Here is a 56,480-nt window from a genome sequence, read left to right as displayed (position 1 = left end):
CTTGGCCGGGTCGTCCAGTGCGGTGGAGCTGGCCTGCTGCACCGATAGGATGCCCGCCTCGGTGATGATCGGGGCCATCGGAAGTGCTTCCGCGCTCGTGTTGCCCGGCAGGACCAGGTTGGGCTTGGGTCCTGAGGAGAGGCGCTGCTGCAGCTTGGTGACGGCCTGGGTCGGGTCGCCGCCGTCGTCGATGATCTCGAGTTCGACCTTGTGGCCAAGAATGCCACCGTTCGCGTTCAGTACGTCGACCGCCGCACTGACCGCCTGCGCCGCCGCCTTGGCGTTGAGTGCCGCGGGGCCCGCCTGATTCTGACCGACAAGCTGGACGATGCGGTACGGCTCCGACGTGTCATTGCCTGCGGGGGCTGCGTCATTGTCTGGGGCGGGGCTGCAGGCGGACACGGTCAGGGCGGCAGCCGCGATGATCGCTCCGAAACGCTTCCTCACGGGTAAGTCCTCCTCTTTAGCCGCCTGTCTGTAGCAAGCGCTTGTTTGGCACGGTAGGAGGTGACCGTCCGGCGGTCAAGGATTCTCGGGAGATTGTCTAAAACCGTTGCCAAACAACAGATCTGGCAATTCATGACCACCGGGAAGTCCTCAGTGGACCCGACCGCAGGGGCAGGCCGGACCGATGGACGCGTCGCAGGCGTCCACCGTTCCGGCCCGGGCTGTGCGGTGTCAGTTCGCCGAAGCGCGCCCCAGGTACGCCTCGGTCAACACCTCGGTGTCGGTGATTTCGCTCGCCGGTTTGTCCAACAGCACGCGGCCGACGTCGATCACCGTCACGTGGTCGGCAACCGCGAGCGAGGCCGCGACGGTCTGTTCCACCAGCAGAATGCCGATTCCGGTCGCCTTCAACGAGGCGACGGTGGCCATGACCTCGCCCACGATGACCGGGGCGAGACCGGCGGACGGTTCGTCCAGCATGAGCAGGGCCGGCTTGGCCATCAACGCCTGGCCGATCGCCAGCATCTGCTGCTGGCCACCGGAGAGCTGACCCGACGTGACGTGCCGGCGATCGGCCAGCGCGGGGAGCAGTTGGTAGATCTCCTGCACCTCAAGAACCAGCGCACGCTTGCTCAGGCCACGGGTGTACCCGCCCAGAAGCAGGTTCTCCTCGACGGTGCGGCGGCGGAAGATGCGTTTGCCCTCCTGCACCAGGGCCAACCCAGCGCTGACCCGCCGATGCGGCGGCGTGCTCGTGATGTCCTTGCCGGCAAAGGTGATGCTGCCCGAATCGGCCTTGTTCAGGCCGGAGATCGCCCGCAGCGTCGTGCTCTTGCCGGCGCCGTTCCGGCCGAGCAACACGGTCATCTCGCCCGCCCGGACGGTGAGCGATACGTCCCAGACGGCCCGGATGTCGCCGTAGCCGGTGGCCAGGCCGCGCACCTCGAGGAGGTTTCCGGCAGCCGCCTCCGACGACGTGTCCGTCGTCGCCGCACCCGTTGGCGAGTTCATTGCTGCGCCACCTCCTGCTGGACGCCCAGATACTCGGCGAGTACCCGCGGATGGTTCTCGATCTCGGCCGGGGTTCCGGAGGCGATCAGCTCGCCCTGGGCCAGAACCCGGATGACGTCGGCCAGTTCAAGTACCAGCTTGAAGTTGTGCTCGACCAGCACGACCGTGGTACCGGCGTCCCTGATGGCTCGGATCAGATCAGCCAGCCGCTCGATCTCGTCCTCGTCCAGTCCCGAGGCGACCTCATCCAGGAGGAGCACCTTGGGCCTGCTCGCGAGCGCCCGGGCCACCTCCACCAGGCGCCGGGTTCCGGCCGGGAGCGAGGCCGCCTCGACGTCGGCGAGATGGTCCACGCCGACCAGCCTCAGCACTGTCGTGGTCTCGGCGCGGTCGGCTCTCGCGGTTCGCCGGTAGTTGGGCAACCGCAGGATCGACGACAGCATCCCGACGTAGCGCGGCATGTACATGCCGGCGGCCACGGCCTCCCGCACCGAGATGTCCTCCGGGAACAGCGGGGTCTGGAAGGTTCGGGAAACCCCCGCCCGAGCGACACGGTACGTCTTGGCTCCCGTGATGTCGGACGCGCCGATGCGGATGGTCCCGGCGTCGGTGCGGTAGTACCCGCACACCATGTTCAACAGTGTCGTCTTGCCCGATCCGTTGGGTCCGATCAGCGCCGTGATCTGGCCGGGCTCGGCGGTGAGGCTGACCCCGCCGAGGGCCTGGAGCCCGCCGAATCTCTTCATCAGACCGCTGACTTCGAGTCGGGCGCCGGGCAACGGCGCCAACCCGGGACGTTCGGCCGGACCGGTGGGTCCGTCCAGTGTGGACGGAATCGGCGCGGCGGTCACGACCGGCCGGTCCCACCGGTCCCGGGCCAAGCGGATGGCCCGGTTGGCGAGGCCGGCCAGACCGTTGGCCACCAGGGTGCCCGCGATGATGAGGAACACGCCGTAGATCACCTGCGCGTACTGCTCGAAGTCGGTCGAGCGCAGCGGGCCGTACTGCATGATGGCCGCGCCGATCAGCGCACCGTAGATGCTCTTCGCACCGCCCAGGATGGCGGCGGCGAGCACGGTGACCGCCAGCGTGAATCCGAAGGAGGACGGCGAGAGGTACTTGTCGACATAGGCGAACAACGCCCCGGCGATGCCGGCGGGGATGGCACCGACCGCATAGGCGGTGAGCTTGAGCCGGTAGACCGATATTCCCAGTGACGAGGCCAGCACGGGGCTCTGCCGCAGCACCTGCAAGGCCACGCCGTGCCGCGAGGTCACCAGGTTGCGCATCACCGTGAACCAGATGACGGTGATCACCGAGACCACGACGTAGAACGTGACCGTGGTGAGCTTGTGCCCGAACAGTCTCGGATGGGGGATGCCGACCATGCCGACCGCGCCGCCCGTGTACTCCTCAAGCAGCTCGATGATCTCCGGCACCAGCAGCACCAGGAAGAACGATGTCATCGCCAACGACCAGCCGCCCAGTCGCAGCCCGGGGACGCCGGATATCAACCCGACAATCAGCGAGGCCGCGGCCGACACCACGACGAGCAGCAGGAGATCGTTGATCCAGTGCATCGCCAGGTAGCCGGTGAGGTAGGCGCCGGTGGCGTACATCGCGGTCTGTCCGAGGGCGAGCTCGCCGGCGTAACCGAAGCTCAGGCTCAGTCCGCTGGTGACCAGCGCCAGAATGCAGGTGAGCAGCAGCAGCCGACGGGTGTCAGCACTGATCCCCAGCCACGGGGCCGCGATCAGCAGCACGCCGAGCACTAGGGGGAGCGCCCAGGACGGAATGGTGCGAAGCCGTTGCACGAACGTCGCCATCTCAGACCACCCGTTCCCGGGTCGTACCGAACAGGCCCGTCGGTTTCAACAGCAGGATCAGCAGCAATACGCAGAACACGATGACGGTCGGGAAATCGCTGCCGAGCCAGCGCCCGGACAATGACTCCACCAGTCCGACCACCAGCCCGCCGATCAGTGCGCCGGGCATGCTGCCGAAACCACCGATGGCCACCGCGACGAAGCCCTTGAGGGCCAGGGCCGCGCCCAGGGTGGCGACGGCAAACGTCTTCGGGCCCACCAGCGGGCCCGTGATTCCGGCCAGCACACCGGTGAAGACGAAGGCGCCCAGCGCCAGCCGCTTCACGTTGATCCCGCGGAGCAGGGCGGCGTCGCGGTCCTCGGCCATGGCCAGCAACGCCAGTCCAGTCAGCGAGCGGCGACTGTAGAGGGTGATGAAGCCAGTGATGGCGATGATCGAGACGATGAGGACAAGCTCGATGATGCTGACCCGTCCGCCCAGCAACGTGACGGTTGCCGACGAACCGACGGCTGGGACCTTGAGCACCTGGTCGCCCCAGATCAACCGGGTGACGCCATCCAACAAGGTGGCGGCACCGAGCGTGGTCACCAGATGCGCGTGGGCGCCCTTCACCGGGCGGATCGCGATGAACTCCTCGATCAGTGCGATGACCGCGACCGCAGCCGCACAGGCGATGAACGTCAGCCAGATCGGCAGGTCAACGGTCACCGTCGCCCAATAGGTGACGAAGACGCCGAACATCATCAGCTGCGCGTGCGCGAAATTGAACGTCGTGTAAGCGATATAGACAATGTTGTATCCGATGGCGACCAACACATATACCGCGCCGATCGCGAGTCCCGACCAGATCGGTGTCACCGGCCACCTCCCTCATCCACGGTGCCGACGCTGTTGGCCGAGACTATAGCGGCCCAACCAAGCGCTTGCTACATACCTGACGTCTGACTTGAGCAACTCATGGCTCGTCCGCAGGCGTCGGACAATCTCGCCGTCCCGTTCGCCATACAAGCAAGCGCTTGCTAGGGTGGCCCCGATGGCAGCGCCAGGCTGGAGACACCCGCGGTCCGACGGCATGGCGGTCCGGAGCCTCGCCCCGAGTCGACCGGATGACACCGAGACAGGCGGCCGGCGCCGCGCGAAGGAGATGCCGTGAACCGCTCGAACACCGCCGCGGCCAACGCCACCAGCAGCGGCACTGACGACCGGAAGTCGGTTCTGCACTTGGGTTTCAACCGCGGTGACGTGATCCTGGTTACCGGCGCGGGAAGCGGGATCGGGCGGGCGACCGCCCTGCGGGCAGCCGAACTCGGATTGGCCGTAGCGGCCTGGGACCTCAACGGCGACACCGTCGCCGCGACGGCCGCACAGATCAACGCCGACGGTGGTACGGCGCTGGCCCTGGCCTGCGACGTGGGTGACGCGGGTCAGGTCGACGCCGCGTTCGTCCGGTCGCGGGAGTTGGGGACGATCCGGCACCTGGCCAACGTGGCCGGTCCCCCCTCTGCGGTGGCGATGGAGTTCGAGGCGGCGTTGGTGCTGTGCGTGGGCAGCATGCGGCGAATGGTGGACGTATGGCTGTCCGGCGGCGCGCCCGAGGGAGCGTCGCTGGTGAACATCGCCTCGGTGGCAGGCAACCTGGTCGGCACCAACTCCGACTGGTATTGCGCCGCCAAGGCCGGCATCGCTGGCTACACCCGGCATCTGGCGGCCTATCGCAGCGACGAAGTCCGCAGCAATACAGTTGCCCCGGGGATGACGGACACCCCACGCCTGACCGGGTTCGCCGCCAGCGAGGTCGGACAGCGAACGCTCCAGCGGATACCGCTGGGTCGGATGGGGAGCCCCGACGACATCGCCTGGGCCGTGCTGTTTCTCCTCTCGCCGCTGGCGGGGTACATCAACGGGGCTTTCCTGCCGGTCGATGGCGGCTGGACCGTGACCCAATGACGCCGGACGACCGGCACCTGCACACACCGGAATCCGACCGCTACGAGATCGGTCAGGTGGTGCTGCGGTACTGCCGCGGGGTGGACCGCTTGGACCTCGACCTGGTGCGCTCGGCCTACCATCCGGACGGCATCGACCACCACACCGGCTTCGACGGCACCGTCGAGGACTACTTGTCGTGGGTCTCCGGTGCGCTGCGACAGTTCTCGGGCACGATGCACCTGGTCGGCAATCAGTTGATCGAACTGAACGGCGCCCGGGCGGTCTGCGAGACGTACGGCCAAGCGGTGCACTGGGGCGAACCAGCGGACGATCCGCGCCGCAACTTCACCAGCGGGTTCCGCTACGTGGACCACATGACCTTCGCCGGCGGGCGGTGGGCAATCACCGAGCGCTGGGCGGTACGGGAGTGGACCCGGTCGGATGCCGGTCGATTCGTGGCGAAGGAAGGGGCCGGCCCGCAGGGTCGCCGGGATGACCAGGATTGTTTGTACGCGGTGCGCCGCCGGATTCTGGGCTGAACCTCATGCAGGCCCCGGCGGGCCGGGCCACACCGCTCTCTACGCAAGGAGACCTCACGATGAAGGTGTTCGTGGTTGGTGGAACCGGCATGATCGGGGTCCACACTGCCCTCTACCTGCGGGATCGGGGAGACGATGTCACCGTCGCTGCCCGAGGGGCGGTCGATGCCGGCTCGCCCGTCGCCGACCTGCCCGTCCTCCGCGGGGACTACGTCCGCCGGACCTTCACTCGGGAGGACCTGGCCCCCTTCGACGCGGTCGTCTTCGCCGCGGGGCAGGACGTGCGCCACCTGCCCCGCGACGTTGACGAGACGCAGTTCTGGAGGGAGACCCAGAGTGTGGGGGTGCCGGCCTTCGCCGCTCTCGCCAAGAGCGCGGGTGTCTCCCGCTTCGTCCAGGTCGGCAGCTACTACCACCACCTGCAACCCGCCCTGGCCGACTCCAACGCATACGTCGCGGCCCGCCGCGCCGCCGACGAGGGAGCCCGGGCGCTGGCTGACGACTCCTTCACGGTCTGCACGCTCAACCCGCCCTCGATCATCGGTGCCATCCCCGGCATCACGGCCAAGCGCTACCGCCGCATGGTGTCCTGGGCAGCCGGCAACGAGCCGCAGATCCCCGACCACGCACCGGCCGGCGGCACGAACTACATGTCGGTCCGGTCCCTGGCCGAGGCGATCGGCGGCGCGCTCGACCGCGGCGCGGCGGGCGCGGCATACCTCGTCGGTGACGCCAACCTCACGTTCGCGCAGTTCTTTCAGCTGCTCGTCGACGCGGCCGGGGGCACCCGCATCATCGCCGAACTCGACGAGCCGCACCCCTTCATGCCCGACTCGATGATCGTCCAGGGCCGCGGGAACGTCCTTGCCTACGAACCGGATCAGGCCGAGACCGCACTGCTCGGCTACACCCGCGGTGACTGCGAACGTGCCATTGCCGAACTCGTCCAGGTCGTGCGCGCGGCGACCGCTCCCGCGGCGTGACCAGCCTCGACGCGGCCGACCTCACCGCGCTGCGCGCGCTCTCCGAGACGTATGCCGCGGCCGCCGACGACCGTGACGCAGCCACGGTCGGCGCGCTCTTCGTCCCGGACGGCGTCCTCGTCGTCCCCGAGCCGCCGGACCACCTCGCTCCCCACGTGTCCCACGTCGGCCGTTCCGCTGTCGTGGCAGCGCTAGGGGCACTCGCCGGCACCCTGGCGACGACCCACGTCGTGGCCGGGGCGCGCTACCTGCCGACGTCGACCGGGGCCCGCGGCCGGGTCCGCGGCACGGCCCACCACCTGCTGCCCGGTCGCGAAGGGCACTCGGACCTGGTCTGGTTCCTGCACTACGACGACGAGTACGCGCGCACCGACGAAGGATGGGCCTTCACGCGTCGTGCGGTGACCATCAACTGGATCGAACGCCATCGTGTCTCCGTGACCAGAGCCGACGAGGAAGGAGCCGGCAGATGAGCGCCACCCGCAGGCTTGAGGACCAGATCGCTGTCGTCACCGGCGGTGCCCTCGGGATCGGCGGCGGCATCTCTCGCCGTCTCGCCGCCGCGGGTGCCCACGTCGTCCTCGTCGACATTGACGGGGAGGCCGCCGCCGACACCGCTGCCGACGTCCGCAGCGCCGGCGGCAGGGTCGAGATCGTCCTCGCCGACGTGCGCACCGCTGACGGTGTCGCCACCGCGGTCGCCGCCGCTTCGGCCCTCGACTCGGGGCGGGTCGACGTGCTCGTCAACAACGTCGGCGACTTCCGACCAGCCTCCAGGACCTTCCTGCACTCGACCCCGCTGCAGTGGCAGGCGCTCTACGAGATCAACCTGTGGCACGTGCTCGCGATGACCCATGCGCTGCTGCCCGGCATGGTCGAGCGAGGCCGTGGTGCCATCGTCAACAACTCGACCGTCGAGGCCTTCCGGGGTATCCCGGCGTGCGCTCCGTACTCCGCCTACAACGCCGGGGTCAGCGCCTTCACCAAGAGCCTCGCTGTCGAGGTCGCCGGGCACGGCGTGCGGGTCAACGCGATTGCGCCCGACCTCGCCGATACGCCCCAGACGCCGGCCGCGGCGATGCTGCGCGGACGTGACCCGGAGCTCATCCGCACGTGGATCCCCGTCGGGCGCTTCGGCGAGCCCGACGACTACGCCGCCGTCGTCGAGTTCCTCGCCAGTGACGACGCCCGCTTCGTCACCGGGCACACGATTCCCGTCGACGGAGGGACCCTGGCCGCCTCGGGCTGGTACGCGCGGGTGGACCGCAAGGGCTGGTCGAACATGCCCAACGAGGCCTGATCGTGCGTGCGCCCGGACCCACGCAGGAGCCCGGGCGCGCCGGGCCGTGCTCAGTCGCGGCGGTCGAGGCCGAAGAGTTCGGCTGCCGCCGCGAGCTGGTCGAGGTACTCAGCCAGCTCGCGGTGCCGGACGACGAGGTTGACCGTGGTCGCCCCCGCCGCGCCGATCCGGCCGACGAGGTCGAGTGCCGCCTCCGGGCGACCGATCGGGTCGAGACGGCCCGGAGGCGTGATGACGACGTCGAACCCCTCTGGCAGGTCGTGCTCGGCGAGCATCCGCGGCAGGGTCTGCAGGTCCGGACCGCGATACGTTACCGGGCCGGTGCCCACCCGTCGGCCAGGGTGACCGCGACGGAGGGCACGCTTGCGATGACCACCGACCCAGATCGGGACCTTCTCCTGGACCGCGTGCGGGCTGATGACCTGCTCGGTGAAGTCGTAGTACTCCCCGTGGTAGGTCGCGAGCCGCACCGACAGCGAAGCCCTCAGGGCCCGCAGGGCGTCGTCCGCCCGTGGTCCGCGGTCGGCGAAGGGGCGAGCAGCGCGAACTCCTCCTCGAGGTTGCCGACGCCCGCAGCTCGGCGACCCCGGCCTCGGCCTCCCATGCGGGACGGGGCCCGGAGTCGGCCAGGACCGGGGAGCTGAGGCCGATGCGCATGACGCTCAGGCCTCGGGGTCGACAGCGCGGGCGAGGATGTCGCGGCCCTCGTCGGTGCCGTCGAGCTGGCGGTTCCAGCGGTGGGTCACCTTCCAGCCCTCGTCGGTGCGGGCGAATTCCCACCGGTTGGAGCCGGTGCGCCAGATCCGGTAGCCGTTCTGGTCGGGAGCGTTGAGCACGAGCTGCGAGTAGTTCGTCACGACGGCCCGGTCGCCGTCGACGACGATGTGCGGCAGGCCCATGAGGTGGGCGGCGCCGGAGTGGATCAGGGCCTGGTGCCGCTCACCGTTCACCATGCCGCGCAGCGCGTCGCGGCCGTTGAGCACGACCGGGTAGGTGTCGTACACGCCCTCCTCGGTCCACATCTGGGCGGTGATCTCGGCCGAGCCGCTGTCCACGGCCGGGCCGTAGCCGGCGACGATCCGCCACAGGGCGAGCTGGTCCTCGGCGGCGGCGAGGCGCCGCTCAGTCTGCTCGACGCGTGCCTCGAGCAGACTGAGCCGGTCGGGCTGCGAGTCGGTCATGGTGGGGGTTCCTTTCGGATCGGGCTTCACGCGGATCGACCCGGCTGGGGCCGGTCAGGTCGTGGACGCGTTCGCCTCGAAGCGTTCCGGGGTGAGTTCGCGCAGCGCGGCCATCTGCTCGAGGTGGTGGGCCGCCGAGGTGGCCATAAGACTCGCGTTGACCGCGGTCGCCCCGACGGCATCGGCCGTGCACAGGTGCTCGCGGGATCCGTCCGGGTTCCCGAGCGGGTCCAGCGGCGGGATCTGCAGCACGAGGTCGAAGTCGTCCGGGCGCTCCACGGAGGTCCACAGGCGGGTCAGCTCCTGCGGCCCGAGGCCGAACGGCGCCCACCCGGTGCCGTGCGCCACGGCGCGGCGCAGCGAGCGGCGGGTGCGCCCACCGAACCACAGCGGCACCGTGGTGCGCGGCGCGTGCGGTTCGACGACGAAGTCGGTGAACGTGAACCGGGGCCCCTCGTGGTGCGGCACGGCCCTGCCCCATGCGGCGCGCAGGGCCGCGATCGCCTCGTCCGCGACCGCGCCGCGCTCGGCGAACTCGGCGCCGAGCAGGTCGAACTCCTCCTCGAGGCTGCCGACCCCGACCCCGAGGATGACACGACCGCCGCTGAGCAGGTCGAGGGTGCCGTAGGTCTTGGCGAGGGCCAACGGGTGGTGGTAGCCGATGACGACGACGTTCGTCGCGAGCCGGACGCGGCGCGTCGCCGAGGCGAGGAACGACAGCGTGGCCACGGGGTCGAAGTACGTCCCGCCCCGCTCGGCAGCGATCCGGGTGGGCACGGCGACGTGCTCGCTGCACGTCAGGTGGTGGTAGCCCAGGTCGTCGGCGGCGCGGGCGATGGCCAGCAGTGCACCGCCGACGTCGGGGCCGGCCAGGACGTCCCGCTCCCAGGCGGCCGCGGTGCGCGGGTGCTGGAGGACGACCGGGGTGAGCAGCCCGATGCGTGCGGTCATGACACGGTCTCCGATCCGGCGTCGCTACGCGTCGCGCTGGTGGTCTCGTCGGTGGGGTCGCCGGTCGCGGGCGGGTCGCCGGCTGCGGCACTCGTCGGGATGAGCCGGAGGCGTTGGAGCAGTGCGCCGAAGTCCTCGTCATCGTCCGGGTCGAGCGGCAGCCCGAGCCCGAGCCCGTCGGCGAGCCCGCCGTAGGCCCGATCGAGCACGTCCGGCAGCTCGGCATAGGTGCCGTGCGGGATGAGCGTGGCCAGGGTCTCGTCGTCGAGGGTGTCGGCGAGTCCCGCCCAGCGCCCGGAGGCGGCCATCCCGGCGAGCCGTTCGCCGACCTCGCCCAGGCCGAGCCGGTCCAGGGTCGTGCGGTATGCCGGGGTCGAGAAGAGGAACGCCAGCTCCTGGCGGGCGGCGGCGCGGCTCGCGGCGAGTGCGGCCTGCGTCGGACCGGTGATCGACTTGGACACGACGACGACCCGCGGGATCCCGGCGCGTCCGGCCCGCTCGGCCCCGGCGCGGAGCCCGGGGAGCACGACCGTGCGGAGGTGGCTCGGGTGCGAGTTCGTCGCGTGGGTGACGAAGCCGTCGGCGAGCTCGCCGGCCACCTCACAGACGCGCCGGTTGACCCCGCCGGTGTAGAGCGCCGGGGCCGCGGTCGACAGCGGGCCGGGGTTGAAGTAGGGCTGGAGCCGGGTGAAGCGGTAGTGGCTGCCCTCGTGCTGCAGGGGCGCGCCCGTGGCGAACGCGGCGAAGATCGCCCGGATCGAGGCAAGGTAGTCGCGCAGGTGTTCGGCCGGCCGGTCCCACGGCACCGAGAAGCGGCCGACGATGTTGCCGCGCACCTGGGTGGCCAGACCGAGCTGGAAGCGACCCTCGGAGAACCGTGCGAGGTCCCACGCGGCATACGCGGTCACCATCGGGCTGCGGGGGAAGGCCAGCGTCATGCTGGTGCGCACGGTGATCCGGCTGGTGTGCTCGGCCGCGAGCAGGGCGACCGCCAACGAGTCGTGTGTCGTCTCGGGGACGTGCACGGTGTCGAAGCCGAGCCGTTCGATGCGCGCCACGACCGCGGGCACCTCGCGCAGCGTCGTCGTCGGCGGCAGCGTCGTGGCCAGCTCCATCCGGGTAGCGGGGACCTGTGGCGTCATGGGAGCCGGCCGGCCAGAGCGGCGTTGACGACTTCGTCGCCACTGACGATCCGGGCGAGCTTCTCCAGCCGGGGCGCGCGACGCAGGTGCGCCCCGCCCTCGACCGGCAGGCACACGCCGGTGATCCACGAGGACTCGGGACCGCACAGGAAGCGGACCGCGGCGGCGACGTCCTCGGCGCGCCCGACCCGCGAGAGGGGCTTCTCGGCGACGGTCGCGGCGGCCAGCTCGGGGTCGGCCAGCAGCAGGCCCGGGTTCTTCCCGTCGGTGGCCACGATGCCGGGGCGCACCACGTTGACCCGCACCGCGAGGTGGCCGAGCTCGTCGGCGGCGACCCGCACGAGGGCCTCGAGCGCGGCCTTGCTCACCGAGTACGACGGCATGAACGGGAAGGAGTGCCCGCCCGCGCTCGAGGAGGTGCACACGATGGCGCCCCCACCGCGCCCGGCCAGGGCCTGTCCGCCGTGCCTGATCGCGTGCAGCGCCGTTGTGACGTTGCGCCGGAAGTCGTGCTCGAGGGTCTCCGCGTCGAGGGCGAGCACGGGACGGAAGGTGCCGCCACCGACTGTCGTGACGACGGCTGCCAACGGGGTCTCGTCGGCGACGCGCACCGCGGCGGCCACATCCTGCTCGAGGGTGGAGTCGCCGACGCTGACCCGCACGGGCAGCGCCTCGGAAGCGGCTGCGGCGATCGTCGCGGCCGCCGCCCGTAGCGTCGCCTCGGTCCGCCCCATGATCGTAACGGCGGCGCCGTCAGTGGCCAGCGCGGCGGCGATGGCGCGGCCGAAGCCGCCACCCCCGCCGATGACGAGCGCACCACGGCCGGCGAGCGGACCGGGCGCGGCGGTCGTCGGGTCAGCAGTCGTACTCACGCCTGCTCGCTCGAGGGTCGCCGGAACTTCTCCTGCGTCGACGGGTCGTCGATGAGCACGAAGGTGCCCGTGGCCGTGACGCACGTCAGGTCTCCGACGCGCAGCTCGCCGGAGCTGCGCACCTTGCGCCCCTCGCGCCCGTCGTGCCGGGCCAGGATCGTGATCGTCGAGCCGATGGGGATGGCCGCGTGGAATGAGACGTTGAGCCCGACCGTCACTGCGGCATGTCCGGCACGGGCGTTGGCCATGCCGAGGGCGTGGTCCATGAGCATGGCCGAGGTGCCGCCATGCACGTGCCGCGGGGGTCCCTGGAAGGCCAGGCTCAGGGTGACCTCGCCACGCAGTGAGCCGTCTGGTTCGACCCAGAGGCTCACCGGCGGCGACAACGGGTTCTCGGTGCCGCCGGCGGGGTCGAAACGGCTGGGGCCGGGCTGGCGCCACATCGTCGCGATCCGCTCGGAAAGGTCAGGGGCGCGGGCGTCGATCCGGGCGGTGAGCGCCTTGAGGTCGGCCACGATCCGGTCGGCGTCGATGTCGATGGCCTCGCCCGCGCGGGTGATCGCGTCGACGAGCCGACGGGTCGCTGAGGCAACCGCATCGATGCCGCGATCGCGGGGCTGTGCCGTGGCAAGGGTAGCTTCCACCGGGCGGACTCCTTTGGCCGGTCAGGTCAACCAAGCGCTTGCTTGACTGCACCTTAGCGACCGGGTGGGGTGCTGACAACGGTCGCGCCTCGGCGTTGTCGTCCCGTTGGCCACGGTGTTGACGCGCCCGCGACATCCCTCTAAGGTGCGCCCTAACTAGCGCTTGGTTGGCGCGCGAGATGGTCTGCCGCCGGCAGTCCTTGGATGGCGCCGACACCCTGAGGTCGAGGTGTCCGGCACCTTCAACCGCGCCTCGACCCGGCGGGCACGGTGAACAACCACCTCACCGGCAACTACAAGCTCGCCACCGGCCCCGCGGCCGTCGCATCGACGGCGGTCACGGCGCTCAACCCCCGCTCCGGCGTCGAGGAGCGTGCGCACCGTCGCGAAGACGAAGGGGCTGAGCGCCCAGACTTCGCCCGTCCGCCGGCCGCTCGCCCGCCCACGGTGACCGGCTGGCCCGAAGAAAGGTAGGCAGAGCCAGTGACCCGCCCCGCCGCAGCCACCCCCCTCCTGGCTGCACTGTCCCGCGTGCTCGGGAACCAGCCAGACCTCGCCCTCGTGCTCGCCGGCACCCCGTTCACGGTGGCTGAGCTCGATGCCGCGTCGCGTCACCTCGCCGGGTTCCTCGCCGACCGCGTCGCCCCCGGCGACCGCGTGGTCGTCCTCGCCCGCAACGGCCGCGTGGCCCTGCTCGCCTGGTGGGCGACGACGCTCTGCGGCGGTTTCGTCGTCCCGCTCAACACGAGCAACCGCGGCCCCATTCTGGCCCACCAGGTGCTCGACTCGGATCCGGTTGCCATGATCCTCGAGGACGAGTTCGTGCCCGTCATGGACAACGCCCTCGTCGGCGCCGGGCTGCGGGTGCCGGTCCTCGTCGGAGCCCCCGAGGCCGGCGGGCCGTCCTCGCGCCCCGTGCCCGCCTGGGCCGCCGAGGTCATCGACTTCGACGCCGCCGTCGCCGAGAGCTCGGCGTTGACGACGACTCCGGACCTCGACGCGTACGCCACCAGCCATCTCATCTATACGGCCGGCACGACCGGACCATCCAAGGCGTGCATGGTCAGCCACGGCTTCGTGGCGAACATGGCGCGCCAGATGCACGAGAACCTCGAGCGCCAGGCCGGTGACGTCCTGTGGTCGCCAATGCCGCTGTTCCACATGGCCGCCGTCGGGCACGTCGTGGGCTCGCTCCAGCTCGGCTCGGCCATGGACATCGCGCAGCGCTTCTCGGTCAGCGGCTTCTGGGACGAGATCTTGCGCTCCCGCGCGACGATGGCCGCGCTCATGGGCTCGATGCTGCCGATGATCGCCGGCGCCCGCGAGTCCGAGGCCGCCCGCAGAGCCTTCGGTCAGCTGCGCGTCGTGTCCGGCTCGCCGGTCACCGCCGACCTCGCCGCTCGCTGGACCGAGCGGTTCGGCGTCGAGCGGGTCGGCTCGGGCGCCTACGGCATGACCGAGGCCAGCTTGATCACGCTCACCCCGCCGGGAGGTTATCGCGCCGGGGCTGCAGGCAAGGTCAACGAGTCCTTCGAGGTGCGCATCGTCGACGAGCACGACAACCCGCTTCCCGTCGGCGAGGTCGGCGAGATCGTCGCCCGCCCCGCCCGCCCGGCGATCATGTTCAACGGCTACTGGCGCCAACCGGAGAAGACCCTCGAGGTCTTCCGGGGCCTGTGGTTCCACTGCGGTGACTACGGCCGTCTCGACGAGGACGGCTATCTCTACTTCGTCGACCGCGGCAAGGACTACCTGCGCCGCGGCGGCGAGAACATCTCCAGCTTCGAGATCGAAGGCATCGTGGCGGCCCACCCAGCGGTCGGCGAGGTCGCCGTACACGCGGTCCCCTCGCCCCTGGCCGAGGACGACCTCAAGGTGACGGTCGTGCCCGCGCCCGGTGCGCGGATCGACCCCGCGGAGCTCTTCGCGTGGCTGCACCCGCGGGTCCCGCGGTATGCCGTCCCCTCCCACATCGAGGTCCGCACCGAGCTGCCCAAGAACGCCGTCGGGCGGATCCTCAAGCGGGTCCTGCGCGACGAGGGCGTGACCCCGCGGACGTGGAGCACGGACCCCCGCGCCGTAACCCGGCCTTGACCTGCCTTCAGGCCCCACTCTACATTGTCAACCAAGCGCTTGCTTGCCCGGCGCTGATCCGTATTCGACGATGAAACGGAACGGAACGGAACGTCAATGACGCCCCAGAACCCGGTAGCCCGAATCGTGGGACCTGCCGTCTTCGCCGACATCGTGCGCGGGCGCGCCGGTGACGGTCACCCGGGCCTGCTGTTCGAGGGCCGCACCATCACCTGGGGCCAGGTCGTGCAGGAAGCCGCCGACCGCGCCGCCGCCCTGGCCGACGTACCCCGGCCCGAGGACAAGCCGCTGCACCTGGGGATCCTCATGGAGAACACCCCCGACTACGTGTACTGGATCTGCGCGGCCGCGCTGGCCGGCGCCACCGTCGTGGGGATCAACCCGACCCGGCGCGGCGCCGAGCTGGCCCACGACGTGCGGCACACCGATTGCGACCTGCTCATCACCGAGAACCGCCTCGCCGGCCTCGTCGATGGCCTCGACCTGGGCATCCCCGCCGAGCAGGTGCGCAACATCGACTCCGCGGAGTACGCCGCCTGGCTGGCCCGGTACGCCGGCGCCCCGATGTCCACTGAGGAGGTCGACCCCGGCGCCAGCCTGCTGTTGATGTTCTCCTCGGGCTCGACCGGGGCTCCCAAGGCGGTCATCTGCTCGCACGGGCGTCTCGCCGCGATCTCCGAGGCGCTGCTGACCCGCACCGAGCTCACCCGCGACTCGGTCAGCTACATGTCGATGCCGCTGTTCCACGGCAACGCCGTCATGCTCAACCTCGGGCCCGCCATGGTCTGCGGCGCGACGATCTGCATGGTCCGCAAGTTCTCCGCGTCCGGCTTCGTGCGTGACGTGCACGAGCACGGCGTCACCTACTTCAATTACGTCGGCCGGGCCCTCGCCTATGTCCTGGCCCGGCCGGTGGACCCGCGCGACGCGACGAGCACGCTGCGTCGCGCCGTCGGCACCGAGGCCTCGGCCGCTGACATCGCCCGCTTCACCGGGCGCTTCGGCGTCGTCGTCTCCGAGGGCTACGGCTCCAGCGAGGGCGTCATGCGGATCAACCGCACTCCCGAGACGCCCGACGAGGCGCTCGGCGTGGCCGTCGCCGGCGCCGAGGTCAAGGTCATGAACGAGGACACCGCTCTGGAGTGCCCGCCGGCCTCGTTCGACGAGACCGGACGGATCGTCAACGCGGAGGAGGCCATCGGGCAGCTCGTCGGAGTCGGCATGGCCGCCCGGTTCGAGGGCTACTACAAGAACCCCGAGGCCGCCGCCGAGCGGATCCGCGGCGAGGACTTCTGGTCCGGAGACCTGGCCTACCGCGACGCCGACGGCTACTTCTACTTCGCCGGCCGCTCCTCGGACTGGATCAGGGTCGACAGCGAGAACTTCGCCGCCGCATCCGTCGAGCGGATCATCGAACGCTGGGATCGGGTGGCGGTCGCCCCCGTCTTCGCGGTGCCCGACCCGCGCACCGGCGACCAGGTGATGTGCGCGCTCGAGCTGCGCGGCGGCGTCAGCTTCGCCCCCGAGGCGTTCACCGCCTTCCTCGACGAGCAGGCCGACCTCGGCACCAAGTGGCGGCCCCGCTTCGTGCGGATCGTCGCCGAGATCCCCACCACGGGCAACAGCAAGGTCGCCAAGCAGGTCCTGCGCCGTGCCGCCTGGGCCACCACCGACCCTGTCTACGTCCGCGACGGCGCGTCCACCGTGTACCGCCCGCTCACGGCGGCGGACGTCAGGGCCCTCGAGCAGCAGTTCGCCGACAACGGGCGCACCGCGCTCCTGCCGGCCACCTGACCAGGCCGGCCCGCCCGAGCCCTGAGAGAGGACATCCATGTACCTGGAGTACACCCCGGAGCAGCAAGCGCTGAGCCGGGAGCTGCGCGCCTACTTCGCCCGCCTGCTCACACCTGAGGTCCGCGAGGCGCTCGGGGGCACCAACGAGGACCGGCCGGCCTACCGCGAGATCATCCGTCAGATCGGCAAGGACGGCCTGCTCGGGCTCGGCTGGCCCAAGGAGTTCGGCGGCCAGGGCCGCCCGACGGTCGACCAGTACATCCTCTTCGACGAGATCAACCGCGCCCAGGCGCCATTCCCCTTCGTCACCATCAACAACATCGGCCCGATGCTCATGCGCTACGGCACCGACGAGCAGAAGCGCACCTACCTGCCGGGCATGCTCACCGGCGACGTCATCTTCGCCATCGGCTACAGCGAGCCGGGCTCCGGCACCGACCTCGCCTCGCTGCGCACCAAGGCCGAGGCCACCCCCGACGGGGGCTGGGTCATCAATGGCCAGAAGGTCTTCACCAGCGGCGCCAGCCAGGCCGACTTCGTCTGGTTGGCCGTGCGTACCGACCCCGGCGCCCCGAAGCACAAGGGCATCACCATCCTCATCGTGCCGACATCGGACCCCGGCTTCAGCTGCACGCCGATCGCCACCAGCGGCATCACCCACACCAACGCCTCGTACTACGAGGACGTGTGCGTGGGCCGCGAGGCCCTCGTCGGCGAGGTCAACGGCGGCTGGCGCCTCATCACCGGCCAGCTCGGTCACGAGCGAGTGGGCCTGGCCGCCATGGGCGGACGCACCGAGCAGCTGTGGACCGACATCACCGCGTGGGCCGCCGAGCCCGACGCCGACGGGATCCGCGTCCTCGACAAGCCATGGGTACGCACGGAGCTGGCCCGTGACTTCGCCGAGCTGACCGCGATGCGCCTGCTCAACTGGAAGATCGCCGTCGTCGGGGAGGGCCAGAACCCGGCCCCCGCCGCCGCGTCGGTCGCCAAGGTCTACGGCACGGAGACCCACGACCGGGTCTGCCGCAGTCTCGTTTCCGTCGTCGGGCCCCGGGCGACCCGGCGCCCCGGCGCCCCGGACGCCGTCCTCGGCGGACAGCTCGAGGCCTACACCCGCGGCTCCTACATCAACACCTTCGGCGGCGGGACCAACGAGGTGCTGCGCGACATGATCGCGGTCGCCGGCCTCGGCATGCCGAGGAAGGGACGGCCCGCATGAACGGCCAGCGGAGCGGCTCGGGCCGCTCATCATGTGACAGGTTTGGCTCAGACCGACGCCGGAGCGCAGCGGAGGCGGCGGCATGAGCGCCACGACGCAGACCCCCGCCCACGACACCACCGACGAGGAGGCCTTCCTCGCCCGCCTGCGCGAGTTCCGCGGCCTCGAGGCCACGCCGACCCGCTACGCTCAGGACGCCGTCAACCAGGCGATGATCCGCCACTTCGTCGAGGCGATGGGCGACGAGAATCCCATCTACGTCGACGAGCAGGCCGCCAGTGACACCGGCCGTGAGGGTGTCGTCGCCCCGCCGCCGATGCTGTCGACCTGGCTCATGGTCGGCTACAAGGCCCACATGGCCGCCGCCGCGGGCGCCACGCCGGACACCCCCATGGCCAAGCTGCTCGCGATCCTCGCCGAGGCCGGCTTCGTCGGGGTCGTCGCGACCAACGACGAGCACGAGTACGTGCGCGAGCTGCGTCTGGGCGACGAGATCAAGATGACGACGGTCATCGAGGACGTCTCCCCGCGCAAGACCACGGGTCTGGGAACCGGCCACTTCATCACGACGCTGCGCACCTACACCGACCAGCACGACGAGGTCGTGGCTCGCCAGCGCTTCCGTATCCTGCGCTTCAACCCGTCCGGCGCCAAGCCCGCGGCTCCGGCCGCCGCCGACCCGGCGCTACGGCACAAGCCGTTCATCATGCGCGACAACGCCTTCTGGTTCGAGGCCGCCGCACAGCGTCGCCTCGTCATCCAGGCCTGCACCGACTGCGGCATGCTGCGCCACCCGCCCGGCCCGATCTGCCCTTCCTGCCATTCGTACGCGTGGCACGAGGTCGAGGCGAGCGGCCGGGGCACGGTGCACAGCTACGTCGTCAGCCACCACCCGAAGGCCCCCGGGTACGACTACCCGCTCACCGTTGTGCTCGTCGACCTCGAGGAGGGCACGCGCCTCGTCGCCGACTTCGTCGGGGACGCCGACGAAGTCAGTATCGGCCTGCCCGTGCAGGTCGATTGGCTCGACTACGACGAGCACCTCACGCTGCCGCGTTTCCGGGCCGCGACCTCCGCGTCGGAGCTCACCGAAGAGGAGAGGAACTGATGGACTTCCAGCTCACCGACGAGCAGGTCACGGTCAACGACCTGGCGCGCGACATCTTCTCGCGCAACGGCGACCCGCAGCGCCTCTTCGACATCGAGGCCAGCCCGGAGCGCTTCGACCGCGTCCTGCACCGCGACCTGGCCGAGTCCGGCACCCTCGGTCTGCTCGTGCCCGAGGAGCACGGCGGCGCCGGGCTGAGTCTGTGGCAGGTCGCTGGGGTCTTCTTCGAGCAGGGCCGCACGCTGGGCACCGTCCCGCTGTGGGAGACCCTCGTCGGCGGTGTCCTGCCGCTGGTGCGCTACGGCGACGCCAAGCAGCAGTCGGAGTGGCTGCCCCGCGTCGCCGCCGGGGACGCGGTCCTCACCGTGGCCGTCGACGACCTGGCCGACGCCCGGCCGTACGGCGCCCGCGTCCGCGCGCGGTCCGGCGCCGAGTCCGGTGGAGAAGGGATAGTCCTGAGCGGCACCGCCGTCGGCGTCCGCTCGGCGCACCTCGCCGACGCGATCATTGTCCCGGCCACCGACGACGAGGGCACGGTCGGGCTCTATCTCGTGCCGGCCGCCGGCGCAGGGGTGCGCCTGGACACCTTCGAGCGCACCGACCGCGGGCTCGCCTCCGACGTGTACCTCGACGGCGCCGGGGCGGAACTGCTCGCCGAGGGCCCCGAGGAGGACCGGGTCGACTGGCTGCTGCGCCAGGTCTGGATCGCCGTGGCCGCCCTGCAGAGCGGCATCAGCCAGGCCGCCGTGCGTCAGGCCGCCGACTACACCTCGGGCCGCGAGCAGTTCGGTGTGCCGATCGCGACCTTCCAGGCCGTCGCTCACCAGATCGCCGACTGCCACATCGACACCGAGGCGATGGAGGTCACCTACCTCAACGCGCTCTGGCGCGAGACGACCGAGCGGCCCTCCCGCGCGGCCGTGCACGTCGCGAAGTACTGGGCCGGCGAAGCGGGCGACCGCGTCGCGCGCATCGTCCAGCACGTGCACGGCGGCATGGGTGCCGACGTCACCTACCCGATCCACCGCTACATGCTCTGGAGCACCCAACTGGCCAACACCGCCGGCTCCGCGGCCTGGCACCTGCAGCAGCTCGCGGACCTCGTCGACGCGGGGGAGCAGCTGTGAGCGGCAAGCAGATCACGATCGAGCAGGTGCGCCTCGGCGACACGCTGCCGGCGCTCGAGATCCCACTGACCCGGACCCTCATCGTCGCCGGCGCCCTCGCGACCCGCGACTACGAGGACGTGCACCACGACCCGGCCCAGGCCGAGCGTCGCGGTACTCCCGACACGTACATGAGCATCAACAACACCAACGGGCTCGTCGGCCGCTACGTCACCGACTGGGCCGGCCCCGCCGCCCGCATGGTGCGCCTGAGCACCCGTCTCGGGGTGCCGAACTTCCCGGGCGACACGATGCGGCTGACCGGAGAGGTCGTCGGCCTCGAGCAGGACACCGTGCGCGTCGCGGTGCGTGGCATGAACAGCAAGGGCGCGCACGCCATCTCCGAGGTGACCGTGCGCCTGCCCCGCGGAACGGAGCAGTGACGTGACGGGCAACTTCCTGTCGGGCCGCACGGCGATCGTCGGCATCGGCGCGACGGAGTTCTCCAAGGACTCCGGCCGCAGCGAGCTGCAGCTGGCCGTCGAGGCCGTCTCGGCCGCCCTGGCCGACGCGGGCCTGAGCCCCGCCGACGTCGACGGCATGACGACCTTCACCATGGAGACCAACCCGGAGAACATGGTCGCCCGCAGCCTGGGCATCCCCGAGCTGAAGTTCTTCGCCCGGATCCCCTACGGCGGTGGCGGCGCCTGTGCCCCGGTCCAGCAGGCCGCCATGGCCGTCGCGAGTGGCATCGCCGACGTCGTCGTGGCCTACCGCGCCTTCAACGAGCGCTCCGGCGTCCGCTTCGGGCAGGGGCCGCCTCCGGCGAAGACCCAGGCCACCTCGGACAACGAGTACCGCTCCTGGGTCAACCCGTACGGTCTGCTCACCCCGGCCCAGCACACGGCGATGTTCGCCCGTCGCTACATGCACAAGTACGGCGCGAGCAGCGAGGACTACGGCCGGGTCGCCGTGCTCGCCCGCAAGCATGCCGCGAACAACCGTAGGGCGTGGTTCTACGGCAAGCCGCTCACTCTCGAGGAGCACCAGGCCTCCCGCTGGATCGCCGAGCCGCTGCACCTTTTCGACTGCTGCCAGGAGACCGACGGCGGCCAGGCGATGGTCATCGTCAGCGCCGAGCGCGCCAAGGATCTGCCCTCCATCCCGGCGTACATCGTCGGGGCGGCCCAGGGCATGGGACCGGACCAGTACCAGATGGTCAGCTATTACCGCGAGGACCTGACCCGGATCCCCGAGGTCGAGCTCTGCGCCAAGCAGCTGTGGGCCCAATCGGGCCTCGGACCCGCCGACATGAGTGCGGCGATCCTCTACGACCACTTCACCCCGTACGTGCTCAACCAGCTCGAGGAGTACGGCTTCTGCGGCCGCGGCGAGGCCAAGGACTTCATCGCCGACGGCAACCTCGAGGTCACCGGCTCGCTGCCGACCAACACGCACGGTGGCCAGATCGGTGAGGCCTACCTGCACGGCACGAACGGCATCGCGGAGGGCGTCCGGCTTGTCCGGGGGACCTCGACCAACCAGCCCGACGGCGTCCGCAACGTCCTTGTGACGGCGGGTGTCGGAGTCCCAACCAGTGCACTGATTCTGTCCGCCGAAGGGTGAACCGCCGGGCGCCCGAGCGCCCGATGGTCACCACCCCACGCATCCCGCCCGGCAACCGCCGGGCGTGCAACACCCCACCTCTCGATCGCTTCGCCTTGTGTTTGGACGGGTGATATGGGTTTCATCAGCAAGACCAGGAAGCGCGTCATCGCGTTAATGGCCATCGGAGTTCTCGGCGTGGCTGGCTGCACCAGCACCAGCCCGACGGACAGCAGCAGCAGTTCCGGCGGCGAGATCGACACATCGGCCGTGCTCAAGTTCGCGTCGGCGGGTCCGCTGCGCGACCTCGATCCGGCCCTCCAGACCAGCTACGGTGCCTGGGGCTACCTGTTCCTCGTGTGGGACCGGCTGACCATGCTGGACAAGGACGACAAGATCGTCCCGGGCCTGGCCAAGGAGTGGAACTTCGTCGAAAACGGCAGCGTCCTGGAGCTCAAGCTGCGCGACGACGTGAAGTTCCACGACGGCACGCCGTTCGACGCCGAGGCCGTCAAGGTCAACATCGAGCGGGGCAAGACCCTCCAGGGCTCGACCCTCAAGAGCGACCTCGCCGACATCGAGTCCGTCGAGGTCGTCGACGCGAAGACCGTGCGCCTCAAGCTGGTCAAAGGCAAAGGCGTTCAGCTGCCCGCGTCCTTCACCGGCACGGCCGGCATGATGGTCAGCCCGAAGGCCATCAAGGACGGCGTCGACATCAAGAACAACCCCGGCACCGCCGGCTCCGGCCCGTACGTCGCCACCCAGCTCGTGCCCCAGGAGAAGCTCGTCCTCAAGCGGGCCGACAGCTACTGGGACCCGAACGTGGGACGCCTCGGCGGCATCGAGCTGCAGCGCGTGCCCGACGCCGCGGCCCGCCTCAACGGCCTGCAGAGCGGCCAGATCGACCTGGCACCGCTCAGCTCGGCCAATGAGATCGCCACGGCCGAGAAGATCGTCACCCCGGGCAGCGGCCTGCAGAAGAACAACGTGAAGTTCAAGAACCTTGTCGGCGTCTACCTGCGCGCCACCAAGGGCGACGTCGCCAAGTCCGAGGTCCGCCAGGCGATCGCCCACGCGATCGACCCGGCAGCGATCGGCGCGCTCTTCAGCGGCACCTGCACGCCGACGCGCCAGCTCGTCCCCGAGACGGACCCGAGCCGTGTGCCGAACTACACCTACCCGTACGAGTTCAGCGTCGACAAGGCCAAGGCCCTGGTGCAACAGGCCGGCGGCGCCAAGGTGACCGTCACCTTCGCCGCGGGCACGAACGCCGAGCAGCCGGCCAACGTCGTGCAGGCGTCGCTGCGGGCCGTCGGCATCGACGCGACGCTCAACCCCGTGCCCAACACCGAGAACGAGCCGCGCTTCATCGCCGGCGACTTCGAGCTCATGGTCGCCACGTCGTGGAGCCCGAAGGCCGACCCGGCGGCGACGGTGAACACCTACCTGCTGAACACCTACAAGCTCGCCGCTGACCCCTCGCTCATCGCGGCCAAGGCCGCCGAGGCCGCCAACCCCACGCTGTCGATGGACAAGCGCGCCCCGCTGTACCAGGACATCTGGAAGACGACGCTCGAGCAGGGCTGGTTCGTGCCGCTGTGCAACCAGACCGTCGCGAACGTCGCGAAGACGAACGTCGTCGGCATCGACAACATCCCGATGTCGAACATCGGCATCTGGGACCTGCGCGGCATCGCCGTCAAGAAGTAGCCGTCGCTCCTGACCACCCGGTGGTGCCGCCGCCGGGTGGTCAGGGCTACCCGCTGTGGCCGGGGCCGGTGGCGACATCGACCCGGCCTCGCCGGGCACCAGGCCGGGTGAGGCGCAACCCCCAGGCACCACGTACCACGCTCAGAGCCGAGGTAAGAGATGCTCCGATACGCCGGCAGGCGACTGCTCGCAGCAATACCCCTGCTGTTCTTCGTCCCGCTGCTCGTCTTCGCTCTGATCGACCTCGCCCCGGGGGACCCGGCCGTCATCCTTGCCGGTGACGAACCGACCCCTGAACGCGTCCAGACGATCCGCGAGGAACTCGATCTCAACGATCCGGTCCTCCTTCGCTACATCAAGTGGATCGGCAACGTCCTGCACGGCAACCTCGGCACGTCCTTCCTCTCGGACCAGAGCGTGACCGACCTGCTGACACGACGGATGGCGACGACGATGTCGCTGGTGCTCGTCGCGATGATCTTCGCCATCGTGCTCGGGACCGCCCTGGCGCTCGTGGCCACGCTGCGCTCCGGCGGCATCGTCGACCGGGTCATCAACTGGTTCGCCTCGATCTCGATCGCCATCCCGGGCTTCTGGTTCGGCCTCGTGCTCGTCACGGTCTTCTCGGTCGGGCTGCAGATGTTCCCGGCGTTCGGCTTCCAGCCGCTGTCCGCCGGTGTCGGGACGTGGCTTTCGTACCTCGTCCTGCCGGGCATCGCACTCGGTCTGCTCCCGGCCGCCGAGGTGACCCTGCAGCTGCGCTCGGCGCTCGGGCAGGTCATGAAGACCGACTACATCCTCAACGCCGAAGCCAAGGGCATGTCGCGCACCAGCGTCGTGTTCAAGCACTCCCTGAAGAACGCGTGCATCCCCGTCATCACCGTCCTCGGCTTCCGCGTCGCGGAGGTCCTCGCCGGATCGGTGACCATCGAGATGATCTACAACATGCCGGGCCTCGGGCGCACCGCCGTCGAGGCCGTGCAGGGGCGTGACATCCCGGTGCTGCTCGGCTTCGTCCTGTTCAGCACGACGATCGTCGTGCTCGTCAACCTCATCGTCGACATTTCCTACGGCTACTTCAACCCGAAGGTACGGTCATGATCGCGAAGCGGATCCCGACGTCCCCGGGGCCGGGGAACGACCCGCATGGAGCCGGCACGCCCGCGGACGGCCTCGCCGGGACCGTCGCCAAGGTGCCCACGGTGGCCATCGGCACGGGCGACCCGCAGCCGGTCGTCGCCCCCGGCATCCTCAAGAGCATCGTGCGTCGCCCCACGACGATCGTGGCCGGCGTCTTCCTGCTCGTGCTGACCCTCATCGCGATCTTCGCGCCGGCCCTGGCACCGCACGACCCCGACGTGCAGAACGTGCTGCAGCGGCTCAAACCGCCCAGCGCCGAGCACTGGCTGGGCACCGACGACTACGGCCGGGACGTGCTGAGCCGGCTCATCTTCGGGGCACGGGTCTCGCTGTGGGCGGCGCTGCAGGCCGCGGCCGTCGCGCTCGTGCTCGGCCTGCCCCTCGGCACGATCGCGGGCTACCGCGGCGGCTGGATCGACACGATCCTCACCCGCATCATGGACGCGATCATGAGCGCTCCGTCGCTCGTGCTGGCCATCACCATCGTCGCGGTCCTCGGCGCCGGCATCACCAACGCGATGCTCGCCATCGGCTTGGTCATGGCCCCGCGCTTCTTCCGGGTGGCCCGCGCCGGCACGATGGACGTGCGGCACGAGACCTACATCGAGGCCTCGATCGCCTTGGGCTGCAGCACCCTGCGCACGACGGTGCGGCACGTGCTGCCCAACGTGCTGCCGCCGATCATCCTCGTCATCTCGGTGTCGCTGGGCACCGCCGTCGCGGCCGAGGCGAGCTTGAGCTTCCTCGGGCTGGGCGTCAAGGCCCCCGCGGCCAGCTGGGGCTCGATGCTCTCGACGGCCTCCTCGAACATGCGGCTCGCGCCGTACCTCGTGTGGCCGCCCGGCGTGATGATCTTCCTCACCGTCCTCGCCTTCACCTACCTCGGTGACGGTGTCCGTCGCGCCCTCGTGCGCACCCGGTCCGGCAACTGACCGGTCCGGCAACAACGGGAGCTGACATGGCACGTGAAACGGCGGCCGGTGGGATCGCCCGCACCGGGACCGGCGCCACCGGCGCGGCGGCAGACCTCCTGCGCGTGGAGAACCTCAGCGTCGAGTTCCCCGCACCCTCGGGTGGGTGGCAGACGACCGTCCAGGACGTCTCGTTCTCGCTGAAGCCGGGCGGGTCGATGGCGCTCGTCGGCGAGTCCGGCTCGGGCAAGACGGTGACCTCGGTCGCGGTGATGGGCCTGACCCGGGCGACGGGCGGGCGGATCGCCTCGGGCCGGATCGTCTTCGACGGCACGGACCTCACCGCGGGCACCCAGAAGCAGTGGCGGGACCTGCGTGGCCCCGGCATGGGCATGATCTTCCAGCAGCCGATCCGCAGCCTGAACCCGGCCTTCACCGTCGGCGACCAGATCGCGGAGTCGGTGCGCAAGCACCTGGGCATGAACCGCAGGCAGGCCCGGGCCCGCGCCGTCGAGATGCTCGAGATGGTGCAGATCCCGCGCGCGGCGCAGCGGGTCGATGAGTACCCGCACGCGTTCTCCGGCGGCATGTGCCAGCGCGTCATGATCGCGATGGTCATGGCGTGCAACCCGCGCCTGCTCATCGCCGACGAGCCGACGACGGCGCTCGACGTGACGGTGCAGGAGCGGATCCTCGAACTGTTGCGCGACCTGCAGGAGCAGACCGGTGTGGCGCTGCTGTTCGTCAGCCACGACCTCGCGGTGGTGGCCGAGCTGTGCCAGGAGGTGGTGGTCATGTATGCCGGCGAGGTGGCCGAGCACGCGCCCGCGGAGAAGATCTTCTTCAACCCGCGCCACCCCTACACCTCCGGCCTGATCGGGTCGATCCCGAAGCCGGGCCTGAGCACCGGCCGGCGGCTGCGCGCGATTCCCGGTGGCATCCCGGCTCCCGGCGCCTGGCCGCACGGGTGCCGGTTCAGCAGCCGGTGCGGGTTCGCCGAGCCGGGCCGGTGCGACGTGGCCCACCCGGGCCTGGTCCGTGTCGACGGCGCCGCCGGGCACGATGCGCGGTGCGTGCGCGTCGCGGAGCTCTCTCTGGATGGAGTGACGGTCTGATGAGCCTGCTCGAGGTCACGAACCTCACGAAGTCGTTCAGCTCCGGCCGGGACTGGCTCGGCCGGCGTACGAAGTGGTCGCACGCGGTCAAAGGGGTGAGCTTCACCCTGGACCGCGGTGAGTGCCTCGCGGTCGTCGGTGAGTCCGGCGCGGGCAAGTCGACGGTCGGGCGCATGGTGCTGCGCCTCATCGAGCCGGACTCCGGGTCGGTGACCTTCGACGGGGTCGACCTGCTGGCCACGAGGCCGAAGCAGCTGCGCAAGCTGCGCCAGCGGATGCAGATGATCTTCCAGGACCCGTACAGCTCGCTCGACCCGCGGATGACGATCAAGGACGCGGTCGCCGAGCCGCTCGTCGTGCACACCGACAAGGACCGTGCCACGCGTGAGCGGGAGGCGGTCGAACTGCTCGACAAGGTCGGCATCGGCTCGCGCTACCTGGGGCGCTACCCGGCCGAGCTGTCCGGCGGGCAGCTGCAGCGGGTCGCGATCGCACGGGCGCTGACGATGAAGCCGAGCCTCATCGTCTGCGACGAGCCGGTCGCGGCGCTGGACGTGTCGGTGCGGGCGCAGGTGCTCAACCTGCTCCTGGACCTGCAGGAGGAGCTGGGTCTGGCGTACCTGTTCGTCTGCCACGACCTGGCTCTCGTCGAGGTCATCGCCGACCGGGTCATGGTGATGGCGGCCGGTGAGGTCGTGGAGGCGGACACGACGGAGCGGATCTTCACCGACCCGCAGCAGGAGTACACAAGGAAGCTCCTCGCGGCGATCCCCCTGCCACTGCCGCGTGACGCGCAGGGCAACCGGCTCGTCGCGCCGGGAAGGGTGGGCTGAGCGATGACTGCCACAACGGGACCGACACGGACGCAGCTGTTCGCGCGGTTCGCGACGACGACCCGCGACGAGGACATCCCCGAGCCGGTGCGTGACTACGGCAAGCTCGTCCTGCTCGACTCGCTCGTCTGCGGCCTGGCGGCGGTGCGGTTGCGGCGCAGCCGCATGGTCCAGCAGGTCGCTGCCCGGTTCGGCGGCCCGGCCGAGGCGACGGTGTTCGGGCTGGAGCAGCGGGTCGCGGCGATCAACGCCGTTCACGCCAACGCGGACATGATGAACGCGTTGGACGCCGACGACACCTTCTTCAACTCCGCGCACTTCGCGGTGTTCGGGGTCGCGGCCGGACTGGCCGAGGCCGAGCGGCTGCACGCCGGCGGGGCGAGCCTGTTGCGCGCGAGCATCCTCGCCTTCGAGATCAACGCGCGGCTGAACCTGTCGACCTCGCTCATGGCCTTCGAGGACGGGCAGTTCCGCTGGTCGCCGCTGTCGTCGCACGGCTACGCCTCGATGGGCACGGCCGCGGCGTGCGCCGTAGTCGGCGGCTGGGAGCCGGAGCGCCTGGCCCACGCGCTCGGGCTGATCGCCTGGCTGGCCCCGCCGGCGAAGAACTCCTACATGGCCGAGCGGCGATCGTTCAACGCGTTCAAGTACGGCCCGTACGGCGCGATCGCGCACGCCGGGATGCTCGGCGCGGCGCTCGCCGAGGAGGGCTACACCGGCGACCTGGACGTGCTGGACCGCACCCCGGGTTTCATCGAGGCGATGGGCTTCCTCGGCGGTGAGCGGCACGAGATGGTCGCCGGCCTCGGGTCGACCTGGTGGATCAGTGAAACCTCGCTCAAGCCATACCCGACGTGCCGCTTCACCCACGCCGCTCTCGACGCGATCCGCGCGTTCCCGGGCAGCCACGGGGTGCCGGTGTCGCAGATCGAGTCCATGGAGATCCGGCTGAGCCCGGCGGCCTACCGGACGTTGCAGTTCCGGGAACCGGCCCAACAGATCCCGGACACGCTCGGCGCGCCGCTGGACGGTGCCTTCAACATGCCGTACACGGCGGCGCTGGTGTTACTCGGACACGCCCCGGGTCCGCAGTGGTACGACCCGCAGCGGCTGGCCGACCCCGCGGTGTGGGACCTGGCGCGCCGGATCACGACGGCACCGGACCCGGTGCTCGACGCGGAGTGGGAGGCCGACCTCAAGAAGCACCCAGGTGGTCAGATCCGCCGGACACGGGGTGCGCTGACGATCCGGGCCGATGGCCGGGAGTACGTCATCGAGTCGGACTTCGCCCAGGGTGACCCGTGGGACGAGGCGACACGGGCGGACTGGGACTTCGTGGCCGGCAAGCTGGCCACGTTCTGCGACGGGATCCTCGATGCGGGCTCGCAGGAGCAGCTCGTCGAGGTGGTCCGGGGCATCGAGGACGTCGCCGACGTCGCCGAGGCCCTGTCACCGTTGCTGGCCCGCGCGCGATGAGCCAGGGGGACCGGATCGGTGCGGAGACGAGGTCGTTCGCCTCGTACGGCCGGCCGTGGCTGGTGGTCATCCGTGGGCCGCGTGGGATGGCGTTCGACCGGTTCCTCGTGCGATGGACCGGGTTCTCGCTCGTGTCGTTGCAGTACGCGCTGGCGGGCAGGTTCCCGTACAACCCCACGCTGCTGCTGACGACGGTGGGCCGTCGGTCCGGGCAGCTGCGCGACGCGGCGTTGCCGTACGTGCCGCACGGGCAGGACCTGGTGGTCGTCGGCTCCAAGGGAGGCGGCCCCACGGATCCGGCCTGGGTGGTCAATGCGCGTCACCACGAACTCTGCTGGATCGTGTTGCGGCGCAAGACGATCGCGGTGCGGGCGAGGGTGACCGACGGGGAGCGCGACCCGGAGCTGTTGGCGCACGTCGTGGCGCACAAGCCGAACGTGGCGCGCTACGTCGAACGGGCTGCGGGCTTCGGGCGGCAGATCCCGCTCGTCGTGCTGTCCGCCGTGTCGGGCAAGTCGCTCACCTAGGGTCTCAGCCGGTCGTGAGGACGATTCGCCCGACGAAGTCGGATGCCTCCAACTGCTCGTGCGCGGCCGCGGCCTGCTCGAGCGGGTGCGTGGCGGCGATCGCGGGAGCGGCGGTGACGGCCGAGAGGGCGAGGGCCTCGCGCAGCTGGCGGGCCACCGCCTCGGGTCCGGGCCGCCCGATGCCCCGCAGCGTCCAGCCCTTGACCATGAGCCGACCCAGGTGCAGGTGGGCGTGGCTGTCGGCGGTGACGCCGCAGGTGACCAGCCGCCCGCCGGGGGCGAGGACCTTGAGCACGTCGGACCACAAGGTGCCGCCGACCGACTCGACGATCACGTCGGCCTCGCCGCCGGGCAGGGCGGCACGCAGGGAGTCAACGACGTCCGGGCGATAGTGGTCCACAGCGTCGAGGGCGCCGAGGGCGCGCACGGCGTCAGCCTTCGCCGGGGCGCTGGTGCCGACGACGTGCGCGCCCAGGTGGTGGGCGTACTGGACGGCGAAGGTGCCGACGGCGCCGGCGGCAGCGACGACGAGGACCCGGTCGCCGGGACGCACCCCAGCGAGGTTGACCACCGCGTCGTAGGCGGTGCGTCCGGCGGTGGGCACCGCGGCGGCGTGGACGGCGTCGAGCGCGGCCGGCCGCGGGAAGCAGTGCGTGGCCGGGACGACGGCGAGCTCGGCGTGTGTGCCGGTGGTCAGCCCGACGACCGCGTCGCCAGGAGTGAAGCCGGTGACGCCGGGACCGGTCCGTACGACGGTGCCGGCGACGTCCCGGCCGAGGATCGTCGGCCCGGTGACCGCCATGCCGTGGGTGCCGCGCCGGATGTAGGTGTCGACCCGGTCCAGACTCGCCGCCTGGACCTGCACGAGCACCTGACCGGGGCCGGGCGTCGGGGCCTCGAGCCGGCCGAGACGCAGGCTGCCGGGGGAACCGGAGTCGAGGACGTAGCTGGCGAGCACGGCGCTCCTGTCAGGGCAGAGCGAGGGTGGCGGAGGCGATGACGTGGTCACCGAGGCTGTTGGTGCCGCGGACGTCGACGGTGACGTGCGTTCCCCCAATGGCCTCGGGCGCCCGCTTCAGGCCGGTGACGACACCGTCGAGGGTGAGGGTGTCGCCGGGGTGGTTCTGCGTGGCGAGGCGGGTGCGGAAGTCGACGATGCGGGCCTCCGGTCCGGCCCAGTCGGTGAGGTAGCAGTTGACCAGCGCGCTCGAGCCGAGGATGTTCATGTAGACGTCGCGGGCGCCTCGATCGAGGGCCGCGTCGCGGTCGAGGTGCACGTCGTTGAAGTCGAAGGTCGCGGTGGCCAGTGCCGCGATGGACAGCTGGGTGACGGGGATCGGCCAAGGGGCGAGGCGCTGCCCGGTGCTCATCTCGGCTCCGGTGCGGGTGCTCGTGCGGCGTTCGGGTCGCGGGGCGGTGAGTACGGGGAGGACCTGGCCGTCGCGGGTGCGTCGATGGGCCACGACGACCGGCATGCCGTCGTGCACGAGGTCGGGGCGCAGGTCCACGACGTCTGCGCTGAGGCGGGTCCCGTCGGCAAGCTCGGCGGTGCCGACGAGGTAGGGGCGCTCGTCGAGCGGGGCGGCAGCATAGCCGGGTTGCAGGTGCGCGGTCAGGGTGCCGGTGGTGTCGGCGGGCGGCAGGTCGGTCGGGGCGGCTCCGGCCGGGCGCACCGGCCGGGCGAGGCGGTCCCCGGGCGTCGCCGGGACCTCGGCCCTGGTCGCCGGGTTCCAGCGCAGCATCCGCAGGACGACGCGTCCGACCGGCTCGCCGTCCACGGTGCGGTAGTCGCTGACGAGGTCGACGAAGTGGCCCAGGCCGAGGCGGGTGGACTTCTGCGGGGAGACCGCGCCGATGGAGGGGAACTGCTCGAGGTGGTCGCCGGGGCGCAGCGGGCGCAGGTAGGTGTGCTCCGTCTGCACCGCGGCCACCGAGGTGAAGCCGCGCTCGGCGAGGACCTCGTTGACCCGGTCGAGGCTCTCGGCGTGGCGGTGGCTGCGGCGGTTACCCGGCAGGGTCCACATGTTCAGCGAGGTGGCCGGGGCCACGATGCCGCCCCAGGCGGAGCGGGCGGCCCACTGGGGGTCCTGGTAGGCAGGGTTCTCGTCGCCGACGGCGTCGCACCAGATGCGGATGGCTGCTTCGGTGATCGGGTCCTTGGCCCGCCGTGGCGGGTCGGTGAGGCCGATCAGGGCGTCCAGTCGGGCGCGGAAGTCCACGTCGCCGGCGGTCATGGGGCTCCCTTCACGGGCATCGCTGCCTACCAAGCGCTTGCTTGACTCTAGTGATGGGGCGACCCTAGGGTCAAGCGTCGGTGGCCGAAACGGGCCGCAGCGCCCACCAGCGAGAGGGGCCGAGATGATCCCGAGCACCCCGGAGACCGCCACCCGCGCGTTCTTCTCGTTTCCGAAGGTGACCGACGCCTCCCGCCACCGCGACTACAACGCGTGGCACCAGCTCGACCACCGCCCCGAGAACCTCGCCCTGCCCGCCGTCGTCCACGGCGACCGCTGGGTGCGCACCCCCGAGTGCGAGCAGCTCGGCAGCTACCCCGACGCCGCGCTCGCCGGCAGCCAGTACATGGCGATGTACTGGTTCGCCGAGCCGGCCGCTGACTCGATCGCCGAGTGGAAGGACCTCGGCGACCGGGCGATCCACCAGGGCCGGCGTCCGGAGCTGGCCTGGACCGAACGGCCGATGACCCGGATGTTCCGCCCCGTCCAGGGCTACGTGGCCCCCCGGGCCCTCGTCACCCTCGCCGCTCTGCCGTTCCGGCCCAACCGCGGGGTGCACGTCGAGGTGACCCGGGTCGAGACCTCCCTGCACCCCGACGTGGCCGACCTGTCCCAGTTCGAGCACGAGACCCAGGTGCCCGACCTGCTCGCGCGCGACGGCGTCGCGGGCGTGTGGACCTTCCGCAGCGCCCCAAGCGGCAGCAACCCCGCAGGACCGGTCGTGCGGATCCGGCTCACCTACCTCGAGGCCGACCCGGTCGAGTTCACGCGGGCCCTGGCCGCGGACCCGCTGCCAGCCCCGCCCGCAGCGCTCGCCGGCACGGCCACCCCGCTGCTCACCGGGCCCCTGGCCACCATCACCCCTTGGGCGTGGGACTGGTTCGACGAGCCAGCCGCTGCGGCGACGGACAGCGTGAGCGGGGCATGAGCGAGGCCACCGGCGTGAGTAGCCTGCTCGAGCGCTACGGACCATGGGCGCTGGTCGTCGGCGGTTCCGAGGGGGTCGGTGCCGCCTTCGCCGACCAGCTGGCCCGGGCCGGCCTCGGCGTCGTGCTCGTCGCACGCAAGCCCGAGGCCCTCGAGGAGGTCGCCGACCGGGTCCGGGCCTACGGGGCCCCGTGCCGCGTGCTCGCCCTCGACCTGCTCGACGCGGACGCGACCGCCAGGATCGTCGACGCCGTCGCCGACCTCGATCTCGGCCTGCTCGTCCTCAACGCCGGCGCGAACACCTACCGCAGCCGCTTTGTCGAGGCGGATCTCGCCCGGGTCCAGGCCGTCATCGACCTCAACGTCACCCGCCCGCTCGAGCTCTGCCGGGAGCTCGGTGCCCGCCTCGCCGCCCGCGGCCGCGGCGGCGTCCTCGTCGTCGGCTCCTCGGCCGGCTACCTCGGCCACGCCGACATCGGCATCTACGCCGCGGCCAAGTCCTTCGCCCGGATCTTCACCGAGGGCCTGTGGCTCGAGCTCGGACAGGTCGGCGTCGACGTGCTGCACCTCGTGCTCGGGCTCACGGCCACCCCCGCCATGCGGCGTGCCAGCCTCGACCTGACCGGCGCGGCCGACCCTGCCGACGTCGCCGCCCAGGGGTTGGCAGCCATGGGTACCGGCCCGGTGTACATCGTGCGCCAGCAGGCCGAGGTCGTCGCGCGGCGCTCCGGCCTGGACCGGGCCGCCCTCGTTGCCGGCAACGCCAGCGGGATGCGCGCGATGCTCGGCGGGTCAGGCCCCGACCCGAACTGACGGCCCGCACGGACGAGTCAGGACCCGCTGGCTGTGTCCGGCTCGCCGTCCCCCTGGACCCGGGCCGTCGGGCGGCCACGGGCGGCTGACCGGGTCGGATCCGTCGTGGGCTCCCCGCAGCGCGGCATCGGGGACCGGCCACTGGTCGGTCACGTCGCGGGAAGGGAGTCGCTGCCCCCGCGTCGGCGCAACCGCACGAGGACCGTGGTTGCCACCGCCAGGCACGCGGCGGCATACAGCAGGAAGGCGGTCGCGGAGCCGTACCACGTGCTCAGCCCGCCGAGCAGGAGGGCGCCGAACGGCATGCCGCCCCAGCCGAGGAAGTAGAGGCTCATCGCCCGGCCGCGCTGTGCGTCATCGACGACCCGCTGGATGACCGTCTGCAGGGTCACCATGGTGCCGATGCTGAACGCGCCGCACAGCAGCGCGGCCCCCGCGAGCACGGGCACCGTCGGCGCCGTCCCGAGCAGTGCGGTGCTCCCGGCGAGCAGGCCGAGGATGACCGCGGCGTGCCACACGGTGGCGACGCGCTCGGCGAGCCGGGCCACGACGAGGACCCCGAGGAGCGAACCCACCCCGGTCAGGGCCACGAGCATGGGGAAGACCGCGTCTGGGTGGTCCGAGGTCGAGGCTGCCCGGACGGCGAGCTGGGTCGTGAAGGCGCACCCGAAGAACGCGTTGACCCCGACGATGGTCAGGCAGAGCGCGGCCGGTGGCCGGTCTCGGGCGTGCCGTATGCCGGAGCGGACCTGCGCGCCCAGGCTCTCGCGGACCACCGGGGTGACCGGCGGGACGCGACGGGTCCGGATGGCGACCGCGGCCGCGACCGCGGCGAGGCTGAGCATGGCATACATCACGAACGTGCCCAGCGTTCCCCAGGCCACCAGGATCAGCCCGGCGACCGCGGGGCCGATCGAACGGGCGAGGTTGAGCCCGGCAGCCTGGAGCGGGACGGCGTTGCCGAGCGCCTCGGCCGGGACGGTGTTGGCCACGAGGGCCTGCGTCACCGGGGACAGGAAGCTGATCCCGGTGCCGGCGAGGAAGGCGAGCGCGAGCAGCACGGGCACGTCGACGACCCTGGCCGCAGCCATCGCCGCGCAGACCCCGGCCAGGACACAGACCGCCAGAAGCATGCCGATCTGCAGCCGCCGCCGGTCGAAGGCGTCGGCGAGCACCCCGGCTGGGAGGGAGAAGAGCGTGTACGGCACGAGTAGGCAGAAGAAGAGTGCGCCCATCGTCGCCGGGGTGCCGTCGACCTCGGTGAGTATCGACTGGAAGGCGATGTTGCAGCCCCAGTAGCCGGCCTGGGACAGCACCAGGGTCAGGAGCACGAAGCGGAAGTCTCGGAATCGCAGGGCCGAGAACATCGCCACGTCGTCGCCATCCTTCTTGTCGTTGTGCCCGCACCCTACCAAGCGCTTGCTTGCATAGCCAGCACTGGGTGTGGTTGTCTGACCGCACCTCGAGTGAAAGGGCATGTCGTGAAGGGCTTCTGCGCAGCGCGAACGGTGATCGTGACCGGTGCCGGACAAGGACTGGGCCGGGCTCATGCCCTCGAGTTCGCCCGGCAGGGCGCCAACGTCGTCGTCAACGACGTCGAGAGCAGCCGGGCGGCGGCCCAGGCCGTCGTCGACGAGATCCTCGCGTCCGGCGGTCGAGCGGTCGTCAGCACCGGCGACGTCAGCGACTGGGCCTACGGTGAGCGCCTCGTGCGCGAGACCGTCGAGACCTTTGGCGGGCTGCACACCCTCGTGAACAACGCCGGCATCAACCGCGACCGAATGCTGGTCAACATGAGCGAGCAGGAGTGGGACCTCGTCCAGCAGGTTGACCTCAAGGGCCACTTCGTTCCGATGCGCCACGCCGCCGCATACTGGCGGGACGAGGCCAAGGCCGGCCGCGAGGTCGCCGCGCGCGTCGTCAACACGTCCTCCGGCGCTGGGCTCATGGGCAGCGTCGGGCAGGGCAACTACGGCGCCGCCAAGGCCGGGATCGCCGCCCTGACCCAGATCGCGGCCGTCGAGTGGGCCCGCTACGGCATCGTCGTCAACGCGATCGCCCCCTCGGCCCGCACCCCGATGACCGAGGCCGTCTTCGCCGAGGCGATGGCCGCCCCCGAGACGGGCTTCGACGCGATGGACCCGGCCAATGTCGCCCCCCTCGTGGTCTGGCTCGGTTCCGACGCCGCGCGGGCCGTGACCGGCGCCGTCTTCGAGGTCGCCGGCGGTGAGGTCTCGCTCGCCGACGGCTGGCGCCACGGGCCGGCCGTCACCAAGGGCGGGCGATGGGAGCCGGAAGAGCTCACCGACGCGATCGCTGACCTCATCGCCCGCTCCGAGCCGCCGACCCCCGTCTACGGCGCCTGACATGGGTGCGGACGCGGCGCGGGCCAGCGGCGCACCGGTGAGCGACGAGCAGTTCCGGGCCGAGATCCGCGGCTGGCTCAACGAGGCCCTCACCGGGCCGTTCGCCGAGGCCGTCGGCACCGGCGGCGAGGGGCGTGAGCACGAGGCGCACGAGCTGCGCCGCGAGTGGGAGCGCCACCTGGGCCGGGCCGGCTGGATCGGTCTCGGCTGGCCCAGCGAGTACGGCGGACGCCCGGCGACCCTGGCCCAGCAGGTCATCTTCCACGAGGAGTACGCCCGCGCCGGCGCCCCCGGCCGGCTCGGGCACATGTCCGAGCAGCTGCTCGGCCCGACCCTGCTCGCGTTCGGCACGTCGGAGCAGAAGGCACGGTTCCTGCCCGGCATCACCAGCGGCGAGGACATCTGGTGCCAGGGCTACTCCGAGCCCGACGCCGGCTCGGACCTCGCCGGGGTACGCACCCGCGCCGAGCGACGGGGCGACACCTACGTCATCACCGGGCAGAAGGTGTGGACCTCGCTCGCGCACCTGGCCGGCTGGTGCTTCGTGCTGTGCCGCACCGACCCCGACTCGACTCGCCATGCGGGCCTGTCCTACCTGCTTGTGCCGATGGATCAGCCCGGCATTACGGTGCGCCCGATCACCCAGCTGACCGGCACGAGCGAGTTCAACGAGGTCTTCTTCGACGGAGCCGTCGCCGCCGCCGAGCACTGCGTCGGCGCCGAGGGTGAGGGCTGGAAGGTCGCCATGGGCACCTTGGGCTTCGAGCGCGGCGTGTCCACCCTCGGCCAGCAGATCGGCTTCCGTCGGCGTCTCGATGCCGTCATCGCCCGGGCCCACGAGAACGGCGCCTGGCAGGAGCCGGCGCTGCGTGACCGCCTCGTCGAGGCCTACATCGGGCTCGAGGTGATGCGGCACTCGGCGGTGCGGCTGCTGGCGTCCGCCGGCGAAGGGCTGTCCGGCCTGGCGGCGTCGATCTCCAAGCTGCAGTGGGCCACGTGGAACCGCTCGCTCGGCGAGCTCGCGGTCGACGTCGAGGGGGCCGGGGCGCTGCTCACCGGGCCCGAGTACGAGCTGGACGATGCCCAGACCCACTTCCTCTTCAGCCGCGCCAACACAATCTACGGCGGCTCCAACGAGATCCAGCGCAACATCATCGCCGAGCGCCTGCTCGGCATGCCGCGATAGGTGAGGACGTTGACCGAAGCGAACACCGACCCTCAGCCGGCGGCCGAGGAACTGGCCCAGATCCGCGCCTCCGTCGCCGAGGTGCTCGACGAGCGGGCCGACCTGCGCCGTACCCACGAGGTCATGGTCGGGGCGCAGGGCCACGACCCGCAGCTGCACGAGCTGCTCACGGCTGAGCTGGGCCTGCTCGGACTCGTCGTGCCGGAGCACCTCGGCGGGCTCGGCCTCGACGTGGACGCCGCGACCGCCGTCATCGAGGAGCTCGGGGCCCGGCTCGTGCCCGGTGCGCTCGCGACGAGCCTCACCGCGATCCTCGCCGGCCGCGCCATCGGCCCGAGCGCCGAGCCCCTGCTGGCGCGCGTCGTGGACGAGCAGCTGACCCTGGCCATTGCCCTCGCCGAGGACGGCACGGGCTGGGACCTCGAGCAGACCGCCACCCGGGCCAGCGGCACCGTTGACGAGTGGGCACTGACCGGGACCAAGACCCTCGTCGCCGGAGCCGAAGCCGCCCGGGTCGTCCTCGTCACCGCCCGGGACAGGGGCGGTGAGCTGGCCGTCTACGCCGTGGACCTGGCCGCCGACGGTGTGGACGTGCAGACCCATATGACGCTCGACCAGACCCGGCGGCTGAGCACGGTGCACCTCCGCGGGGCCGCCGCCACCCGGGTCGACGCCCCCGGCGGCGAGGGGGCCCGGGTGCTGCTCGACCATGTGCGCGCCATGCTCGCCCTGGAGTCGGCCGCCGCCGCCCGCGCCTGCCTCGACCTCACCGTCGAGTACCTCAAGGTCCGCGAGCAGTTCGGCCGCCCGATCGGGTCGTTCCAGGCCCTCAAGCACCGCTGCGCCGACCTCGCCGTTGCGGTCGCCGGAGCGAGGGCCACGGCCGACCACCTCGTCACCACGCTGCGCGCCGGCGCCGCCACCCGCTCGCACGACGCGGCACTGGCCAAGCTCGTGTGCACCGACACGCTGATGACCGTCGCAGCCGAGGCGATCCAGCTGCACGGTGGCATCGGGTTCACCTTCGAGCACGACGCGCATCTGTTCTTCAAGCGCGGGAAGTCGGCCCAGCTGCTGGCCGGTTCCCCGTCGACGGTTCGCGCCGAGGTGGCAGCGCTCGCCGGTCTCTGAGCCGGCTGCCGACATCTACGGCAGGTGGCAACGCACGATCGAGGGGGTCCGCACCGACGTGCGGACCCCCTCGATCGTGCGTGCCCTGCGCGGGCTCAGCCGAGCGGACCGGTGCCGGGCGGCAGGGCGGCCAGGTGGCGCGACGGGATCTCACCGCCACCGGCGACGAGGATCTCCGTGCCGGTGACGTAGCCGGCCAGCGGCGAGGCGAGCAACAGGCAGGCCGCGGCGACGTCGGCCGGGGTGGCCATCCGCTGCATGGGGATCGTCCGGGCCACGCGGTCCTGGCCCGCCTCGTCGCCGTAGTAGAGGTGCGACAGTTCGGTCTGCACGAGACCCACCGTCACCTGGTTGACCCGTACGGCTGGCGCGAAGTCGATTCCGAGGCACTGGGTCAGCATCGTCAGGCCTGCCTTGGCAGCGGCGTACGCGGCGGTGTCCGGGGCCGGGTTGGACCCGGCGACCGAGCCGATGTTGATGATCGTCCCGCCGCCCTGACGCTGCATGACCTCGTTGGCCGACTGGGCGACGTAGAACGGAGCGAGCAGGTTGAGCGAGACGATCGCCGAGACGAAGCGCGGGGAGACCGTCGCGGTGTCGGCGCTCGGCGCGCCACCGGCGTTGTTGACCAGGATGTCGAGCCGGCCGAACCGGTCCACCGCCGCGGCGACGAGGGCCTTGGCCTGCTCCGGGTCCCGCACGTCCGACTGGACGAAGGCGGGCGTGCGTCCGTCGGCCTCGGGCAGCTGCTCGGGCTCGCTGCGGCCGCACACGAGCACCTGCGCCCCGGCCGTAAGGAAGGTGCGGGTGATCTCGGCACCGATGCCACGGGTGCCTCCGGTGACAAGGACGACCCGGCCGGTCAGGTCGACGCCCCCGTGCGTCACGGGCGTGGTGCGGGACCGGGTCATCAGAGCCTCTCGATGATTGTCACGTTGGCCTGGCCGCCGCCCTCACACATCGTCTGCAGGCCGTACCGGCCGCCGGTGCGCTCGAGCTCGTGCAGCAGGGTGGTCATGAGCCGGGCGCCGGTGGCACCGAGTGGATGACCCAGGGCGATCGCGCCGCCGTTGACGTTGACACGCTCCGGGTCGGCCCCCGTCTCCTTGATCCAGGCGAGCACGACCGAGGCGAACGCCTCGTTGACCTCGCACAAGTCGATGTCCTCGATCGACAGCCCGGTGCGATCGAGCGCGTGGGCGGTGGCCGGGATCGGGGCGGTGAGCATCCACACCGGATCGTCGGCGCGCACCGACAGGTGATGGATCCGGGCGCGTGGGGTCACCCCGTGCTCGGCTACCCCCCGCTCGCTCATGACGAGCAGCGCGGCCGCGCCGTCGCAAATCTGGCTCGCCACGGCGGCAGTGATCCGGCCGCCCGGGCTGAGCGGGTCGAGGGCGGCCATCTTCTCCAGGCTCGTAGAGGCGCGCGGACAGGTGTCGGTGTCGACGTCGCCGACGGCGCGGATCTCGCGGGTGAAGCGGCCCTCGGCGATGGCCCGCAGGGCCCGCTCGTGGCTGCGCAGGGCGAAGCGCTCCATGTCCTCTCGGCTGATGTCCCACTTCTCGGCGATCATCTCGGCCGACCGGAACTGCGAGATCTCCTCGTCGCCGTAGCGCTCGCGCCAGCCGGTGGACCCGGAGAAGGGGTTGTCGAAGCCGTACTGCTGCCCGGTGAGCATTGCGGCCGAGATGGGGATGGCGCTCATGTTCTGCACGCCCCCGGCGACGACGACGTCGTTGACTCCGGCCATGACGGCCAGGGCTGCGAAGTGCAGCGCCTGCTGGCTCGAGCCGCACTGCCGGTCCACGGTGACCCCGGGCACGTGCTGCGGGAGGCCGCCGGCGAGCCAGGCGGTGCGGGCGATGTCACCGGCCTGCGGGCCGATGGTGTCCACGCAGCCGAACACGACGTCTTCAACGGCGCCGGGGTCGACCCCCGAGGAGCTCATGAGACTGGTGAGCGCGGCGGCGCCCAGGTCAGCGGAGTGGATGCCCGCGAGCGCGCCACCGCGTCGCGTGACGGGGGTGCGGACGGCGTCCACGATGTATGCCTCTGCCACCGAATTCCCTTCCTGCGGATGCCTCGCCGACGGTATGGCCGGCGTTGCCGCGGCGAGTCTAGCAAGCGCTTGGTTGGTCGGCTACGATCCGTTCCTGACAAGCGACCGGCTCCGCGTGAGGAGAGTCAGTGACGTGTTGACCACGATTCCCGCCCTGCTGCGGCAGGCCGCGCAGGACGCCGCCGACCTCGAGGCCCTCGTCGACGGTGACGTGCGGATGACCTTCGCCGAGCTCGACGCGGCCGTCACCCGGTTCGCCAGGGCCGCGATCGCGCACGGTCTCGAGCCCGGGGACCGTATCGTCATCTGGGCCCCGAACAGCGCCGACTGGGTCATCAGCGCCCTCGGCGTGCTGGCCGCCGGGGGCGTGCTGTGCCCCCTCAACACCCGCTTCCGCGGGGAGGAGGCGCGGTACGCCATCGCCAAGGTCCAGGCCACCATGGTCATCCTCGACGACACCTTCCTGCGCGCCGGCTACCTGGCCGCGCTGCGCGGCGACGGGCCATCACCGGCCATCGGGCAGCCCGTGCCGCTGCTGCCCTCGGTGCGCACCGTCGTCGACCTGTCCGCCGCCGGCCGCGAGCAGGCCGGTGACGACGTGTGGTCCCTGGCCGACTTCACCGCGCTGGCCGACCAGGTCGACCCCAGCGTCATCGACGGACGGATCGCCGCCCTCGACCCCGAGGGCATGGCGGACATCCTGTTCACCTCAGGCACCACCGGCTACCCCAAGGGTGCGATGGTTTCGCACGCCTCGAACCTGCGCGTCGACCTGGAGTGGGCCCGGCTGGTCGGGCTGCGGCGCGGCGACCGCTACCTCATGGTCAACCCGTTCTTCCACAGCTTCGGCTACCGGGCCGGCATCCTGGCCTGCCTGCTCTTGCGCTCCACGATCATCCCGGTCGCCGTGTTCGACGTCGGGACCGTGCTGCGCCTCCTCGAGCAGGAACGCGTAACCGTCTTCCCCGGCGCGCCAACCGTCTACACCTCCCTGCTCGAGCACCCCGACTTCGGCGCCTACGACCTCAGCTCGGTGCGCCTGGCCGTCACCGGGGCCACGGTCGTGCCGGTCCCGCTGCTGCACCGGATGCGCGAGGAGCTCGGCTTCCGCGACGTCATCACCGCCTACGGCCTGACCGAGACATGCGGCACCGCGACCGTGTGCCCGCCCGATACCGACCTCGAGCGGATCTCGACAAGCTGCGGACGGGCGATCCCGGGCACCGAGCTGCGGATCGCCGGTGCCGACGGACAGACGCTGCCAGCCGGTGAGGCCGGCGAGGTCCTTGTGCGTGGCTACAACGTGATGCTGGGCTACTTCGAGGACCCGGTCGCCACCGCGGAGGTCATCGACGAGGACGGTTGGCTGCACACCGGTGACGTCGGCTGGGTCGACGAGGATGGTTACCTTCGCATCACCGACCGGATCAAGGACGTCTACATGAACGGCGGCTTCAACGTCTACCCCGCCGAGGTCGAGCGCGTGCTGCGCGAGCACCCCGCGGTCTCCGACGTCGCCGTCGTCGGGGTCCCCGACCCGCGGATGGGCGAGGTCGGCAGCGCCTTCGTGCAGACCGTTCCCGACTGGAGTGGGGACGAGCCGGTGCTCGTCGACGAGCTCGCAGAGTGGTGCCGGGACCGGCTGGCCAACTTCAAGCGCCCCCGCAGCTACAGGATCGTCGAGACCCTGCCACGAACCCCGAGCGGGAAGATCCAGAAGTTCAAGCTCACCCGGTGAGCCCGGCGTCCATGGTCCCGCCACCGGGGGTACTGCCCCAGAGGCGCTCGTGTGGGCGCACCGGACCGGCCTCCCGCGGCCCGCGGACTCGACAATCCCCACCAGACCTGACACCGACGGCACCGCCGTCACGGGCATCGGCCCGAGAACCGGAGGACACTAATGCAGGACGCAGTCATCGTCGCTGCGGCGCGCTCGCCGATCGGCCGGGCCTTCAAGGGGTCGTTGGTTTCGATGCGGGCCGACGACCTGGCCACCCAGATGGTCCGGGCGGCCCTGGCCCAGGTACCGTCGCTCGACCCGACCCAGATCGACGACCTTATGCTCGGCTGCGCGCAGCCGGCCGGCGAGCAGGGCTGGGGCCTCGGGCGCGTCGTCGCCGTCGAGCTCGGACTCGACCGGGTCCCCGGGACGACGGTGCAGCGCTACTGCGCCTCGAGCCTGCAGACGACCCGGATGGCGCTGCACGCCATCCGCGCCGGTGAGGCGGACGTGCTCATCTCCGCCGGGGTCGAGGTTGTCTCACACTTCGCCGCGGGCAAGTCCGACGGCATGCCGGACACGAAGAACCCGGTCTTCGCCGCGGCGGGGGAGCGCACCGCCGTCCGCGCCAAGGGCGGCGCCGGCCCGTGGACCGACCCGCGCGACACGGGCGAGCTGCCCGACGTCTACATCGCGATGGGCGAGACCGCTGAGAACGTCGCGAGCCACCGTCGGGTGAGCCGCGCCGCCCAGGATGAGTGGGCCGCCACGAGCCAGCGGCGGGCCCAGGCCGCGATCGAGTCGGGCTTCTTCGCCGGCGACATCACCCCGGTGACCCTCGCCGACGGTACCGTCGTGGCCGGCGACGACGGCCCCCGCGCTGGGGTGAGCATCGAGTCGCTAGCCGGCCTCAACCCGGTCTTCCGGCCGGACGGCACGGTGACCGCGGGCAACTGTTGCCCGCTCAACGACGGCGCGGCCGCCCTCGTCATCATGTCCGGCCGCAAGGCCACCGAGCTCGGCATCACGCCGCTGGCCCGGATCCTGTCCACGGGCGTCTCGGCGATCTCGCCGGAGATCATGGGTCTCGGCCCGGTCGAGGCATCGAGGCGGGCCCTCGCGCTGGCCGGGCTCTCGATGGCCGACATCGATCTCGTCGAGCTCAACGAGGCGTTCGCCGCGCAGGTCGTCCCCTCGATCCACGACCTCAAGGCCGACCCCGAGCGGGTCAACGTCCACGGCGGTGCGATCGCCCTCGGCCACCCGTTCGGCCAGACCGGAGCGCGGATGACGACGACGCTCATCAACGGGCTGCGGGCCCGGGACGGCCAGCTCGGTCTCGAGACGATGTGCACGGCCGGCGGCCAGGGCATGGCGATGGTCATCGAGCGGCTCTGCTGAATTCGGCGCCCTGCGCCCATCCGGGACAGGGTGCCGGGTTGCGCGGGTCCGCGGCCGGGCGAGGGTCAGCGTCGGCGCAGCGCTGCCGCGAGGGTCGCCGCCCGGCCGGCGAGGGTGGCCGCCTGCTCGGCGAACGAGGCCGCGGTGCGGTCGCCACCGCTCACCGCGCCCTGCGCGATCCTGGTGTGCACGCCCTCGATGATGCACGCGGTCTTCCACCAGTTGTAGGCGACGAAGTAGTCGATCCGGGGCAGGTCGGTGCCGGTGGCGAGGCAGTACCGGGCGAGCAGCTCGTCCCGGGTTGAGAAGCCGGGCAGGACCGTGGCCGGGTCGTGCAGCGCACGGGCCTCGTCGTCGGCCTGCGCCCAGTAGACGAGCAGCTGGCCGACGTCGGCCAAGGGGTCCCCGACCGTGGTCAGCTCCCAGTCGAGCACGCCCTGCACCCGCCACCGGCGGTCGAGCATGCAGTTGTCGAGGCGGAAGTCCCCGTGCACGATCCCCGAGCGGGACTGCTCGGGAGCCGTGGCCACGAGGTGCTCGTGCGCGGTCTGCAGATCGGGCAGGTCGCGGATCCTGGTCCGCCGCCAGTTCTCGTGCCAGCGCCCGAGCTGGCGGGTGATGTAGTCACGGCGATGGGCCAGACCCCCGAGCCCGATGAACTCCGGCTCGAGCCCGTGCAGGGCCGCGAGGGCGTCGACCAGTGTTGGGCCGATGAGCGCGCGGTCGGCCTCGGTGGTGTGCCGCTCGACGTCGGCGGGGCTGCGCAGGATCGTGCCGTCGAGGTGCTCGAGCACGACGAGAGGAGCGCCGGCAACCTCGCCCGTCTCCTCGACGGCGAGCACTCGGGGCGCCGGGAGGTGGCCATGCAGGCCCCGCAGGATCCGCGCCTCGCGCAGCACGTCGTGCGCGGTTGCCGGGTGGTTCCCGAGCGGTGGGCGTCGCAGCACGACGACGTGGCCGGCCGCGTCGGTGGTCCGGTAGGTGAGGTTGGAGCGTCCCCCGGCGATGAGCTCGTGCCGCAGGTTCCCCTGCAGCTCGGGCACGGCGCGGCCGAGCCAGGCGTCGACCCCCGCCGGGAGCCCGGCGTGTCGGGTGATGCCGGTCGGGGCCGGAGCCGTCCGGGCGTTACCTGCTGCTGTCATGGGAGCGCCTCCCGTCGCCGGACGAGTGTAGCAAGCGCTTGGTTGATTCGATATGCTTCTCGACACCTCCTGCCCATGGTGACCCACACCCGAACGACCCCCGAACCGACAGGAGCCCGATGTCCGCCACGATCAACCCGACCTGTGTCAGTGGCATGGCCGCGATGTCCTGGACACTGCCCGCGGAGATCGCGATGTACCGGCGCACCGGCACCGACCTCGTCGGCCTGCAGTGCGGCAAGGTCGCCGACTTCGGTGTGCCGGCCCTCGGTGACCTGCTCGCCGAGCACGACGTACGGCTCGGCTACCTCGTGCACGGCTTCACCGCGCACCCGGACGACGAGTCGGGCTGGGCGCGGCAGGTTGCGGCGCTGCAGGCCGGCGTGGTCAACGCACGTACGCTCGGGGCCGACCTCGTCTACCTCACGTCGGGCCCCTCGGCCCACCTGACGTGGGAGGAGGCGGCCGACCGGTTCGCCGAGCGGATCGCCCCGGTCGTGGCCACCGCCCGTGAGCACGGGGTGCGCCTCGGCGTGGAGAACACCCTGCCGGTCAGGTGCGACCTCAGCTTCACCCACACCGCGCGGGACGCCTTCGCCCTGGCCGACCTCTGCGGCATCGGCATCTGCCTCGACCTCTACTGCTGCTGGCAGGAGCGGGGCCTGACCGACCTGGTCCGCGAGCGGGTCGCGCAGATCGAGATCCTGCAGGTCTCCGACTTCCGGGTCGGCACCTCGACCTTCCCGAACCGGTGGGTGCCCGGGGACGCCGACCTGCCGATGGCCGCCCTGCTGGGGACCGTGCTGCGGGCCGGCTACACCGGCATCGTCGACGTCGAACTGCTCGGCCCGGCCATCGAGGCCGAAGGCGCCGAGTCGGCGGTGACCCGCTCGATCACGTGGATGCGCGAGCAGATCGCGGCGGCGCGTCCCTGAGCACTCAGGGCACGTCCGTCCACCGCGGCGGGCGCTTGGCGACGAACGCGGCCGCGCCCTCGGCGGCATCCGGTCCGGCGAGCAGCTCGAGGGTCGCGAGCCGGTTGATCGCGGCGAGGTTGCCTTCGCGGGGGTCCAGGCTCAGGTGCATGAGCCGCTTGGTCGCCAGCACCGCCGCCGGGGAGTGGGTCGCGATCCGGGCGCCGAGCTCGAGCGCGCGCGGGAGGACCTCGTCGGCGGGGACCACGGCGTTGACCAGGCCAAGCTGGTGGGCGCGGGCCGCCGGAAGCGGCTCGGTCGTCAGCCCGAGCTCAAGGGCGACGGCGAGCGGCAGACGGCGGGGCAGGTCGGTGCCGCCCTCGGAGGCGGCGAAGCCGCGCCCCACCTCGGGCAGCGCGAAGTAGGCGTGCTCGGCCGCGACGACAAGGTCGCAGGCGAGGGCGAGTTCGAAGCCACCGCCGATGGCGGGCCCGTTCACCGCGGCGATGACCGGCTTGCGGTAGCCGCCGCGCAGCAGCGTCAGCGGGGTGCGGGCCACGTCGACCAGGCGCCCTTCGGCCGCGGCGCGCAGGTCCATCCCGGCGCTGAAGGACAGCTCGCCGGTGCCGGTCAGCACGACCGTGCGCACGCCCGGGTCCGTGTCGTACCCGAGCAGGGCGTCGGTCATCGCCAGGAGGGTGTCGGGGTCGAGGGCGTTGCGCACCTGCGGCCGATTGATCCTGATGACGCCCACCGCGTCGACGCGCTCGCACACCACTGTGTCCATCGTTGCAGTCTCCTTCGCATCAGGGCCTTGACCCTTTCCCGGGGGCTGTTAATCTACCAACCAAGCGCTTGCTTCGGTATGCCAGCCACGCATGCCCGGCACGCGACTCGCCTCTCGCACCGCTCGCCACCGCGCTGGAGCAGTGCCTCGACAGACGGAACGACGAGGGACATATGGCCGACAAGACTCTGACAACCCGCGACGTCGTGTCGCGGCTCGAATCCGGGATGACCGTCGGCATCGGGGGATGGGGCTCACGGCGCAAGCCCATGGCCCTCGTACGCGAGATCTTGCGCTCCGACCTCAAGGATCTGACCATCGTCAGCTACGGCGGGCCGGACGTCGGCCTGCTCTGCGCCGCAGGCAAGGTGAAGAAGGTCGTCTTCGGCTTCGTCTCGCTCGACAGCATCGCCCTCGACCCGCACTTCCGCGCCGTGCGGCAGAAGGGCGCCGTCGAGGTCGCCGAGTACGACGAGGGCATGCTCCAGTGGGGGCTGTACGCCGCCGGCATCCGCCTGCCCTTCCTGCCGACCCGCGCCGGGCTCGGGTCGGACGTCATGAAGCACAACCCCGAGCTCAAGCTCGTCCAGGACCCGTACGGCACCGAGCAGCTCGTGGCCATGCCGCCGCTGCGCCTCGACGTGGCCCTCGTACACATGAACCGCGCCGACGCACAGGGCAACGGCCAGTTCCTCGGGCCCGACCCGTACTTCGACGACCTCTACTGCCTCGCCGCCGAGCAGGCCTTCATGTCCTGCGAGCGGATCGTGCCCACGGCCGAGCTCAGCGCCGCCGGGCACCCGGCGACCATCAAGATCAACCGTCAGCTCGTCACCGGCGTCGTCGAGACCCCGAACGGCGCGCACTTCACCTCCTGCACCCCCGACTACGAGCGCGACGAGACCTTCCAGCGCGAGTACGTCAAGGCCGCCGGCGACCGGCAGGCCTGGGCCGCCTTCGAGCAGCGGTACCTGTCCGGTACCGAGGATGACTACCAGGCGGCCGTGGCCGCCCGAGCCGAGGAGGTTGCATGAGCAGCACCGTGACCGAGTCCGCGGACCAGCCCACGAGCAGCGCCACCACTGCCGCCGGGCCGGTGACTCGCGCCGAGTACTGCGCGGTCGCCGTGGCGGACACGTTCGCCGGCGACGGCGAGTTCATCGCCAGCGCCTTCGGCACGATCCCGGCCATCGGCGTCCGCCTCGCCCGGCTCACCGTCGCCCCCGACCTGCTGCTCACCGACGGTGAGGCCCGCTTCGTCTCCGGCAGCTGGCAGATCGGCGCGGACCCGCACGCCACCGAGGGCGTCGTCGTCGAGGGCTGGAGCCCGTTCCGCACGATCTTCGACCTCGTCTGGCACGGCAAGCGGCATGTCATGATGATCCCGACCCAGATCGACGGGCACGGCAACACGAACATCTCGGCCATCGGCGACTACGCCCAGCCCAAGGTTCAGCTGGTCGGCGTGCGCGGCGCCCCCGGCAACAGCGTCTACCACCCGACCAGCTACTGGGTGCCCAACCACTCCACGCGCGTCTTCGTCCCGGCCGTCGACGTGGTCTCCGGCGTCGGCACCGACAACGCCCGTGCCGCCGGCCCGGCCGCGAGTGCCTACCACGACCTGCGCCGTGTCGTCACCAACCTCGCCGTCCTCGACTTCGGCGGCCCTGACGGCACGATGCGCCTGCTCAGCCTGCACCCCGGCGTCACACTCGAGGAGTTCCGTGCGGCCACCGGCTGTGACGTGCACGTCGAGGGTGAGGTCCCGGCCACCCGCGAGCCGAGCGCCGAGGAGCTGCGCCTCATCCGCGAGGCCATCGACCCCCGCTCGCTGCGCGACCGCGAGATCCCCGGATGAGCCAGGCCCAGGGGCTGCACCCGGCGCTACGCACCCGGGCGACCGAACTGTTCGGGGTGCGGTATCCGATAGTCCAGACCGGCATGGGCTACGTCTCCGACGTGCGCCTGACCACCGCGACGGCCAATGCCGGCGGACTGGGCATCCTCGCGGCCGGCCTGCTGTCCTACGACGAGCTCGTCGTGGCCATCGAGCAGATCCAGGCCGGCACGGACGCGCCGTTCGGCGTCAACATCCGCGCCGACCAGCCCGACGTCGTCGAACGCATCGACCTGCTCATCTCGGCCGGCGTCAAGATCGCCTCCTTCGCGCTGGCCCCCAAGCAGCAGCTCATCGCCAAGTGCAAGGACGCCGGCCTCGTCGTCGTGCCGTCGATCGGCGCGCGCCGCCACGCCGAGAAGGTCGCCGCGTGGGGCGCCGACGCCGTCATCGTGCAGGGCGGTGAGGGTGGCGGCCACACCGGCGGCGTGCCCACCAGCCTGCTGCTGCCCCAGGTCGTCGACGCCGTCGACATCCCGGTCATCGGCGCTGGTGGCTTCTTCGACGGCCGCGGCCTCGTCGCCGCGCTCGCTTACGGTGCCGAGGGCATCGCCATGGGCACCCGCTTCCTGCTCACCAGCGACTCGCCGGTCCAGCCATCGGTCAAGGACGTCTACCTGTCCAAGACGGTCAACGACACCGTCCTGACCCTGCAGGTCGACGGTGTGCCGCAGCGCGTGCTGCGCGCCGGCACGATCGAGAAGCTGGAGCGCACCTCCGCCCCCGGCCGACTGCTGCGGGCCGTGCGCAACGCCTTCGCCTTCCAGAAGCTGTCCGGCACGCCGTGGGGCGGCATGGTCCGGGAGGGCCTGGCCATGCGCAAGGCCCACGACCTGACGTGGAGCCAGGTCGTCATGGCGGCCAACGCTCCGATGCTCTACCGGTCGGCCCTGCTCGAGGGCAAGACCGACGTCGGTGTCATGGCCACCGGCCAGGTCGTCGGACTTATCGACGATGTCCCGAGCGTCGCCGAGCTCATCGACCGCATCATCGGCGAGGCCACCCGGATCCTCGACCGGCTCGGCGCCCCCGCGCCGGTCGCGTCGGTCCCGGCCGAACACGAGGAGGACTAGTCATGGGAGCACTGCAGGGACGGGTCGTCGTCATCACCGGTGCCGGCCGGGGCCTCGGCCGTGAGCACGCGCTGCTCGCCGCCGCCGAGGGCGCCTCGGTCGTCGTCACCGACACCGGCGCCGCCGCCGACGGCACCGGCAGCGACCCCTCGGTCATCGAGGCCGTCGCCGCCGAGATCACGACCGCCGGCGGGCAGGTCGTGGCCAGCACCGCGGACGCCTCCACCATTGAGGGCGCCCGGGAGCTGCTCACGCTCGCCCGCGACACTTACGGACGCGTCGACGGCCTCGTCAACAACGCCGGCATCCTGCGGGACCGGATGTTCGTCAACATGAGCGAGGACGACTGGGACGCCGTGATCCGTGGCCAGCTGCGCGCGACGTTCGCGCCGTGCCGGGTGTTCGCCGAGCACTGGCGCACCGAGTCCAAGGCCGGCAACCAGCCGGTCGCCTCGATCGTCAACGTCTCCTCGACCTCAGGGCTCATCGGCGCCGTCGGGCAGACGAACTACGGCGCGGGCAAGGCCGCCATCGCCGCCCTCACCGTCATCCTCGCCCAGGAGATCGGCCGCTACGGCGTGCGCGTCAACGCGATCGTCCCGGTCGCGCGCACCCGGATGACCCAGGACCTGCCCGGCATCGGCGAGATGGTCGCTGCCCCGGCCGACCCTGCCGCGTTCGACGTCTACCACCCGGGCAACGTCTCCCCGCTCGTCGCCTGGCTGCTCACCGCCACCGCGCCGGTGACCGGCGAGGTGTACTACGCCAAGGGCGGCGAGATCCGTCGCTTCGCGCCATGGAGCTACGACTGGGCCATCGACAAGGGTGCCCGCTGGAGTGTCGAGGAGATCGCGAAGGAGATGGCAACCCGTGGCTGACACCGGTCACACCACCGCCGCCGACTGGGCCGGACCCGCCCATGGCCTGCTCTCCGGGCGCTCGGTGCTCGTCACCGCCGCGGCCGGTACCGGCATCGGCTTCTCGACGGCGCGCCGCGCCGCCGAGGAAGGCGCCCGTGTCGCCATCAGCGACCGTCACGAGCGCCGCCTCGCCGCGTCGGCCGACGAGCTCGAGCGTCTCACCGGGAACCGGCCGCTCGCGGTGCCCTGCGACGTCACCGACCAGGCCCAGCTCGACCACCTCATGGACACCGTCGCCGCCACGCTCGGCGGCATCGACGTGCTTGTCAACAACGCCGGCCTCGGCGGCACCGCGGCCGTGCAGGACATGACCGACGACCAGTGGGACTCCGTCCTGTCGGTGACCCTGACCTCGACGTTCAAGGCAACCCGGTCGGTGCTGCGGCACATGATCCCGGCTGGCAAGGGGGTCATCGTCAACAACGCGTCCGTCATCGGCTGGCGCGCGCAGAAGGGGCAGGCGCACTATGCCGCGGCGAAGGCCGGCGTCATGGCGCTGACCCGGTGCTCGGCCCTCGACGTCGCCGAGCACGGCATCCGGGTCAACGCGGTGTCGCCGAGCATCGCGATGCACGCCCACCTGGCCAAGGTGACCAGTGACGAGCTGCTCGCCCAGCTCTCGGCCCAGGAGGCGTTCGGCCGCGCGGCGACGCCGTGGGAGATCGCCAACGTCATCGTCTTCCTCGCCAGTGACTACTCGTCGTACATGACCGGCGAGGTCGTGTCCGTCTCGAGCCAGCACCCGTGACCACCCGGTGCGCGCCGGCGCGCACCTGACCAACGAAAGGAGCCCGTCGTGGCCAACCCCGACGCGCAGGGCGTCACCGGTGCCCCCTTCCGGCTCGACGTCGAGCGCGGCAAGATCCGCGAGTTCGCGCTGGCCACCGGGGCGGCCGACGCGGCCTACCTGCAGGAGGAGGACCCGGTCGCGCAGCCGACGTTCCTCACGACGACCTTCTTCTGGCAGGGGAAGGACTCCAACCCGTGGTCCGCGGTTGAGCTCGATCAGCAGCGCGGCCTGCATGCCGAGCAGCAGTACACCTTCTTCGGCGAGCCGCCTCGCGCCGGGACCACGCTCACCTGCCAGTCGCGCATCGGCGAGATCTACACCAAGGTGGGCCGCCGCGGCGGTGAGATGACCTTCGCCGTGATGTACACCGACTTCCACGACGAGACCGGGCGTCTCGTCGCCCAGGCCAAGCTCACGGGTGTCGAGACGGCCCGCCCGCCGGACACCGAGGGCACGACGCAGGACGGAGCCTCCGCTTGAGCGACACGACCTCCACCACGCAGCCCGGCACGACCGAGGTCGGCCTGCCCGTCCCGGCGACCCCGCCGGCGCGCACCTACGGCCCGGTGACCCGCACCGACTTCGTCCGCTACCAGGGCGCCTCGGGAGACATGAACCCGATCCACCACGACGAGGTCTTCGCCAGGAGCGCCGGGTTCCCGAGCCCCTTCTCAGTCGGCATGTGGCAGGCGAGCCTGCTCGGCACCTTCGCCACCGACTGGCTCGGCGGCCCCAACGTGCGTGACTTCCGCATCCGGTTCCTGGCCCAGGTGTGGCCGGGCGACACCCTCACGCTCGAGGGTGCTCCACTGCGCACCTACGTGCTCGAGGGTGATGACGGTCGTGAGGGCCGCGTCGACGTCGAGCTGACCTGCCGGCGTCAGACCGGCGACACGGCCGTCACCGTATGGGCGACGTTCGTGCTGCCCTAGGACCTGTGTCGAAGTAGGCGCCGGGCTGCGGCACCGACTCCTACTTCGACACAGGCCCTGGGCCGACCTTGACGCCACCCTTCGCAGGCGCGACACACGCGAGACCAGCGAGCAGCCTGGGACTACCGAGGAGCAGGGATGACCCCCACGACCCACCCGTCCGTGACGACGACCATCCACCCCGACGGGATCGCCGAGATCGTCGTGGCCAACCCACCGGTGAACGCGCTACCCGTGGCCGGCTGGTTCGCACTCGCCTCCGCCCTCGACGCCGCCGGCGCCGGCGAGTCGGTGCGGGTCGTCGTGCTGCGAGCCGAGGGCCGCGGCTTCAACGCCGGCGTCGACATCAAGGAGATGCAGCACACCGACGGCTTCACCGCGCTGCTCGGCGCGAACCGCGGCTGCTACGCCGCGTTCAAGGCCGTCTACGAGTGCCCCGTCCCGGTCGTCACCGCCGTCAACGGCTTCTGCCTCGGGGGCGGCATCGGGCTGGCCGGCAACTCCGACGTCATCGTCGCCTCCGACGACGCCACCTTCGGCCTGCCCGAGGTCGACCGCGGCGCCCTCGGTGCCGCGACCCACCTGTCCCGGATGGTGCCCCAGCACCGGATGCGTGCCATGGTCTACACCTCGGCCACGGCCACCGCCCAGGAGTTGCACGCGTACGGCTCGGTCCACAGCGTCGTACCCCGCGAACAGTTGCGCGAGGCGGCGCTCGCCGTCGCGACCCAGATCGCCGCGAAGAACCCCACCGTCATCCGGGCCGCGAAGGCCTCGCTCAACGGCATCGACCTGTGGGACGTCAACCGCAGCTACCGCTTCGAGCAGGGCTTCACGTTCGAGCTCAACCTCACCGGGGTCGCCGACCGGATCCGCGACGAGTTCGCCGGCACCGACAAGGCGGCGCGCTCGAGCCGCGAGGGCTGAGCCGTGCGTTCGATGGTGGTCCGTGAGCTCGGGGGTCCCGAGGTGCTCACGGTGACGGACGAGCCGCAGCGGCAGCCCGGCCCCGGGCAGGTGCTCGTCGACGTCGTCGGCGCCGGGGTGAACTTTCCCGACGGCCTCATCGTCGCCGGCACCTACCAGACCAAGCCGGAGCTGCCGTTCGTGCCCGGCTGCGAGGTCGCCGGCACGGTCGCGGCACTCGGCGACGGGGTGAGCGGCCCGCCCGTCGGCACCCGCGTCATCGGCTTCTGCGGCATCGGCGGCTACGCCGCGCAGGCGCTCGTCGACGCCCGCATGGTTCACCGGTTGCCCGAAGGCATCGACCTCGTTGAGGCCAGCACGATCCCCGTTGTGTACGGCACGTCCTACCACGGGCTCGTCGACCGGGCCGGCCTCGCAACCGGCGAGACACTGCTCGTGCTCGGCGCCTCCGGCGGCGTCGGCCTCACCGCCGTGCAAATCGGCAAGGCCCTCGGCGCGACCGTGATCGCGGCCGCCTCGAGCGAAAACAAGCGGGAGCTGTGCCTGGCGCACGGGGCCGACCACGCCATCGGCTACGACGACATGACGGCGATGGTGCGAGAGTTGACCGGCGGCGCCGGTGCCGACGTCGTCTACGACCCCGTCGGTGGCGACGCCGCCACCGCGGCGCTGCGTACTCTCTCGTGGGCCGGGAGGTTCCTCACCGTCGGCTACGCGGCGGGCGAGATCCCGCAGGTCAAGCTCAACCGGCTGTTGCTCACCGAGGGCGCGGTGCTGGGAGTCCTCTGGGGCGCCTGGGCCAAGCGCAACCCGGAGGCGAACGCCGCGAACATGACGACGCTGCTCGAGTGGGTCGCCGCCGGTCGGCTGAGGCCACACGTCAGCGAAGTCTTCCCGCTTGAGGAGGCCGCCCGCGCGCTCGCCACGGTGATGAACCGTGGCGCCCGCGGCAAGATCGCCCTCCGTGTGAACGCAGGCAAGGAGTGACGGTGGCTGACGCGACCGACCTGACCCAGATGGACCTCGGCCCCGGCCCGCGCTCGAGCGAGCTGCTCGCGACATTGCGCACGTTCATGGCCGAGCATGTCTACCCAGCCGAGAAGGTGTACGCCGCCGAGCTCGGCGCCGCGGCCCGCGCGAACGGGGGTGTGTCTCACGTCCTGCCGCCGGTCGTCGAAGCGCTGAAGGACACGGCGCGCAAGCTAGGTCTGTGGAACCTCTTCCTGCCTGACCTGTCGGGCCTCACGAACGTCGAGTACGCATACCTCGCCGAGGAGACCGGACGCTCGCCCTACCTCGCCCCCGAAGCGCTCAACTGTGCCGCGCCGGACACGGGCAATATGGAGCTGCTGCACATGTTCGGCACGCCCGAGCAGAAGCAGCAGTGGCTCACACCGCTGCTCGAGGGCACGATGCGCTCCGGCTTCTCGATGACCGAGCCGGACGTGGCCTCCTCCGACGCACGCAACATCTCCACCTCGATCGTGCGCGACGTAGACGAGTACGTCATCAACGGACGCAAGTGGTGGACGACCGGCGCGGCGGACCCGCGCTGCGCCATCCTCGTGCTGATGGGCAAGACGGACCCGGAAGCGGCCGTCTACCGGCAGCAGTCCATGATTCTCGTGCCGGTCGCCACCCCCGGGGTGACGATCGTGCGCTCGCTGCCGATCTTCGGCTACCACGACCAGCACGGCCACTGCGAGATCCGGTTCGACGACGTGCGGGTGCCGGCGACGAACCTGCTCGGCGCTGAGGGCGACGGCTTCGCGATCGCCCAGGCCCGCCTCGGCCCGGGCCGCATCCACCATGCGATGCGCTGCCTCGGCATGGCCGAGCGGGGCCTCGAGCTCATGGTGCGCCGGACGATGGCCCGCGAAGCGTTCGGCGGCCCGCTCTCCGAGCAGGGCGTGATCCGCAACTGGATCGCCGAGTCCCGCATGGAGATCGAGCAGGCCCGCCTGCTCGTACTGAAGGCGGCGTGGCTCATCGATCGGGTCGGGATCCAGGGCGCCGCGACCGAGATCGCCGCGATCAAGGTCGTCGCGCCGCGGGTCGCCCGCAACGTGCTGGACCGTTCGATTCAGGCACATGGCGGCGGTGGGGTCACCGACGACTTCCCGATCGCTCGGATGTGGGCCAGCGCCCGGATCCTCGGCATCGCCGACGGCCCGGATGAGGTGCACCTGCGCACGGTGGCCCGCATGCAACTGCGCCGCTATCGTGACACCGCGGCGGGCGCCGCCGAGACGGCGCAGGGCTGAGACGGACCTGACGCCGGGCGTCTCCGAGCCTCGCCGTTGAGGTCGGCCAGCACGAGGTGCGGGTGAACGCCATTGCCCCCGATCTTGCCGACACGTCGCAGACCCCGGCGGCCGCGATGCTCCGCGGCCGTGACCCAGCGCTGATCCGCACCTGGCTGCCGCTCGGGCGATTCGGTGTTGCCGACGACTACGCGGCCGTGGTCGAGTTCCTGGCCTCCGACGACGCGCGGTTCGTGACCGGCCACACCATCCCGGTGGACGGCGGCACGCTGGCCGCCTCGGGCTGGTATGGCCGATCGGACCGCAAGGGCTGGACCAACAATGCCCAACGAGGCCTGACCGGCTCGGCCGGGCCGGTTCTCGACGGCGGCGGGGAGCAGGTCGCGGGCTTCGGCGCCGCCGTCGAGCCGCCGGTCGACCTTCCAGCCGCGGCGTCAACACCTACGGGGTCGAGTTCGTCGAGTCCGAGCCCGCCGGCGTACAGCGGCCGGGCGACCGAGCCGCCGTCTGGGCGCCGAACTCCACCCGGAGGTGGCCGTGGCCGCATGCCGGACGTCCGGATGGGCGAGGTCGGCCACGCGTTCGTGCGGGCGCGGCCGGCGCGCTCACGTCCGAGGAACTGATCGCCTTCTGCCGGGAGTTCCGGCTCTTGTGGCCGGGGGCGGCAGCGGTGTTTCCTGCACCGCTCACGCTCGGCCGGCGTCTCAGGCGGTCTTGGCGGTAAGGCCGTCCAGGAACAACGAGGTGGTGTCCTCGGCCAATTTGGCGATCGGGTATGCCGGGCTCGGCTTGAACCAGCGCACCGAGAGCCAAATGGCATCGCGCATCAGCCGGTAGAGGATTTTCGAGTCCAGGTCGTTGCGGAAGACGCCTTCGGCGATGCCGGCGTCGATCACCTTGAGCCAGGCGTCCTGCACCTCGCGGCCGGCGTTGCGCAGGTACGAAAAGTGCTCGATGCCCAGCAGGTAGTTGAGGTCGTTCTGGTAGATCTCGGTGGCGTGCGGATGCGCCTCGACCACCTCCAGCGACGCCACGACCAGGTCGTGCAGCAGGATGCGGGCGTCCGCCTTCTGTGACAGCACCCTGGTGTATCGGTCCTTGAGGTCACGCAGGAACGACGAGAGGATCTCGTCGACCATGGCCTCCTTGGAGTTGAAGTGGTGATAGAGGCTGCCGGAGAGGATCCCGACGTCGTCGGCGATCTGGCGGACGGTGGTCGCCGCCACTCCTTTGCGGGCGAACAGGATTGCGGCGCTGTCGAGAATCGTCTCGCGCCGGTCTCCAGGCTCTCGCGCCAATGATTCCTCGCAAACGGTCGAACGGGACAATGTTGTTTTCGGGCCCGGCAATGTGATCCGGACCCAGCGTCACAACGATCGCATGCTTCCCCCGTCAGCACCTAAAAGCCGGACCGGACGGTATGAGCGACGCGCAACAGACCCCTACCGCGGCCATGACGGTCTTGGGCTCCGTTGCGTTGAGCGTTGGCAAGATCGAGGCAGACTTGAGTTGCCCTGTGTCAACCCC

General features: G+C 71.2%; 54 protein-coding genes and 2 pseudogenes (1 of these 56 running past the window's edge). 38 read left to right on the top strand and 18 right to left on the bottom strand.

All coding sequences use genetic code 11. The features are described from left to right. The 4 genes from ACFPIJ_RS15775 to ACFPIJ_RS15760 all read right to left on the bottom strand — a co-directional run. Nucleotides 1-447 carry the beginning of an ABC transporter substrate-binding protein gene (locus ACFPIJ_RS15775; RefSeq protein ID WP_380115681.1) on the bottom strand. 777 nt of this gene lie to the left of the window's left edge, so the window shows 447 of its 1,224 coding nt (coding positions 1-447); its start codon is at nt 445-447; the stop codon falls past the left edge of the window. Nucleotides 448-678: 231 nt separating this feature from the next. Continuing rightward, nucleotides 679-1,458 carry an ABC transporter ATP-binding protein gene (locus ACFPIJ_RS15770; RefSeq protein ID WP_380115679.1) on the bottom strand — a complete coding sequence of 260 codons (780 nt, stop codon included), beginning with the start codon at nt 1,456-1,458 and terminating at the stop codon, nt 679-681. Next, nucleotides 1,455-3,284 carry a branched-chain amino acid ABC transporter ATP-binding protein/permease gene (locus ACFPIJ_RS15765; RefSeq protein ID WP_380115677.1) on the bottom strand — a complete coding sequence of 610 codons (1,830 nt, stop codon included), beginning with the start codon at nt 3,282-3,284 and terminating at the stop codon, nt 1,455-1,457. The genes ACFPIJ_RS15770 and ACFPIJ_RS15765 overlap by 4 nt, the downstream gene beginning before the upstream one ends. A gap of 1 nt (nt 3,285) precedes the next feature. Further along, nucleotides 3,286-4,143 carry a branched-chain amino acid ABC transporter permease gene (locus tag ACFPIJ_RS15760; RefSeq protein ID WP_380115676.1) on the bottom strand — a complete coding sequence of 286 codons (858 nt, stop codon included), beginning with the start codon at nt 4,141-4,143 and terminating at the stop codon, nt 3,286-3,288. Between the two features lie 291 nt (nt 4,144-4,434). Between ACFPIJ_RS15760 and ACFPIJ_RS15755 the strand changes: the two genes are divergently transcribed. From ACFPIJ_RS15755 to ACFPIJ_RS15735, 5 genes are read left to right on the top strand one after another with little or no spacing between them, the layout of a single operon-like run. Then, nucleotides 4,435-5,232, top strand: a complete 798-nt coding sequence (locus ACFPIJ_RS15755) for an SDR family NAD(P)-dependent oxidoreductase (protein ID WP_380115674.1) — start codon at nt 4,435-4,437, stop codon at nt 5,230-5,232. Then, complete coding sequence (locus ACFPIJ_RS15750) at nt 5,229-5,753, top strand: nuclear transport factor 2 family protein (RefSeq protein ID WP_380115672.1); 525 nt, start codon at nt 5,229-5,231, stop codon at nt 5,751-5,753. Before ACFPIJ_RS15755 ends, ACFPIJ_RS15750 begins: the two co-directional genes overlap by 4 nt. A gap of 59 nt (nt 5,754-5,812) precedes the next feature. Further along, nucleotides 5,813-6,736, top strand: a complete 924-nt coding sequence (locus ACFPIJ_RS15745; protein WP_380115671.1) for an NAD-dependent epimerase/dehydratase family protein — start codon at nt 5,813-5,815, stop codon at nt 6,734-6,736. Then, complete coding sequence (locus ACFPIJ_RS15740) at nt 6,733-7,209, top strand: nuclear transport factor 2 family protein (RefSeq protein ID WP_380115669.1); 477 nt, start codon at nt 6,733-6,735, stop codon at nt 7,207-7,209. Before ACFPIJ_RS15745 ends, ACFPIJ_RS15740 begins: the two co-directional genes overlap by 4 nt. After that, on the top strand, nt 7,206-8,036 hold the full coding sequence (locus ACFPIJ_RS15735) for an SDR family NAD(P)-dependent oxidoreductase (RefSeq protein WP_380115667.1): 831 nt from the start codon (nt 7,206-7,208) through the stop codon (nt 8,034-8,036). The genes ACFPIJ_RS15740 and ACFPIJ_RS15735 overlap by 4 nt, the downstream gene beginning before the upstream one ends. Before the next feature lie 50 nt (nt 8,037-8,086). Here ACFPIJ_RS15735 and ACFPIJ_RS15730 read toward each other — a convergent pair. From ACFPIJ_RS15730 to ACFPIJ_RS15705, 6 genes and pseudogenes are all read right to left on the bottom strand, one after another. Beyond that, nucleotides 8,087-8,575, bottom strand: a pseudogene (locus ACFPIJ_RS15730) (LLM class flavin-dependent oxidoreductase); the annotation flags it as partial. A gap of 123 nt (nt 8,576-8,698) precedes the next feature. Then, complete coding sequence (locus ACFPIJ_RS15725; RefSeq protein WP_380115665.1) at nt 8,699-9,217, bottom strand: nuclear transport factor 2 family protein; 519 nt, start codon at nt 9,215-9,217, stop codon at nt 8,699-8,701. 54 nt (nt 9,218-9,271) lie between these two features. Then, nucleotides 9,272-10,168 (bottom strand): LLM class F420-dependent oxidoreductase, encoded by an 897-nt coding sequence (locus tag ACFPIJ_RS15720; RefSeq protein ID WP_380115663.1) that lies wholly within the window; start codon nt 10,166-10,168, stop codon nt 9,272-9,274. Beyond that, complete coding sequence (locus ACFPIJ_RS15715) at nt 10,165-11,283, bottom strand: TIGR03617 family F420-dependent LLM class oxidoreductase (RefSeq protein WP_380115662.1); 1,119 nt, start codon at nt 11,281-11,283, stop codon at nt 10,165-10,167. The genes ACFPIJ_RS15720 and ACFPIJ_RS15715 overlap by 4 nt, the downstream gene beginning before the upstream one ends. Before the next feature lie 23 nt (nt 11,284-11,306). Continuing rightward, nucleotides 11,307-12,182, bottom strand: coding sequence for an SDR family NAD(P)-dependent oxidoreductase (locus ACFPIJ_RS15710; protein WP_380115661.1), 876 nt, complete (start codon nt 12,180-12,182; stop codon nt 11,307-11,309). Continuing rightward, on the bottom strand, nt 12,179-12,826 hold the full coding sequence (locus ACFPIJ_RS15705) for a PaaI family thioesterase (RefSeq protein ID WP_380115660.1): 648 nt from the start codon (nt 12,824-12,826) through the stop codon (nt 12,179-12,181). The genes ACFPIJ_RS15710 and ACFPIJ_RS15705 overlap by 4 nt, the downstream gene beginning before the upstream one ends. A 531-nt stretch (nt 12,827-13,357) precedes the next feature. On the opposite strand from ACFPIJ_RS15705, the gene ACFPIJ_RS15700 reads away from it, so the two are divergent. The 14 genes from ACFPIJ_RS15700 to ACFPIJ_RS15635 all read left to right on the top strand — a co-directional run bounded on the left by ACFPIJ_RS15700 (nt 13,358) and on the right by ACFPIJ_RS15635 (nt 29,467). Beyond that, entirely contained in the window at nt 13,358-14,920 is a 1,563-nt protein-coding gene (locus tag ACFPIJ_RS15700) for an AMP-binding protein (protein WP_380115659.1), read from the top strand. A gap of 126 nt (nt 14,921-15,046) precedes the next feature. Next, a complete protein-coding gene (locus ACFPIJ_RS15695; protein WP_380115658.1) occupies nt 15,047-16,714 on the top strand; it encodes an AMP-binding protein in 1,668 nt (555 codons plus the stop codon). A gap of 37 nt (nt 16,715-16,751) precedes the next feature. Then, a complete protein-coding gene (locus ACFPIJ_RS15690; RefSeq protein WP_380115657.1) occupies nt 16,752-17,936 on the top strand; it encodes an acyl-CoA dehydrogenase family protein in 1,185 nt (394 codons plus the stop codon). Nucleotides 17,937-18,018: 82 nt separating this feature from the next. Continuing rightward, nucleotides 18,019-19,044 carry a bifunctional MaoC family dehydratase N-terminal/OB-fold nucleic acid binding domain-containing protein gene (locus tag ACFPIJ_RS15685; RefSeq protein ID WP_380115655.1) on the top strand — a complete coding sequence of 342 codons (1,026 nt, stop codon included), beginning with the start codon at nt 18,019-18,021 and terminating at the stop codon, nt 19,042-19,044. Next, nucleotides 19,044-20,171: an acyl-CoA dehydrogenase family protein gene (locus ACFPIJ_RS15680; RefSeq protein WP_380115654.1), complete on the top strand. Its 1,128-nt coding sequence runs from the start codon at nt 19,044-19,046 to the stop codon at nt 20,169-20,171. Before ACFPIJ_RS15685 ends, ACFPIJ_RS15680 begins: the two co-directional genes overlap by 1 nt. Next, nucleotides 20,168-20,593 carry a MaoC/PaaZ C-terminal domain-containing protein gene (locus ACFPIJ_RS15675; RefSeq protein ID WP_380115653.1) on the top strand — a complete coding sequence of 142 codons (426 nt, stop codon included), beginning with the start codon at nt 20,168-20,170 and terminating at the stop codon, nt 20,591-20,593. Before ACFPIJ_RS15680 ends, ACFPIJ_RS15675 begins: the two co-directional genes overlap by 4 nt. Before the next feature lies 1 nt (nt 20,594). Further along, nucleotides 20,595-21,776: a lipid-transfer protein gene (locus ACFPIJ_RS15670; protein WP_380115651.1), complete on the top strand. Its 1,182-nt coding sequence runs from the start codon at nt 20,595-20,597 to the stop codon at nt 21,774-21,776. A gap of 114 nt (nt 21,777-21,890) precedes the next feature. Next, nucleotides 21,891-23,465 carry an ABC transporter substrate-binding protein gene (locus ACFPIJ_RS15665; protein WP_380115650.1) on the top strand — a complete coding sequence of 525 codons (1,575 nt, stop codon included), beginning with the start codon at nt 21,891-21,893 and terminating at the stop codon, nt 23,463-23,465. 159 nt (nt 23,466-23,624) lie between these two features. Continuing rightward, a complete protein-coding gene (locus ACFPIJ_RS15660; RefSeq protein WP_380115649.1) occupies nt 23,625-24,566 on the top strand; it encodes an ABC transporter permease in 942 nt (313 codons plus the stop codon). Next, nucleotides 24,563-25,537, top strand: a complete 975-nt coding sequence (locus ACFPIJ_RS15655) for an ABC transporter permease (protein ID WP_380115648.1) — start codon at nt 24,563-24,565, stop codon at nt 25,535-25,537. The genes ACFPIJ_RS15660 and ACFPIJ_RS15655 overlap by 4 nt, the downstream gene beginning before the upstream one ends. 26 nt (nt 25,538-25,563) lie before the next feature. Further along, a complete protein-coding gene (locus tag ACFPIJ_RS15650) occupies nt 25,564-26,631 on the top strand; it encodes an ABC transporter ATP-binding protein (protein ID WP_380115647.1) in 1,068 nt (355 codons plus the stop codon). Further along, nucleotides 26,631-27,464: an ATP-binding cassette domain-containing protein gene (locus ACFPIJ_RS15645; RefSeq protein WP_380115646.1), complete on the top strand. Its 834-nt coding sequence runs from the start codon at nt 26,631-26,633 to the stop codon at nt 27,462-27,464. The genes ACFPIJ_RS15650 and ACFPIJ_RS15645 overlap by 1 nt, the downstream gene beginning before the upstream one ends. Before the next feature lie 3 nt (nt 27,465-27,467). After that, entirely contained in the window at nt 27,468-28,940 is a 1,473-nt protein-coding gene (locus tag ACFPIJ_RS15640; protein WP_380115645.1) for an MmgE/PrpD family protein, read from the top strand. Next, a complete protein-coding gene (locus ACFPIJ_RS15635; RefSeq protein ID WP_380115644.1) occupies nt 28,937-29,467 on the top strand; it encodes a nitroreductase/quinone reductase family protein in 531 nt (176 codons plus the stop codon). The genes ACFPIJ_RS15640 and ACFPIJ_RS15635 overlap by 4 nt, the downstream gene beginning before the upstream one ends. Nucleotides 29,468-29,471: 4 nt before the next feature. Here the strand turns inward: ACFPIJ_RS15635 and ACFPIJ_RS15630 are convergent, their stop codons facing one another. Then, nucleotides 29,472-30,425 (bottom strand): quinone oxidoreductase family protein, encoded by a 954-nt coding sequence (locus tag ACFPIJ_RS15630; protein WP_380115643.1) that lies wholly within the window; start codon nt 30,423-30,425, stop codon nt 29,472-29,474. Nucleotides 30,426-30,435: 10 nt separating this feature from the next. After that, nucleotides 30,436-31,701, bottom strand: a complete 1,266-nt coding sequence (locus ACFPIJ_RS15625; protein ID WP_380115642.1) for an FAS1-like dehydratase domain-containing protein — start codon at nt 31,699-31,701, stop codon at nt 30,436-30,438. Nucleotides 31,702-31,825: 124 nt separating this feature from the next. Between ACFPIJ_RS15625 and ACFPIJ_RS15620 the strand changes: the two genes are divergently transcribed. Both ACFPIJ_RS15620 and ACFPIJ_RS15615 read left to right on the top strand, forming a co-directional pair. Further along, the gene (locus ACFPIJ_RS15620; RefSeq protein WP_380115641.1) at nt 31,826-32,629 is read left to right on the top strand and encodes a hypothetical protein; all 804 of its coding nucleotides are present in this window, start codon (nt 31,826-31,828) and stop codon (nt 32,627-32,629) included. Beyond that, nucleotides 32,626-33,441, top strand: coding sequence for an SDR family NAD(P)-dependent oxidoreductase (locus tag ACFPIJ_RS15615; protein WP_380115639.1), 816 nt, complete (start codon nt 32,626-32,628; stop codon nt 33,439-33,441). Before ACFPIJ_RS15620 ends, ACFPIJ_RS15615 begins: the two co-directional genes overlap by 4 nt. 149 nt (nt 33,442-33,590) lie before the next feature. Here ACFPIJ_RS15615 and ACFPIJ_RS15610 read toward each other — a convergent pair whose 3' ends face one another. Then, the gene (locus ACFPIJ_RS15610; RefSeq protein ID WP_380116185.1) at nt 33,591-34,808 is read right to left on the bottom strand and encodes an MFS transporter; all 1,218 of its coding nucleotides are present in this window, start codon (nt 34,806-34,808) and stop codon (nt 33,591-33,593) included. Between the two features lie 30 nt (nt 34,809-34,838). Here ACFPIJ_RS15610 and ACFPIJ_RS15605 point away from each other — a divergent pair, with 30 nt between their 5' ends. Genes ACFPIJ_RS15605 through ACFPIJ_RS15595 form a run of 3 tightly spaced genes read left to right on the top strand, consistent with a single transcriptional unit; the run spans nt 34,839 to nt 38,124 of the window. Continuing rightward, nucleotides 34,839-35,807 carry an SDR family oxidoreductase gene (locus ACFPIJ_RS15605; RefSeq protein WP_380115638.1) on the top strand — a complete coding sequence of 323 codons (969 nt, stop codon included), beginning with the start codon at nt 34,839-34,841 and terminating at the stop codon, nt 35,805-35,807. A gap of 37 nt (nt 35,808-35,844) precedes the next feature. Then, on the top strand, nt 35,845-36,993 hold the full coding sequence (locus ACFPIJ_RS15600; protein WP_380116184.1) for an acyl-CoA dehydrogenase family protein: 1,149 nt from the start codon (nt 35,845-35,847) through the stop codon (nt 36,991-36,993). 9 nt (nt 36,994-37,002) lie between these two features. Further along, the gene (locus tag ACFPIJ_RS15595) at nt 37,003-38,124 is read left to right on the top strand and encodes an acyl-CoA dehydrogenase family protein (RefSeq protein ID WP_380115637.1); all 1,122 of its coding nucleotides are present in this window, start codon (nt 37,003-37,005) and stop codon (nt 38,122-38,124) included. A gap of 95 nt (nt 38,125-38,219) precedes the next feature. On the opposite strand, the gene ACFPIJ_RS15590 is transcribed toward ACFPIJ_RS15595, so the two are convergent. After that, a complete protein-coding gene (locus tag ACFPIJ_RS15590) occupies nt 38,220-39,035 on the bottom strand; it encodes an SDR family oxidoreductase (protein ID WP_380115636.1) in 816 nt (271 codons plus the stop codon). After that, on the bottom strand, nt 39,035-40,186 hold the full coding sequence (locus ACFPIJ_RS15585) for an acetyl-CoA C-acetyltransferase (RefSeq protein WP_380115634.1): 1,152 nt from the start codon (nt 40,184-40,186) through the stop codon (nt 39,035-39,037). The genes ACFPIJ_RS15590 and ACFPIJ_RS15585 overlap by 1 nt, the downstream gene beginning before the upstream one ends. Nucleotides 40,187-40,319: 133 nt before the next feature. On the opposite strand from ACFPIJ_RS15585, the gene ACFPIJ_RS15580 reads away from it, so the two are divergent. Then, complete coding sequence (locus ACFPIJ_RS15580; protein WP_380115633.1) at nt 40,320-41,924, top strand: FadD3 family acyl-CoA ligase; 1,605 nt, start codon at nt 40,320-40,322, stop codon at nt 41,922-41,924. Nucleotides 41,925-42,086: 162 nt separating this feature from the next. Then, nucleotides 42,087-43,307 carry an acetyl-CoA C-acetyltransferase gene (locus ACFPIJ_RS15575; RefSeq protein WP_380115632.1) on the top strand — a complete coding sequence of 407 codons (1,221 nt, stop codon included), beginning with the start codon at nt 42,087-42,089 and terminating at the stop codon, nt 43,305-43,307. 65 nt (nt 43,308-43,372) lie between these two features. On the opposite strand, the gene ACFPIJ_RS15570 is transcribed toward ACFPIJ_RS15575, so the two are convergent. Then, a complete protein-coding gene (locus ACFPIJ_RS15570; RefSeq protein ID WP_380115631.1) occupies nt 43,373-44,449 on the bottom strand; it encodes a phosphotransferase family protein in 1,077 nt (358 codons plus the stop codon). Between the two features lie 119 nt (nt 44,450-44,568). Here ACFPIJ_RS15570 and ACFPIJ_RS15565 point away from each other — a divergent pair, with 119 nt between their 5' ends. After that, nucleotides 44,569-45,384 carry a sugar phosphate isomerase/epimerase family protein gene (locus tag ACFPIJ_RS15565; protein WP_380115630.1) on the top strand — a complete coding sequence of 272 codons (816 nt, stop codon included), beginning with the start codon at nt 44,569-44,571 and terminating at the stop codon, nt 45,382-45,384. A gap of 4 nt (nt 45,385-45,388) precedes the next feature. Here the strand turns inward: ACFPIJ_RS15565 and ACFPIJ_RS15560 are convergent, their stop codons facing one another. Beyond that, nucleotides 45,389-46,150: an enoyl-CoA hydratase-related protein gene (locus tag ACFPIJ_RS15560; protein ID WP_380115629.1), complete on the bottom strand. Its 762-nt coding sequence runs from the start codon at nt 46,148-46,150 to the stop codon at nt 45,389-45,391. A 173-nt stretch (nt 46,151-46,323) separates the two neighbouring features. On the opposite strand from ACFPIJ_RS15560, the gene ACFPIJ_RS15555 reads away from it, so the two are divergent. The 11 genes and pseudogenes from ACFPIJ_RS15555 to ACFPIJ_RS15505 form a co-directional block, all read left to right on the top strand. Beyond that, nucleotides 46,324-47,184 (top strand): CoA transferase subunit A, encoded by an 861-nt coding sequence (locus ACFPIJ_RS15555; RefSeq protein WP_380115628.1) that lies wholly within the window; start codon nt 46,324-46,326, stop codon nt 47,182-47,184. Further along, the gene (locus ACFPIJ_RS15550) at nt 47,181-48,008 is read left to right on the top strand and encodes a CoA-transferase subunit beta (protein WP_380115627.1); all 828 of its coding nucleotides are present in this window, start codon (nt 47,181-47,183) and stop codon (nt 48,006-48,008) included. Before ACFPIJ_RS15555 ends, ACFPIJ_RS15550 begins: the two co-directional genes overlap by 4 nt. Beyond that, a complete protein-coding gene (locus ACFPIJ_RS15545) occupies nt 48,005-49,120 on the top strand; it encodes an NAD(P)H-dependent flavin oxidoreductase (protein WP_380115626.1) in 1,116 nt (371 codons plus the stop codon). The genes ACFPIJ_RS15550 and ACFPIJ_RS15545 overlap by 4 nt, the downstream gene beginning before the upstream one ends. Before the next feature lie 2 nt (nt 49,121-49,122). Beyond that, complete coding sequence (locus ACFPIJ_RS15540; RefSeq protein WP_380115625.1) at nt 49,123-49,998, top strand: SDR family NAD(P)-dependent oxidoreductase; 876 nt, start codon at nt 49,123-49,125, stop codon at nt 49,996-49,998. Further along, complete coding sequence (locus tag ACFPIJ_RS15535) at nt 49,991-50,788, top strand: SDR family oxidoreductase (RefSeq protein ID WP_380115624.1); 798 nt, start codon at nt 49,991-49,993, stop codon at nt 50,786-50,788. Before ACFPIJ_RS15540 ends, ACFPIJ_RS15535 begins: the two co-directional genes overlap by 8 nt. Nucleotides 50,789-50,836: 48 nt before the next feature. Further along, nucleotides 50,837-51,310, top strand: coding sequence for an FAS1-like dehydratase domain-containing protein (locus ACFPIJ_RS15530; protein WP_380115622.1), 474 nt, complete (start codon nt 50,837-50,839; stop codon nt 51,308-51,310). After that, nucleotides 51,307-51,762, top strand: coding sequence for a MaoC/PaaZ C-terminal domain-containing protein (locus tag ACFPIJ_RS15525; protein ID WP_380115621.1), 456 nt, complete (start codon nt 51,307-51,309; stop codon nt 51,760-51,762). Before ACFPIJ_RS15530 ends, ACFPIJ_RS15525 begins: the two co-directional genes overlap by 4 nt. A gap of 138 nt (nt 51,763-51,900) precedes the next feature. Next, nucleotides 51,901-52,689 carry an enoyl-CoA hydratase family protein gene (locus tag ACFPIJ_RS15520; RefSeq protein WP_380115620.1) on the top strand — a complete coding sequence of 263 codons (789 nt, stop codon included), beginning with the start codon at nt 51,901-51,903 and terminating at the stop codon, nt 52,687-52,689. A gap of 51 nt (nt 52,690-52,740) precedes the next feature. Further along, nucleotides 52,741-53,676: an NADPH:quinone oxidoreductase family protein gene (locus tag ACFPIJ_RS15515; RefSeq protein WP_380115619.1), complete on the top strand. Its 936-nt coding sequence runs from the start codon at nt 52,741-52,743 to the stop codon at nt 53,674-53,676. Nucleotides 53,677-53,705: 29 nt separating this feature from the next. Then, nucleotides 53,706-54,953, top strand: a complete 1,248-nt coding sequence (locus tag ACFPIJ_RS15510; RefSeq protein WP_380116182.1) for an acyl-CoA dehydrogenase family protein — start codon at nt 53,706-53,708, stop codon at nt 54,951-54,953. Between the two features lie 38 nt (nt 54,954-54,991). Then, nucleotides 54,992-55,576: pseudogene (locus ACFPIJ_RS15505) on the top strand (SDR family oxidoreductase); the annotation flags it as partial. 81 nt (nt 55,577-55,657) lie between these two features. Here the strand turns inward: ACFPIJ_RS15505 and ACFPIJ_RS15500 are convergent. Next, nucleotides 55,658-56,302: a TetR/AcrR family transcriptional regulator gene (locus tag ACFPIJ_RS15500; protein WP_380115618.1), complete on the bottom strand. Its 645-nt coding sequence runs from the start codon at nt 56,300-56,302 to the stop codon at nt 55,658-55,660. Between the last annotated feature and the right edge of the window lie 178 nt (nt 56,303-56,480).

Source organism: Dactylosporangium cerinum (assembly GCF_042653625.1).
In the GTDB taxonomy this organism is placed as follows: domain Bacteria; phylum Actinomycetota; class Actinomycetes; order Mycobacteriales; family Micromonosporaceae; genus Dactylosporangium; species Dactylosporangium cerinum.
The sequence above is the reverse complement of the archived record's forward strand: the minus strand, read 5'-3'. Positions and strand labels throughout refer to the sequence as shown.

Coding starts and splice junctions, on each gene's coding strand:
- ACFPIJ_RS15770 (WP_380115679.1), bottom strand. CDS start 1,458: ATGAACTCGCCAACGGGTGCGGCGACGACGGACACGTCGTCGGAGGCG.
- ACFPIJ_RS15765 (WP_380115677.1), bottom strand. CDS start 3,284: ATGGCGACGTTCGTGCAACGGCTTCGCACCATTCCGTCCTGGGCGCTC.
- ACFPIJ_RS15750 (WP_380115672.1), top strand. CDS start 5,229: ATGACGCCGGACGACCGGCACCTGCACACACCGGAATCCGACCGCTAC.
- ACFPIJ_RS15745 (WP_380115671.1), top strand. CDS start 5,813: ATGAAGGTGTTCGTGGTTGGTGGAACCGGCATGATCGGGGTCCACACT.
- ACFPIJ_RS15735 (WP_380115667.1), top strand. CDS start 7,206: ATGAGCGCCACCCGCAGGCTTGAGGACCAGATCGCTGTCGTCACCGGC.
- ACFPIJ_RS15725 (WP_380115665.1), bottom strand. CDS start 9,217: ATGACCGACTCGCAGCCCGACCGGCTCAGTCTGCTCGAGGCACGCGTC.
- ACFPIJ_RS15720 (WP_380115663.1), bottom strand. CDS start 10,168: ATGACCGCACGCATCGGGCTGCTCACCCCGGTCGTCCTCCAGCACCCG.
- ACFPIJ_RS15715 (WP_380115662.1), bottom strand. CDS start 11,283: ATGGAGCTGGCCACGACGCTGCCGCCGACGACGACGCTGCGCGAGGTG.
- ACFPIJ_RS15690 (WP_380115657.1), top strand. CDS start 16,752: ATGTACCTGGAGTACACCCCGGAGCAGCAAGCGCTGAGCCGGGAGCTG.
- ACFPIJ_RS15685 (WP_380115655.1), top strand. CDS start 18,019: ATGAGCGCCACGACGCAGACCCCCGCCCACGACACCACCGACGAGGAG.
- ACFPIJ_RS15680 (WP_380115654.1), top strand. CDS start 19,044: ATGGACTTCCAGCTCACCGACGAGCAGGTCACGGTCAACGACCTGGCG.
- ACFPIJ_RS15665 (WP_380115650.1), top strand. CDS start 21,891: ATGGGTTTCATCAGCAAGACCAGGAAGCGCGTCATCGCGTTAATGGCC.
- ACFPIJ_RS15660 (WP_380115649.1), top strand. CDS start 23,625: ATGCTCCGATACGCCGGCAGGCGACTGCTCGCAGCAATACCCCTGCTG.
- ACFPIJ_RS15655 (WP_380115648.1), top strand. CDS start 24,563: ATGATCGCGAAGCGGATCCCGACGTCCCCGGGGCCGGGGAACGACCCG.
- ACFPIJ_RS15650 (WP_380115647.1), top strand. CDS start 25,564: ATGGCACGTGAAACGGCGGCCGGTGGGATCGCCCGCACCGGGACCGGC.
- ACFPIJ_RS15645 (WP_380115646.1), top strand. CDS start 26,631: ATGAGCCTGCTCGAGGTCACGAACCTCACGAAGTCGTTCAGCTCCGGC.
- ACFPIJ_RS15640 (WP_380115645.1), top strand. CDS start 27,468: ATGACTGCCACAACGGGACCGACACGGACGCAGCTGTTCGCGCGGTTC.
- ACFPIJ_RS15635 (WP_380115644.1), top strand. CDS start 28,937: ATGAGCCAGGGGGACCGGATCGGTGCGGAGACGAGGTCGTTCGCCTCG.
- ACFPIJ_RS15625 (WP_380115642.1), bottom strand. CDS start 31,701: ATGACCGCCGGCGACGTGGACTTCCGCGCCCGACTGGACGCCCTGATC.
- ACFPIJ_RS15620 (WP_380115641.1), top strand. CDS start 31,826: ATGATCCCGAGCACCCCGGAGACCGCCACCCGCGCGTTCTTCTCGTTT.
- ACFPIJ_RS15615 (WP_380115639.1), top strand. CDS start 32,626: ATGAGCGAGGCCACCGGCGTGAGTAGCCTGCTCGAGCGCTACGGACCA.
- ACFPIJ_RS15610 (WP_380116185.1), bottom strand. CDS start 34,808: ATGTTCTCGGCCCTGCGATTCCGAGACTTCCGCTTCGTGCTCCTGACC.
- ACFPIJ_RS15590 (WP_380115636.1), bottom strand. CDS start 39,035: ATGACCCGGTCCCGCACCACGCCCGTGACGCACGGGGGCGTCGACCTG.
- ACFPIJ_RS15575 (WP_380115632.1), top strand. CDS start 42,087: ATGCAGGACGCAGTCATCGTCGCTGCGGCGCGCTCGCCGATCGGCCGG.
- ACFPIJ_RS15570 (WP_380115631.1), bottom strand. CDS start 44,449: ATGACAGCAGCAGGTAACGCCCGGACGGCTCCGGCCCCGACCGGCATC.
- ACFPIJ_RS15565 (WP_380115630.1), top strand. CDS start 44,569: ATGTCCGCCACGATCAACCCGACCTGTGTCAGTGGCATGGCCGCGATG.
- ACFPIJ_RS15560 (WP_380115629.1), bottom strand. CDS start 46,150: ATGGACACAGTGGTGTGCGAGCGCGTCGACGCGGTGGGCGTCATCAGG.
- ACFPIJ_RS15555 (WP_380115628.1), top strand. CDS start 46,324: ATGGCCGACAAGACTCTGACAACCCGCGACGTCGTGTCGCGGCTCGAA.
- ACFPIJ_RS15550 (WP_380115627.1), top strand. CDS start 47,181: ATGAGCAGCACCGTGACCGAGTCCGCGGACCAGCCCACGAGCAGCGCC.
- ACFPIJ_RS15545 (WP_380115626.1), top strand. CDS start 48,005: ATGAGCCAGGCCCAGGGGCTGCACCCGGCGCTACGCACCCGGGCGACC.
- ACFPIJ_RS15540 (WP_380115625.1), top strand. CDS start 49,123: ATGGGAGCACTGCAGGGACGGGTCGTCGTCATCACCGGTGCCGGCCGG.
- ACFPIJ_RS15520 (WP_380115620.1), top strand. CDS start 51,901: ATGACCCCCACGACCCACCCGTCCGTGACGACGACCATCCACCCCGAC.
- ACFPIJ_RS15510 (WP_380116182.1), top strand. CDS start 53,706: ATGGACCTCGGCCCCGGCCCGCGCTCGAGCGAGCTGCTCGCGACATTG.